At 73.8% G+C, this 57,671-nt stretch carries 46 protein-coding genes (2 of these 46 only partly in view); 22 read left to right on the top strand and 24 right to left on the bottom strand.

What is annotated here, in order from left to right; all coding sequences use genetic code 11:
* On the bottom strand, positions 1–473 hold the 5' portion of the coding sequence (locus ACIF6F_RS13410; protein WP_399945447.1) for a nuclease-related domain-containing protein. Its footprint begins 328 nt before the window's first position; only the first 473 of its 801 coding nucleotides appear in the window; its start codon is at positions 471–473; the stop codon falls past the left edge of the window.
* A gap of 648 nt (positions 474–1,121) precedes the next feature.
* On the opposite strand from ACIF6F_RS13410, the gene ACIF6F_RS13405 reads away from it, so the two are divergent.
* The 6 genes from ACIF6F_RS13405 (at position 1,122) to ACIF6F_RS13380 (ending at position 8,433) form a co-directional block, all read left to right on the top strand.
* Positions 1,122–1,457 (top strand): hypothetical protein, encoded by a 336-nt coding sequence (locus ACIF6F_RS13405; RefSeq protein ID WP_399945445.1) that lies wholly within the window; start codon positions 1,122–1,124, stop codon positions 1,455–1,457.
* Between the two features lie 890 nt (positions 1,458–2,347).
* Complete coding sequence (locus ACIF6F_RS13400; RefSeq protein ID WP_399945443.1) at positions 2,348–3,274, top strand: hypothetical protein; 927 nt, start codon at positions 2,348–2,350, stop codon at positions 3,272–3,274.
* Positions 3,275–3,522: 248 nt separating this feature from the next.
* Positions 3,523–4,722 (top strand): ATP-binding protein, encoded by a 1,200-nt coding sequence (locus ACIF6F_RS13395; protein ID WP_399945440.1) that lies wholly within the window; start codon positions 3,523–3,525, stop codon positions 4,720–4,722.
* A gap of 338 nt (positions 4,723–5,060) precedes the next feature.
* The gene (locus ACIF6F_RS13390) at positions 5,061–6,434 is read left to right on the top strand and encodes an FtsW/RodA/SpoVE family cell cycle protein (protein ID WP_399945436.1); all 1,374 of its coding nucleotides are present in this window, start codon (positions 5,061–5,063) and stop codon (positions 6,432–6,434) included.
* The gene (locus tag ACIF6F_RS13385) at positions 6,431–7,909 is read left to right on the top strand and encodes a penicillin-binding transpeptidase domain-containing protein (protein ID WP_399945434.1); all 1,479 of its coding nucleotides are present in this window, start codon (positions 6,431–6,433) and stop codon (positions 7,907–7,909) included. The genes ACIF6F_RS13390 and ACIF6F_RS13385 overlap by 4 nt, the downstream gene beginning before the upstream one ends.
* Positions 7,910–7,953: 44 nt before the next feature.
* Positions 7,954–8,433, top strand: coding sequence for a DUF3291 domain-containing protein (locus ACIF6F_RS13380; RefSeq protein ID WP_399945431.1), 480 nt, complete (start codon positions 7,954–7,956; stop codon positions 8,431–8,433).
* A 131-nt stretch (positions 8,434–8,564) separates the two neighbouring features.
* On the opposite strand, the gene ACIF6F_RS13375 is transcribed toward ACIF6F_RS13380, so the two are convergent.
* Entirely contained in the window at positions 8,565–9,671 is a 1,107-nt protein-coding gene (locus ACIF6F_RS13375) for a ferritin-like domain-containing protein (protein ID WP_399945428.1), read from the bottom strand.
* Positions 9,672–9,851: 180 nt separating this feature from the next.
* On the opposite strand from ACIF6F_RS13375, the gene ACIF6F_RS13370 reads away from it, so the two are divergent.
* The 4 genes from ACIF6F_RS13370 (at position 9,852) to ACIF6F_RS13355 (ending at position 13,499) form a co-directional block, all read left to right on the top strand.
* The gene (locus tag ACIF6F_RS13370) at positions 9,852–10,781 is read left to right on the top strand and encodes a diiron oxygenase (protein ID WP_399945426.1); all 930 of its coding nucleotides are present in this window, start codon (positions 9,852–9,854) and stop codon (positions 10,779–10,781) included.
* Positions 10,782–10,828: 47 nt separating this feature from the next.
* The gene (locus ACIF6F_RS13365; protein ID WP_399945424.1) at positions 10,829–11,545 is read left to right on the top strand and encodes a TetR/AcrR family transcriptional regulator; all 717 of its coding nucleotides are present in this window, start codon (positions 10,829–10,831) and stop codon (positions 11,543–11,545) included.
* A 117-nt stretch (positions 11,546–11,662) separates the two neighbouring features.
* Positions 11,663–11,944, top strand: coding sequence for a hypothetical protein (locus tag ACIF6F_RS13360; protein ID WP_399945422.1), 282 nt, complete (start codon positions 11,663–11,665; stop codon positions 11,942–11,944).
* A gap of 85 nt (positions 11,945–12,029) precedes the next feature.
* Positions 12,030–13,499 (top strand): NlpC/P60 family protein, encoded by a 1,470-nt coding sequence (locus tag ACIF6F_RS13355; RefSeq protein ID WP_399945419.1) that lies wholly within the window; start codon positions 12,030–12,032, stop codon positions 13,497–13,499.
* On the opposite strand, the gene ACIF6F_RS13350 is transcribed toward ACIF6F_RS13355, so the two are convergent.
* The 5 genes from ACIF6F_RS13350 to ACIF6F_RS13330 all read right to left on the bottom strand — a co-directional run bounded on the left by ACIF6F_RS13350 (position 13,394) and on the right by ACIF6F_RS13330 (position 19,960).
* Positions 13,394–14,710, bottom strand: coding sequence for a styrene monooxygenase/indole monooxygenase family protein (locus ACIF6F_RS13350; RefSeq protein ID WP_399945417.1), 1,317 nt, complete (start codon positions 14,708–14,710; stop codon positions 13,394–13,396). The genes ACIF6F_RS13355 and ACIF6F_RS13350 overlap by 106 nt on opposite strands.
* Before the next feature lie 94 nt (positions 14,711–14,804).
* A complete protein-coding gene (locus tag ACIF6F_RS13345; RefSeq protein WP_399945415.1) occupies positions 14,805–15,437 on the bottom strand; it encodes a GTP-binding protein in 633 nt (210 codons plus the stop codon).
* Positions 15,418–15,789 carry a DUF742 domain-containing protein gene (locus ACIF6F_RS13340; RefSeq protein WP_399945413.1) on the bottom strand — a complete coding sequence of 124 codons (372 nt, stop codon included), beginning with the start codon at positions 15,787–15,789 and terminating at the stop codon, positions 15,418–15,420. The genes ACIF6F_RS13345 and ACIF6F_RS13340 overlap by 20 nt, the downstream gene beginning before the upstream one ends.
* Positions 15,786–16,262, bottom strand: coding sequence for a roadblock/LC7 domain-containing protein (locus ACIF6F_RS13335; RefSeq protein ID WP_399945411.1), 477 nt, complete (start codon positions 16,260–16,262; stop codon positions 15,786–15,788). The genes ACIF6F_RS13340 and ACIF6F_RS13335 overlap by 4 nt, the downstream gene beginning before the upstream one ends.
* On the bottom strand, positions 16,259–19,960 hold the full coding sequence (locus ACIF6F_RS13330) for a nitrate- and nitrite sensing domain-containing protein (protein WP_399945408.1): 3,702 nt from the start codon (positions 19,958–19,960) through the stop codon (positions 16,259–16,261). The genes ACIF6F_RS13335 and ACIF6F_RS13330 overlap by 4 nt, the downstream gene beginning before the upstream one ends.
* 416 nt (positions 19,961–20,376) lie before the next feature.
* Here ACIF6F_RS13330 and ACIF6F_RS13325 point away from each other — a divergent pair, with 416 nt between their 5' ends.
* A complete protein-coding gene (locus tag ACIF6F_RS13325; protein ID WP_399945405.1) occupies positions 20,377–21,150 on the top strand; it encodes a protein phosphatase 2C domain-containing protein in 774 nt (257 codons plus the stop codon).
* An 87-nt stretch (positions 21,151–21,237) separates the two neighbouring features.
* Here the strand turns inward: ACIF6F_RS13325 and ACIF6F_RS13320 are convergent, their stop codons facing one another.
* The 3 genes from ACIF6F_RS13320 to ACIF6F_RS13310 form a co-directional block, all read right to left on the bottom strand.
* Positions 21,238–21,681 (bottom strand): MarR family winged helix-turn-helix transcriptional regulator, encoded by a 444-nt coding sequence (locus ACIF6F_RS13320; RefSeq protein ID WP_399945402.1) that lies wholly within the window; start codon positions 21,679–21,681, stop codon positions 21,238–21,240.
* A 154-nt stretch (positions 21,682–21,835) separates the two neighbouring features.
* Positions 21,836–24,232: an endopeptidase La gene (gene lon / locus ACIF6F_RS13315; RefSeq protein WP_399945400.1), complete on the bottom strand. Its 2,397-nt coding sequence runs from the start codon at positions 24,230–24,232 to the stop codon at positions 21,836–21,838.
* Between the two features lie 118 nt (positions 24,233–24,350).
* On the bottom strand, positions 24,351–25,820 hold the full coding sequence (locus tag ACIF6F_RS13310) for a hypothetical protein (RefSeq protein ID WP_399945398.1): 1,470 nt from the start codon (positions 25,818–25,820) through the stop codon (positions 24,351–24,353).
* A 40-nt stretch (positions 25,821–25,860) separates the two neighbouring features.
* Here ACIF6F_RS13310 and ACIF6F_RS13305 point away from each other — a divergent pair, with 40 nt between their 5' ends.
* The gene (locus ACIF6F_RS13305) at positions 25,861–26,433 is read left to right on the top strand and encodes a hypothetical protein (RefSeq protein ID WP_399945396.1); all 573 of its coding nucleotides are present in this window, start codon (positions 25,861–25,863) and stop codon (positions 26,431–26,433) included.
* Positions 26,434–26,473: 40 nt separating this feature from the next.
* On the opposite strand, the gene ACIF6F_RS13300 is transcribed toward ACIF6F_RS13305, so the two are convergent.
* On the bottom strand, positions 26,474–27,133 hold the full coding sequence (locus tag ACIF6F_RS13300) for a TetR/AcrR family transcriptional regulator (RefSeq protein WP_399945395.1): 660 nt from the start codon (positions 27,131–27,133) through the stop codon (positions 26,474–26,476).
* 237 nt (positions 27,134–27,370) lie between these two features.
* On the opposite strand from ACIF6F_RS13300, the gene ACIF6F_RS13295 reads away from it, so the two are divergent.
* The 6 genes from ACIF6F_RS13295 (at position 27,371) to ACIF6F_RS13270 (ending at position 36,080) form a co-directional block, all read left to right on the top strand.
* The gene (locus ACIF6F_RS13295) at positions 27,371–27,760 is read left to right on the top strand and encodes a hypothetical protein (RefSeq protein WP_399945393.1); all 390 of its coding nucleotides are present in this window, start codon (positions 27,371–27,373) and stop codon (positions 27,758–27,760) included.
* Between the two features lie 315 nt (positions 27,761–28,075).
* Positions 28,076–29,137, top strand: a complete 1,062-nt coding sequence (surE, locus tag ACIF6F_RS13290) for a 5'/3'-nucleotidase SurE (RefSeq protein WP_399945392.1) — start codon at positions 28,076–28,078, stop codon at positions 29,135–29,137.
* A gap of 203 nt (positions 29,138–29,340) precedes the next feature.
* Positions 29,341–30,009 (top strand): spermidine synthase, encoded by a 669-nt coding sequence (locus ACIF6F_RS13285; RefSeq protein WP_399945389.1) that lies wholly within the window; start codon positions 29,341–29,343, stop codon positions 30,007–30,009.
* A gap of 76 nt (positions 30,010–30,085) precedes the next feature.
* Positions 30,086–30,823, top strand: coding sequence for a response regulator transcription factor (locus tag ACIF6F_RS13280; RefSeq protein ID WP_399945386.1), 738 nt, complete (start codon positions 30,086–30,088; stop codon positions 30,821–30,823).
* Entirely contained in the window at positions 30,820–31,884 is a 1,065-nt protein-coding gene (locus ACIF6F_RS13275) for an ATP-binding protein (RefSeq protein ID WP_399945383.1), read from the top strand. The genes ACIF6F_RS13280 and ACIF6F_RS13275 overlap by 4 nt, the downstream gene beginning before the upstream one ends.
* 260 nt (positions 31,885–32,144) lie before the next feature.
* Positions 32,145–36,080: a multifunctional oxoglutarate decarboxylase/oxoglutarate dehydrogenase thiamine pyrophosphate-binding subunit/dihydrolipoyllysine-residue succinyltransferase subunit gene (locus ACIF6F_RS13270; protein WP_399945380.1), complete on the top strand. Its 3,936-nt coding sequence runs from the start codon at positions 32,145–32,147 to the stop codon at positions 36,078–36,080.
* A 77-nt stretch (positions 36,081–36,157) separates the two neighbouring features.
* Here ACIF6F_RS13270 and fxsT read toward each other — a convergent pair whose 3' ends face one another.
* The 8 genes from fxsT to ACIF6F_RS13230 form a co-directional block, all read right to left on the bottom strand.
* Positions 36,158–39,151 carry an FxSxx-COOH system tetratricopeptide repeat protein gene (gene fxsT, locus ACIF6F_RS13265; RefSeq protein WP_399945378.1) on the bottom strand — a complete coding sequence of 998 codons (2,994 nt, stop codon included), beginning with the start codon at positions 39,149–39,151 and terminating at the stop codon, positions 36,158–36,160.
* An 86-nt stretch (positions 39,152–39,237) separates the two neighbouring features.
* Entirely contained in the window at positions 39,238–40,491 is a 1,254-nt protein-coding gene (locus ACIF6F_RS13260; protein ID WP_399945375.1) for an HEXXH motif domain-containing protein, read from the bottom strand.
* Positions 40,488–41,699, bottom strand: a complete 1,212-nt coding sequence (locus tag ACIF6F_RS13255; RefSeq protein ID WP_399945372.1) for an FxsB family cyclophane-forming radical SAM/SPASM peptide maturase — start codon at positions 41,697–41,699, stop codon at positions 40,488–40,490. The genes ACIF6F_RS13260 and ACIF6F_RS13255 overlap by 4 nt, the downstream gene beginning before the upstream one ends.
* Before the next feature lie 994 nt (positions 41,700–42,693).
* Positions 42,694–42,882, bottom strand: a complete 189-nt coding sequence (gene fxsA / locus ACIF6F_RS13250; protein WP_399945367.1) for an FxSxx-COOH cyclophane-containing RiPP peptide — start codon at positions 42,880–42,882, stop codon at positions 42,694–42,696.
* Between the two features lie 83 nt (positions 42,883–42,965).
* Complete coding sequence (locus ACIF6F_RS13245; RefSeq protein ID WP_399945363.1) at positions 42,966–46,247, bottom strand: SAV_2336 N-terminal domain-related protein; 3,282 nt, start codon at positions 46,245–46,247, stop codon at positions 42,966–42,968.
* 6 nt (positions 46,248–46,253) lie between these two features.
* Positions 46,254–47,243, bottom strand: a complete 990-nt coding sequence (locus ACIF6F_RS13240) for an AAA family ATPase (protein ID WP_399945361.1) — start codon at positions 47,241–47,243, stop codon at positions 46,254–46,256.
* A gap of 675 nt (positions 47,244–47,918) precedes the next feature.
* Positions 47,919–50,135: a trypsin-like peptidase domain-containing protein gene (locus ACIF6F_RS13235; protein WP_399945359.1), complete on the bottom strand. Its 2,217-nt coding sequence runs from the start codon at positions 50,133–50,135 to the stop codon at positions 47,919–47,921.
* Entirely contained in the window at positions 50,132–50,530 is a 399-nt protein-coding gene (locus ACIF6F_RS13230; protein ID WP_399945356.1) for a CU044_2847 family protein, read from the bottom strand. The genes ACIF6F_RS13235 and ACIF6F_RS13230 overlap by 4 nt, the downstream gene beginning before the upstream one ends.
* A 151-nt stretch (positions 50,531–50,681) precedes the next feature.
* Between ACIF6F_RS13230 and ACIF6F_RS13225 the strand changes: the two genes are divergently transcribed.
* The gene (locus tag ACIF6F_RS13225) at positions 50,682–50,864 is read left to right on the top strand and encodes a DUF6104 family protein (RefSeq protein WP_014176503.1); all 183 of its coding nucleotides are present in this window, start codon (positions 50,682–50,684) and stop codon (positions 50,862–50,864) included.
* Between the two features lie 167 nt (positions 50,865–51,031).
* Here the strand turns inward: ACIF6F_RS13225 and sodN are convergent, their stop codons facing one another.
* The gene (sodN, locus tag ACIF6F_RS13220) at positions 51,032–51,427 is read right to left on the bottom strand and encodes a superoxide dismutase, Ni (RefSeq protein WP_030209807.1); all 396 of its coding nucleotides are present in this window, start codon (positions 51,425–51,427) and stop codon (positions 51,032–51,034) included.
* A 233-nt stretch (positions 51,428–51,660) separates the two neighbouring features.
* Here sodN and sodX point away from each other — a divergent pair, with 233 nt between their 5' ends.
* On the top strand, positions 51,661–52,065 hold the full coding sequence (gene sodX / locus ACIF6F_RS13215; RefSeq protein ID WP_399945584.1) for a nickel-type superoxide dismutase maturation protease: 405 nt from the start codon (positions 51,661–51,663) through the stop codon (positions 52,063–52,065).
* Here sodX and ACIF6F_RS13210 read toward each other — a convergent pair.
* Positions 51,969–52,598: a CGNR zinc finger domain-containing protein gene (locus ACIF6F_RS13210; protein ID WP_399945353.1), complete on the bottom strand. Its 630-nt coding sequence runs from the start codon at positions 52,596–52,598 to the stop codon at positions 51,969–51,971. The two genes, sodX and ACIF6F_RS13210, sit on opposite strands and share 97 nt — an antisense overlap.
* Before the next feature lie 80 nt (positions 52,599–52,678).
* Here ACIF6F_RS13210 and ACIF6F_RS13205 point away from each other — a divergent pair, with 80 nt between their 5' ends.
* Positions 52,679–53,440, top strand: a complete 762-nt coding sequence (locus ACIF6F_RS13205; protein WP_399945350.1) for a class I SAM-dependent methyltransferase — start codon at positions 52,679–52,681, stop codon at positions 53,438–53,440.
* A gap of 188 nt (positions 53,441–53,628) precedes the next feature.
* Here ACIF6F_RS13205 and ACIF6F_RS13200 read toward each other — a convergent pair whose 3' ends face one another.
* From ACIF6F_RS13200 to ACIF6F_RS13190, 3 genes are read right to left on the bottom strand one after another with little or no spacing between them, the layout of a single operon-like run.
* Complete coding sequence (locus tag ACIF6F_RS13200; protein ID WP_399945348.1) at positions 53,629–54,396, bottom strand: amino acid ABC transporter ATP-binding protein; 768 nt, start codon at positions 54,394–54,396, stop codon at positions 53,629–53,631.
* Entirely contained in the window at positions 54,393–55,340 is a 948-nt protein-coding gene (locus ACIF6F_RS13195; RefSeq protein ID WP_399945345.1) for an amino acid ABC transporter permease, read from the bottom strand. The genes ACIF6F_RS13200 and ACIF6F_RS13195 overlap by 4 nt, the downstream gene beginning before the upstream one ends.
* A gap of 29 nt (positions 55,341–55,369) precedes the next feature.
* Positions 55,370–56,323 carry an ABC transporter substrate-binding protein gene (locus tag ACIF6F_RS13190; RefSeq protein ID WP_399945344.1) on the bottom strand — a complete coding sequence of 318 codons (954 nt, stop codon included), beginning with the start codon at positions 56,321–56,323 and terminating at the stop codon, positions 55,370–55,372.
* A gap of 528 nt (positions 56,324–56,851) precedes the next feature.
* Between ACIF6F_RS13190 and ACIF6F_RS13185 the strand changes: the two genes are divergently transcribed.
* Positions 56,852–57,671, top strand: the 5' portion of a protein-coding gene (locus ACIF6F_RS13185) for an NADP-dependent malic enzyme (RefSeq protein WP_399945341.1). The gene runs 380 nt beyond the window's last position; only the first 820 of its 1,200 coding nucleotides appear in the window; it begins with the start codon at positions 56,852–56,854; its stop codon lies off the right edge, out of view.

The raw sequence follows: 57,671 nt of genomic DNA, 5'->3' as shown, positions 1-57,671 counted from the left end.
AGTACGCCACCGGGCCCGATCAGCAGGTGGTCGATCCCGGCCGGGCCGGCGCCCGGCAGCGGCACCGAATGCAGCACCCGCCAGCCCATCGGCTCCAGCCCGTCCAGCTCGGCCCCGAAGCGCTGCTGCGCCAGCAGCTCGTACCGCAGGCCGCGGGCACGGCGGCCTGGAGTGCCGTACGCGAACTCGCCGAGCAGCGTCTCGCCCGGCCGGTTGGGCGCGAGGTCGTCGTCCGGCGGGAGGGCCAGCCGCAACAGCTCGGCGCGGCCGGGCACGGGCGGCGGGCCCACCGTGTACGAGCGGGTGAGGTACGGGCCGAGCACGGCCAGCACCGCCTCCTCGTGCTCCCGGCCGAGCAGGCTCACGCGGCCGGTGTCCCGGTCGTACCAGGCCACGCTCCTGCCGTCGGGCAGGCTGACGTACAGGCGGTCCAGCCCGTTGCCGCGTGCCGGTGTGACCGTGAGTCCGCGCATCCCCGACCCCCCTCGACGTCCCGCTCCCGCCATGTGAGCAGCCCACCGCCCCGGGTGCAAGCCCCGTACCGGCCCCGTGCCGTTGCCTCCCCAGCTACCGTGCGGGGCCTTATCCCCGCCCCGCCCTTCCTCCGTTCCCAGGGGCTCCGCCCCTGACCCTTCGGGGGCTCCGCCCCCGCACCCCCGCTCCTCAAACGCCGGAGGGGCTGGACATGCCCGGGGCACAGGAGGTGCCGACGGCGCGGGACACACCGGGACGCAGGAGGCTGCCAGCGGCGCGCGCACGACAACAGCGCCGAACGCCACCACCCCCGGCGCGCCTCGCCCTCCTCGGCACACACCGCCAGCCGATTGGCGCGCCCGGGGCCGCCCGCCGACGTGGGGCCCGCCGACCGGGCACCGCCCGGAGGCTGCGTTGCTGCGGGATCCCGCAGCGGCTCGGCCCACCCCCGCCCCCGGGCAGGGAATCGAGATGCCAGGCGGCGGCCCCGGGCAGGACGGCACCCCTTCCAGCAATCCGCAAGCGCGCGGTCGTGTAACGACTTCGCGCGGTCGGCGACGGGTGGCCGTTACACGGCCGCGGCGGTGCCGCAACGCCCGACTCCTAGCGTGGGGTCACCAGCCGAACCCCTACCGTCGAGGACTCCCGTGAACAGCACCTTCCGCCGCACCACCGCCCGGGCCGCCGCCGTCGCCGCCGTGGCGGGCGGGCTGCTGTCGCTGCCGGCCGCGGCCGCCCTCGCCGACACACCGGGCACCGACACCCCCGTCCAGAGCGTGGCCCTGGTGTCCGCGGCCACCGCCGACCGCCACGAGATCACCGCCGCCGCAGCCCGCACCGGGGTCCGGGCCGGTGTCGAGGCGCTGCGCCCGGCCGGCTCGGGCGACGGCCTGGTGCTGATCGGCGCAGGCGCAGGCATGGCCGCCGCCGGCGCCGCCGGCCTGGGCTTCGCGATGCTCCGCCGAGGCCGGACGCCCTCCTGACCAGCCCTGCCAACCATCCGGATGCCGGGTGTTCCCCCGCCCCAGCGCCTCGCCCCAGACACACCGAGCCGTGGTCATTCCGCCTCGGAGGCAGACGGCCTGCGTACGGAACCGGCACCAGATCAGCCGGCTCATGTTTGCTCTCCACGCCGAGTCCATGGTCAGGCCGTTGGCACTGCACCCCTCGCCTCGGCCCCGCTCCCGGCCGCCACTCCCCTTGGCTGCCCTGGTGGGTCGTGTGGTGTGTGGGGAAGGTGCTTGACGCGTCGTGGCAGGCTGGTCCGGAGGCAGGCCCGGGCCTGGGGTGGCCGAAGGCCAGGGCGAAGCCCCAAAGCCCCAGGGGTGGGCCTGCCGCTGGGCCTGCAGGCCACGACGCGTCAAGCACCGAGGGGACCCACACACCACACGACCCACCACCGAAGCGAGGGTCGGCCGCGCAGCGGCTGTGCGTGTCGCGGTCGCTGCGTCTCGTGTGTCTGCTGCGCCTCCCGCATACCGGACTCGGCACCGGCACGCGCGGGAAGGCAAGGCAGAACGCCTCGCAGCGTCGCGCCGCCCGCCCACCGGCCCGCCCGCCCTCGGCCCACCGGCACGACCTCCTGCCCGAACAGCGGCCCCGCGCGCCCCCGGCCGTCCCGGAATCCAGCAGATGGACAAAAAGGACTTCACGCCGAATAAGGTTTACGGTGCCATCGAGAGGCCGGCGCCCCGGCCGATCACCCTCGGCGGCTAGCCCCCCGGCGACCACCGCCCGGACCAACAGCAGAACCAGCACCAGCACCAGCACCAGCACCACACCGTCCCCCACGCGGGCGCGACCTGATCGCCCGGCCGTCGCCGAGGCGACCACTACCCCCGCGCGGAGGCCCCGAGCCGCACCCAGGAGGCCCGTGAAGCCGCGTCGTACGCCGTCCGGGGCGACCCAGCCCCCCGACCGCACCCCGACCGCGGCCCGCGCCTCGAAAGCGGCCCGCACCCCGACCAGGACCCCCCAACCCCCTGCCGGGACCACCCGCACCCCAGGCACCCCAGGCACCCCCCACCCCCACACCCACACCCACACCCACACCCGCACTCACCCGCGCACTCGCACGCTTACGCGCACCCTCGCCCTCACCCTCGCCCTGCCCCTCCCCCTGGCCCTGCTCACCACCGGCTGCGGCGGCTCCGGGCGGCTGGAGAGCGCGGGGCCCACCCCCATCGCCAGCGGCCCGGTGCACCTGTGGCCGCAGCGCCAGGGCGCCTCCGTGCTGCCCGCCGATCCGGCCGGCGCCCCGCCCGAGTACGTCACCGGCATCCCGCCGGTCACCGCCCAGAACGTGCACCAGGTCGACCCCGTGGCATTGGTCAAGGCCGAGATCAAGGAAGCCACGAGCACGGTCACCGGTCCCGACGCGATGCCGCCCGAAACCATCGCCGCGATCGGCACCTGTACGCGGGCCGGCGCCCCGAAGTGCCCGGTGCTCGCCCCGTACTACCGCGACCTGACCGGCAACGGCCGCGACGAACTGATCATCGGCATCGAGCTGCCCGACCGGCAGCTCGCGGTCCGCGCCTTCACCGCCGACCCGGACGGCCGGCTCAACCGCATCATGGGCACCATCGACTCCGTGATCGGCGTGGAACTGGCCGGCCGGGACGTCATCATCCGCGTGCCGGGCGGCAACGCGGGCTACGAGTGGATCATCGCCTGGTCCTGGGACGAGAAGCAGCGCACGATGCTGCCCACCCGTGACCAGATCGTGCGCGTGGCACAGCCGCACGGCCCGAAGCGACCCGCCACGTCTCCCACCGCCTCTCCCGGGACCGCACCGTGACCACCGACGACACGAGCGCCCACGCACCCGCACCCGCACCCGCACCCGCACCGGCATCCACCTCCGCACCCGCACCCGCACCCACACCCACACCCGCACCCACCCCCCGCCGGAAACACGCCCCACGGTCCAGGCCCAGGCACCCCCGTCTCCCCCCTCACTCCCGGCTCCCCCGTCGCCCCCCTCGCCCCCGCCTGCCCGCCTGGACGGCCACGCTCACCTGGAAGTCCGCCTGCTTCATCGTCGTGATGTGCTGCGCACTGGCGGCCGTGCTCGGCGTACTCGTGCACGTGGAGGTCACCCGCCAGACCGTGCAGACCGCCCGGGACAAGGCACTCGCCAAGCTGACCGACGCCTCCCGCGCGTACGAGGCCGGCGAGGCCCTGCCGCCCGGCTCGGGCATCGACCCGCCGGAGCTGCCGGCCTCGCTGCGCGCCCTGGCCGTCGCAGGGTCGCGCGGCACGATGGTGGCCGACTTCCGGGGCAGCCCCACCATGTGGGCGGCGGCTCCGGCCGACGGCCGGGCCCTGGCCACCACCATCGACTACGCGCAGAGCGCCAGGACCATCAGCGGCCTCGACAAGGCGATCATCGGCTCCTCGGTGCTGGCCATCGGCGGCACCCTGCTGATCGGCGCCTTCGCGGTCACCCGGGTCACCCGGCGGCTGCACCAGACCGCAACCGTGGCCCGGCGGATCAGCCAGGGCGACCTCGACGCACGGGTGGCGGACCCCCGTGCCGAGGACCCCTCGCGGCACCAGGACGAGGTGGCGACGGTGGCCGGAGCGCTGGACACCATGGCCTCCACGCTCCAGGCGAAGCTGACGAGCGAGCAGCGCTTCACCGCGGACGTGGCGCACGAGCTGCGCACCCCGCTGACGGGGCTGTCAGCGGCGGCCGAACTGCTGCCCGAGGGCCGGCCGACTCAGATGGTGCAGGAGCGGGTGCGGACGATGCGCCAGCTGACCGAGGACCTGCTGGAGATCTCCCGGCTGGACTCGGGCAGCGAGCAGGTCGAGAACGACGTGCACCGGCTCGCACCGCTGGCGGAACGGGTCGTACGCGCGTCGGGCACGGACACCGAGGTCGTGATCGTCGAGGACCTGTGCGTCGAGACGGACCGGCGGCGGCTGGAGCGGGTGCTGGGCAACCTGGTCGGGAACGCGCACAAACACGGACGCGCACCGGTGGTCCTGACGGTCCACGGACCGGTCGTGACGGTACGGGACCACGGCGACGGCTACCCGGACTACCTGGTGGCGCACGGCCCGCAGCGCTTCCGCACGGAACCGCAGGCAGGCGGCAAGGGCCACGGCCTGGGCCTCACCATCGCGGCCGGTCAGGCGGAGGTCATCGGCGCCCGCCTGGAGTTCCGCAACGCGCCCGACGGCGGCGCAGAGGCAGTCCTGACCCTCCCGACACCGCCCCCGGAAACACCGGAACCCTGACCAAAGCCAACCCGCGCCGACCTGCGCCGACCTGCGCCGACCCGCGCCGACCCGCGCCGACCCAACCAAACCCAATCCAACCCAACCCGCGCCGCGCAACCCAAGGCCAACCCCGCAAAGCAGTACGGCGAGGGCGCCCCTTGCGCACCGGAGGGCGCCCCCGCCCGTCTATTCGCGGCCCAGCAGCCGGGACTTGGCGGCCGCGAACTCCACGCGAGCACGATGAACTCCACAGGGCCCATGTCCACTCCGGCCTATCCGGCAACCACTCCTGACGTTTCTTCAGCACACTATGACATAAAGGGACATAAGCTTCGGCTACTTGCTACCTTGCCGATATGACCGCATTGACGGCAAAGGTGGCCGCGGACAGTCCCCCGCCGCCACCCCCGCCCGGGGTACGCCACCCCAAGCGCAGGGGCGCCGAGCTCGCCCTGCTCGCGGGCGCCGTCCTGATCGTCTGGTTCGGCCACGCGAGCGTCGGCCTCACCCTCCGCGGCGCGGTCCCCGAGGGCGCCGGCCGCTTCGCCGCCGGGCTGGCCGCCGCGGCCCTGGTCGCCCATCTGGCCGTACGCCTCTTCGCGCCGTACGCCGACCCGCTCCTCCTCCCCATCGCGCTGCTCCTCAACGGCCTCGGCCTGGTCCTGATCCAGCGCCTGGACCTGGCCACGCCGGGCCGCGTCGCCGCCCCCGACCAGCTCGTCTGGTCGGGCCTGGGCCTCGCCCTGTTCGTCGCCGCGGTCTGCCTGCTGCGCGACCACCGGGTGCTCCAGCGGTACGCCTACCTGTCGGTGGCCGCCGCGCTGCTGCTGATGCTGGTGCCGGTGCTCTTCCCGCCGATCAACGGCGCCCACATCTGGATCCGGTTCGGCGGCCTCTCCTTCCAGCCGGGCGAGTTCGCCAAGGTGCTGCTGGCCGTCTTCTTCGCCTCGTACCTCGCCGCGAACCGCACCGCCCTCGCGCTCACCGGCCGCCGGATCTGGAAGTTCCGGCTGCCGCCCGGCCGGGTGCTCGCGCCGATCCTGACGATCTGGCTGCTCAGCGTGGGCGTCCTGGTCCTCGAACGGGACCTGGGGACGTCACTCCTCTTCTTCGGCCTCTTCGTGATCATGCTGTTCGTGGCCACCGGGCGCATCGGCTGGATCGCCATCGGACTGCTGCTGGCCGGCCTCGGCGCGTTCGCGGTCGGCACCCTGGAACCGCACGTGAACAGCCGGGTGGACGACTGGCTGAATCCATTCGCCTCCATCGAGGCGGGCCAGGGACCCGGCCAGCTCGCCCAGTCGCTCTTCGCCTTCGCCGAGGGCGGCGCCCTCGGCACCGGCCTCGGCGAGGGCCACTCCACGCTGATCGGCTTCGCCGCCAAGTCCGACTTCATCCTGGCCACGGCGGGCGAGGAGCTGGGCCTGGTCGGGCTCACCGCGATCCTGCTGCTGTACGCGCTCCTCGTCGCCCGGGCCTTCCGGGCCGGGCTGGCGCTGCGGGACCCCTTCGGCCGGCTGCTCGCCACCGGCCTCGGCGCCATCGTGGCCCTCCAGGTGTTCGTGATCGCCGGCGGGGTCACCGGCCTGATCCCGCTGACCGGCATGGCGATGCCGTTCCTGGCCCAGGGCGGCTCGTCGGTGGTGACGAACTGGCTCATCGTGGCGCTGCTGGTCAGGATCAGCGACTGCGCCCGCCGCCCCGTCCCCTGGAACGAGGATCCCGCGTGATCCGCTACATCCGCTGGTCGGCCGTCTTCTGCCTCGTCCTGCTCGTCGCACTGCTGGTCAACGCGACCCGGCTGCAGATCTGGCGGGCCGGCTCCCTCACCGACAACCCGGCGAACAAGCGGGGCAGCATCGCCCGGTACGCCGAGCCGCGCGGCGACATCCTGGTCGACGGCCGCCCGGTCACCGGCTCCCGGGACAGCGGCCAGCAGCTGCGGTACGAGCGGACGTACAGGAACGGACCGCTGTACGCGCCGGTCACCGGCTTCTCCTCGCAGACCTACGGCACCAGCTTCGTCGAGCGCGCCGAGGACCGGCTGCTGTCCGGCACCGACCCGGGCCTCACGGCCTTCCCGCTCTGGTACGAGTTCATCCGCGGCCGCCCGGCCGGCGGGGACGCGGTCACCACGATCCGGGCCCAGGCCCAGCTGGCGGCGTTCACCGGCCTGGCCGGACGGCGCGGGGCGGTGGCGGCGCTGGAGCCCACGACGGGCCGGATCCTCGCGCTGGTCAGCAGTCCCTCGTACGACCCCGCGGTGCTCTCCGGCACCGGGGCGTCGGTGCGGGAGGCCTGGTCGCGGCTGAACGCGGACCCCACCCGGCCGATGCTCAACCGGGCGCTGCGGGAGACCTATCCGCCGGGCTCCACCTTCAAGGTCGTCACCGCGGCCGCGGCCCTGGACGCCGGGGTGGTCACGGACGTGGACGCGCCGACCGGCACCCCCGACCCGTACGTCCTGCCGGGCACCACCACCGTGCTGCCCAACGCGTCCACCGGGTGCGAGGACGCCTCGATGGGCGAGGCGATCCAGTGGTCCTGCAACACGGTCATGGCCAAGATCGGCGTCCAGGTGGGCCTGCGCGGGATGGTCGAGGCGGCGGAACGATTCGGCTTCAACGACGCCGGGCTGCGCGTGCCGTCCTGGGTGTCCCGCTCGAACTTCGACACCGACATGAGCCGGGACCAGCTGGCGCTGTCCTCGATCGGGCAGTTCAACACCAAGGCCACCCCGCTCCAGATGGCGATGGTGGCGGCGGCCGTGGCCAACGGCGGCGAGTTGAAGCAGCCCTACCTGGTCGACCGGACCACCCAGGACGACGGGGACGTCGTCCGCCAGAGCGGCCAGCGCACCCTCGGCCGCGCCATGAACCCGGCCACCGCGCTGCGGCTCCAGGAACTGATGCGGCGGGTCGTCGAGGAGGGCACCGGGCGGAACGCGGCCATCCCCGGCGCGGAGGTCGGCGGCAAGACCGGCACCGCGCAGCACGGCGTGGGGAACGCCGGCACCCCGTACGCCTGGTTCATCGCCTGGGCCAGGCCGGAGGGTTCCCCGCTGCCGGCGGTGGCGGTGGCCGTGGTGGTCGAGGACGCGGAGGCGGACCGGGGGGACATCAGCGGGAACAGCAGCGCGGCGCCGATCGCGCGGGCCGTGATGGAGGCCGCGCTCGCCACCGACCCGCGGCGTCCCACTCCTTGATCAGGCGCTGCCGGAACGCCCGGGTCCGTGCCTAGGGTGCGGGCATGACTGAATCCGCCCGTCACGAACTGGCCCAGGTGAACATAGGACGACCCAAATACCCTCTGGACTCGGCGGAGTTCAAGGAGTTCATGGACGGGCTCGACCCTGTCAACGCGGTGGCCGACGCGGCCGACGGCTTCGTGTGGCGGCTCCAGGACGACTCCGGCAACGCCACCGCCGTGTCCGTGCTGGGCGACGACTCGCTCATCGTGAACATGTCGGTCTGGCGGGACGCCGAGGCGCTCGGTGCCTTCATGTACCAGGGGCTGCACCGCAGCTTCCTGGCCCGTCGCCGCGAGTGGTTCGAGCACCTCACCGAGACGGTCACGGCCCTGTGGTGGGTGGAGGCCGGCGTACGCCCGACCGTGCAGGACGCGGAGGAGCGCCTGCGCCACCTCCGCGAGCACGGCCCGAGCCCGTACGCCTTCTCGCTCCGCACCCCCTTCCCGCCACCGGCTCAGCCCGGCCCCGTACCGGCGTAGCCCGGCCCGGCGCCAGGGGCGCGCACGCGGCACCGCCGGCGTAGCCCGGCCCGGCACCGGAGCCCACCCACCCGGCCTGATCCGCACGGACCGCACGGCCCGGGCGGACCGCACGGCCCGGAAGGCCCGGACTAGGGCCGGGCGCCCTCCTCGATGGCGTCGCGGACCTCCGCGACGCGGGCGGCCTCCTCGGCGGCGAAGCGCTCGCGGTCCAGGGCCTCGGCCAGTTCCTCGTCCTGGGCCATCAGCAGGTCCAGGTTGGAGTCGCCCATCTCGAAGACGCCCATGTCGAGGTAGGCCTTCTGGAGCCGCTCGCCCCACAGGCCGATGTCCTTCACGCACGGCACGATCCGGCTGAACAGCAGCTTGCGGAAGAGGTGGAGGAAGTCGGACTGCTCGGAGTACTCCTCGGCCTCCTTCCGGGGGATGCCGAAGTTCTCCAGCACCTCCACGCCGCGCAGCCGGTCGCGCATCAGGTGACAGCCCTCGATGACGAACTCCTCGCGCTCGCGCAGTTCGGCGTCGGAGAGCTGCCGGTAGTAGTCGCGCAGGGCCATCCGGCCGAAGGCCACGTGCCGGGCCTCGTCCTGCATCACGTACGCGAGGATCTGCTTGGGCAGCGGCTTGTCCGTGGTGTCGCGGATCATCCCGAAGGCGGCCAACGCGAGCCCCTCGATCAGCACCTGCATGCCGAGGTAGGGCATGTCCCAGCGGGAGTCGCGCAGGGTGTCGCCCAGCAGGCCCTGGAGGCTGTCGTTGACGGGGTAGAGCATGCCGACCTTCTCGTGCAGGAAGCGGGAGAAGATCTCGGCGTGCCGGGCCTCGTCCATGGTCTGGGTGGCGGAGTAGAACTTCGCGTCCAGGTCGGGCACGGACTCCACGATGCGGGCAGCGCAGACCATCGCGCCCTGCTCGCCGTGCAGGAACTGGCTGAAGTTCCAGGCCGCGTAGTGCCGACGGAGCTCACCCTTGTCCCGGTCGGTGAGCTTCGCCCAGTGCCGGGTGCCGTAGAGGGTCTGCACCTCGTCCGGGGTGCCGAGGGGGTCGTACGGGTCGACCTCGATGTCCCAGTCGATGCGCTTGGCCCCGTCCCACTGCTTGTCCTTGCCCTTCTGGTAGAGGGCGAGGAGGCGCTCGCGGCCGTCGGCGTACTCCCAGGTGAAGCGGGCGGAACCGGACGAGGGGATCTGCCAGATCCCCTCGTTCGGACGGGTGGTGTAGAGCTCGTGCGTCGACACTGACGCCCCCTTGTCTCGCGTTGCGGTCGCGGACTGCCGTACAGGAGTGGATGGTTGGCAGGTTCACACGTTGGTAGACGCGGGGTCAACAACTCGTGCGCGGGGGATTGACGACCTTGCTGACAGGGCGTCTCATAAGTGGGTGACCGCTGGTAACCCACTCACGAGGTGTCCGACCCCATGACGACCGTGACCGACCGCACCGTCCTGCGCGACGCCCTCGGCCTGCTGAAGGACCGTGAGCAGATCGCCGAGCGGCTGCTGGAGTCCTCCGCCAAGCACTCCTTCGACCCCGACAGGGAACTCGACTGGGAGGCGCCGCCCGTCGAGGGCAAGTGGTACTGGCCGCCGGAGCTCGTGTCGCTGTACGACACCCCGCTCTGGAAGAAGATGCCCGAGGAACAGCGCATGGAGCTGGCCCGCCACGAGGCGGCCGCCCTCGCCTCCCTCGGCATCTGGTTCGAGATCATCCTGATGCAGCTCCTGGTCCGGCACATCTACGACAAGTCCCTGACCAGCAACCACGTCCGCTACGCCCTCACCGAGATAGCCGACGAGTGCCGCCACTCGATGATGTTCGCCCGCATGATCAAGGCCGGCGGGGCGCCCGCGTACCCGGTGTCCCGGGTCAACCACAACCTCGCCCGGGTGCTGAAGACGATCTCGACCACCCCCGGCTCGTTCGCCTGCACCCTGCTCGGCGAGGAGATCCTCGACTGGATGCAGCGGCTCACCTTCCCGGACGAGCGGATCCAGCCGCTGGTGCGCGGGGTCACCCGGATCCACGTGGTGGAGGAGGCCCGGCACGTCCGGTACGCCCGCGAGGAGCTGCGCCGGCAGATGCTCACCGCCCCGCGCTGGGAGCAGGAGCTGACCCGCATCAGCTGCGGCGAGGCGGCCCGCGTCTTCTCCCTCGCCTTCGTCAACCCGGCCGTCTACGACAACGTCGGCCTGGACCGCCGCGAGGCCGTCGCGCAGGTCAGGGCCAGCGGCCACCGCCGGGAGGTGATGCAGACCGGCGCCAAGCGGCTCACCGACTTCCTGGACGACATCGGCGTGCTGCGCGGCGTCGGCCGGCGGCTGTGGAAGAGCTCGGGGCTGCTCGCCTGACGGCGGGACACCCCCGCGCACCAGCCCTGGCGGCTACGCTGCCGGGCATGACGACCCGGACGACGTACCGCAGGCTGAGCGTGGAGGAGCGGCGGGGCCAGCTGCTGGAGGCGGCCCTGTCGCTCTTCGCCCACCGCGCGCCGGAGGACGTGTCGCTGGACGACGTGGCCGAGGCGGCCGGGGTCTCGCGGCCGCTGGTGTACCGGTACTTCCCGGGCGGCAAGCAGCAGTTGTACGAGGCCGCGCTGCGCACGGCGGCCGACGCGCTGGAGCACTGCTTCGCGCAGCCGCAGACCGGCCCGCTGAGCCGCCGGCTGGCCGAGGCGCTGGACCGCTACCTGGCCTTCGTCGACGAGCACGCCACGGGCTTCGCCGCCCTCCTGCAGGGCGGCAGCGTCGCCGAGACCTCCCGGACCACGGCCACCGTGGACGGGGTGCGGCGGGCGGCCGCCGAGCAGATACTCGTGCACCTCGCCGTGGAGCGGCCGGGCCCCAGGCTGCGGATGATGGTCCGCACCTGGATCACGGCCGTCGAGGCGGCCTCGCTGATCTGGCTGGACGAGGGCAAGCAGCCGCCGGTGGAGGAGCTGCGGGACTGGCTGGTCGACCAGTTCGTGGCCCTCCTGACGGTGACCGCCGCGACCGACCCGGAGACCGCCGAGGTGGCCCGGGTGGCACTGGCCCTGGAGGAGGGCGACGGACCCGTGGGCGTGCTGGCCCGGCGGGTGATCCCGGTGGTCTCGGAGGCCGCGCACCTGTTGTGAGCCGCACGGGCGGCCGGACCGCCTGGGCCGCGGGGTGGTCAGCCCGCCTGGGGCACGGGGCGGCCGGACCGCCTGGGCCGGGGGCCGTACGGCCGCCGGGGCTGTGAGACTGGTGCGGTGAAGAGCGAGAACACCCCCTTCGAGGGCGGCCCGATGGACGGCCGGGTGCTGCCGGTGCTGGTCGGCCCCACCGGCCACCCCCCGAAGACGTACGAGATTCCCGTGCCGGACCCGGACGGCGGCCCCCCGACGGTCCTGGTCTACCGCCGGGTCCCGGCGGGCTACTCCAAACGCCTGGGCCTGCAGACCGGCTGGAAGTACGAGTGGGACCCGACGGGTGAGCGGCGGCGCCTCAGATGGCCCTGGTCCAAGCCCACCCCGCCTGCGCCGGAAGGGTGATGACCCCGGCACCGCCGACCCGGTTGGCCGATTCGTACTACTTCGCGTGCCACGATCCCCTCCCGAGACACGGAGAGGTGATCACATGCCGGGACGGCTCCTTCGGCTCGTCTGCGCGGCCGCGACCACGAGCGTGGCGCTGGCCCTCGCCACCCCGACCCCGGTGGCGGCCGGTACGGGCCCCCGGGCCGCGCTCCGGGCCCCCGGACCGGCCGGACCGGGGGCGGAGGACGCGTACGGAACCCCCGGCGAGCCGGGCCCGGGCGCCGCACCCTACGGAGGGGACACGGCCGGCGGCGGCTCGTCGGAGACCGACGGCACCGCCGCGCCCGCCGCTGCGACGGCCGACGTCACGCCGGTCGACGCCCCGACGTCCGACGGCACCGGCCCCGCCGGCGGCCCGGCGGCCGGTGACGGCTCCGTGGCCGGGCTGTTGAGGCGCCTCCAGGGCCTGTACCAGAAGGCGGAGGAGGCCAGCGAGGCGTACAACGCCACCGAGGTCACCCTGAAGGCGAGCCAGGCGGAGGAGCGCCGCCTGAGCGGGGAGCTGGGGAAGGCCCGCAACGCCCTCGGCGCCACCCGGGCCGCGGCCGGCCGGCTGGCGCGCAGCCAGTACCAGGGGTCGGCGGCGTTCTCCCCGTACGTCCGCATGCTCCTCTCCGGCAGTCCCCAGCAGGCCGTGGACGAACGGCGGCTGGCCCGGCGCGAGGCGGCGCACCAGGCCCGCCTGCTGGCCCGGCTCACCGGCGCCGAGAAGCAGGCCGGGGCGCTCGCCACCCGGGCCCGCAAGGCGCTGGACGCCCAGCAGACCCTGGCCGCGCAGCGGAAGAAGCAGCGCGACGAGGTGAACCGGCAGCTCGCCGAGGTCCAGCGGCTGCTGGCCTCCCTCAGCGCCGAGCAGATCGCGGCGCTGACCGCCCTGGAGAAGGCGGGCGACGACAAGGCCCAGAAGGAGCTGGAGGATTCGGGCCGCCTGGGCGAGGGGAAGACGACCCGCAACCCGACCTCGGAGGGCGGCCGGGCCCTGGCGTACGCGGTCGAGCAGATCGGCAAGCCGTACGTCTGGGGCGCCGAGGGCCCCGCGTCCTTCGACTGCTCCGGGCTCACCTCGCAGGCGTGGGCGCACGCCGGCCGGTCCATCCCCCGGACCAGCCAGGAGCAGTGGGCGCAGCTGCCGCGGGTGCCGCTGGACCGGCTGCGCCCCGGCGACCTGGTGCTGTACTTCCCCAAGGCCACGCACGTGGCGCTGTACATCGGCGGCGGGAAGGTGATCCAGGCCCCGCGGCCCGGCGCGAAGGTCAAGGTCTCCCCCATCGCCGCGAACCCGCTGCTGGGTGCCGTGCGCCCGGACCCGCTGGGCGAGCCGCTCGCCGAGTTCTCCCCGCCGCCGCTGCCCGCCCAGGGGGCGGCGGAGGCGGGGTCCGGCGAAGGGGCGGACGGCGACGCCGGCTACTCGTCCGAGGAGGCGCCCTCGTCGGACGACGCGCCCTCGTCGGAGGAGGCGCCCGCCGGGGAGGCGGCCGGGGCCACGGAGGCGGACACCTCGGCCAGGTAGTCGGCCGCGTCCTGCGGGTCGTAGAAGTAGTGGTCGAAGTCGGCCGGGTTGTCGAAGCCGTTGGCGAACCGGTCGGCCACCGGCTGGAGCTGCCCGGCCGCGCCGATGAGGCCCAGCACGTGCTCGGGCGGCACGCCCAGCATGGCGTTGGTCCACTGGGTGACCGGCTTGCCGGTGGTGAACCAGTACTTGTCGAAGGTGGCCTTCATCCAGGCCTCGTCGAACTCCTTGTCCCCGTGCATCAGGATCGAGGAGAGGTACGAGGCGGCGCACTTGGCGGCCGAGTTGGAGCCCTGGCCGGTGATCGGGTCGTTGGCGACGACGACGTCGGCGACGCCCAGCACCAGGCCGCCGCCGGGCAGCCGCCCGATCGGGTTGCGGACCACCGGGGCGTAGCGGCCGGCCAGCGTGCCGCCGGCGTCGGTCAGCTCGACCCGGGTGGCGCGGGCGTACTCCCAGGGCACGAACTTCTCCATCAGCTCCAGGGTGAGCGCCAGGTGCTCGGCCGGGTCCTTGACGCCCTGGAAGGCGTCCACCGGGCCGCCCGGCAGGCCCTCCCAGAAGAGGATGTCCGCGCGGCCGGAGGTGGTCAGCGTCGGCATCACGAAGAGCTCGCCGACGCCGGGGACCAGGTTGCAGCGGACGGCCTCGGTCTCGGGGTGCTCGGCGCGGGGGGCCAGCCCGTGCACGTACGAGACGGCCAGCGCGCGCTGCGGGGCGTCGAACGGGGAGCGCGCCGCGTTGCGGCCGAACATCGAGACCAGCTCGCCCTTGCCGGCGGCGACCAGAACCAGGTCGTAGGTCCGCGCGAAGTAGTCCAGGTCGGAGACGGCGGCGCCGTGGATCACGAGCTGGCCGCCGCGCTGGGCGAAGGTGTCGAGCCAGCCGGCCATCTTGACGCGCTGGTCCACGGACTGCGCGTAGCCGTTGAGGCTGCCGAGCCAGTCGACCGGGCGGCTGCCGTCGGGGGCGGCGACCGAGACGCCCAGGCCCTCGATCTTCGGGGCCTGGCTCTCCCAGAAGTTGAGCTGCAGGTCGCGCTCGTGCTGGAGGGCGGTGTCGAACATGCACTGCGTCGACATGACCCTGCCGGAGCGGATCTCGTCGGCCGTGCGGTTCGACATCAGGGTGACCTCGTACCCCTTGGCCTGGAGGCCGAGGGCGAGCTGCAGGCCGGACTGTCCGGCTCCGACGATGAGGATCTTCCGCATGGCGATGTCTCTCCGGCTGTGGGGGCTGGGCGCTGGGCTGGACGGGCCGGGCCGGGCCGAGTTCCGCTGGGCTCGGCCGGGCCTGGCCCGCGGGCTATTCGGGGGTGTTGTCGAGCGCGTGGGAGACGAGCGTGAGCAGCGACTCCAGTACGGTCACCCGGCTCCGCGCGTCCATGATCACCACCGGCACGTGGGGCGGGATGGTGAGGGCCTCGCGGACGTCCTCGGGCTCGAAGGAACGGCTGCCCTCGAAGTGGTTGACGGCCACCGCGTACGGCAGACCGCAGCTCTCGAAGTAGTCGAGGGCGGGGAAGCAGTCGGGCAGCCGGCGGGTGTCGGCCATCACGATGCCGCCGATGGCGCCGCGCACCAGGTCGTCCCACATGAACCAGAAGCGCTCCTGGCCCGGGGTGCCGTAGACGTAGAGCACGAGGTCGTCGTCGAGGGTGATCCGGCCGAAGTCCATCGCGACCGTGGTGGTGTTCTTCGCCGGCGTCGAGGTGAGGTCGTCGGTGGGGACGCTCGCCTCGGTCATCAGCGCTTCGGTGCGCAGCGGGGTGATCTCGGAGACCGAGCCGACGAAGGTGGTCTTGCCCACGCCGAAGCCGCCCGCGACCAGCACCTTGACGGCGATGGGCGCGCGCGAGCGGTCGTACTGCCAGGGCTGTACGCCCTCGTCGGCCTCCGCGGGGACGGTGAGCATCGGTTCAGAGACGGCGGAGCCCATCGAGCACCCTTTCCAGCAGTGCGCGTTCGGGGCGGCCGGTGCCGTGTCCGGTGCCGTAGACGCGGATCCTTCCCTGGTCTGCGAGGTCGCTCAGCAGCACGCGGACGACGCCGAGCGGCAGCTTGAGCAGCGCTGCGATCTCGGCGACCGTACGCATGCGGCGGCACACCTCGACGATGGCGCGCATCTCGGGTGTGCGGGCCGTGGGGCCCTCCTTGGCGTCCAGGGTCGCGACGAACGTCTCGACGAGCAGGACGTGACCGAAGCGGGTGCGCCCGCCGGTCAGGGAGTACGGCCGGACGCGGGCGGGGCGGCGGTCCGCCCCGCGTATCGGCAGCCGGTCGGAGGTCACGGGTTTCTCTCCATGGACTGGCGCAGCTCGCTGCGGACTTCGGGGGTCAGGACGTGTCCGGCGCGGCCGACGAACAGGGCCATGTGGTACGCGACGACGCTCATGTCGCAGTCGGGCGTGGCGTGCACCCCGAGCAGCGAGCCGTCGCTGATCGCCATGACGAACACGCTGCCGTGCTCCATGGAGACCATGGTCTGTTTGACGCCGCCGCCGTCCATCAGGTGGGCGGCACCGACGGTCAGGCTGCCCAGCCCGGACACGATGGTGGCGAGATCGGCGGAGGCCCCCCGCGGCCCCTTGGTCTCGGGTCGTTCCGCGTCCGCCTGTCCTGGGTCGGAGGACAGCAGCAGCAGCCCGTCAGAGGAGACCACGGCCACCGAGAGCAGCCCTGGCACCTCCTCGACCAGGTCGGTCAACAGCCACTGCAGGTTGCGGGCCTGGGTGCTCAGTCCGTACGTACTGGGCGCGGTCACGTGCGTGCCTCCTCGACGGTGTCCCCCTCGTCCTCGGCCCGCTGCCGCTGCCTTTCTTCGGCGAGCTCCGCGTCCACGACGCGGCGCCCGTCACGGGCCCCCTGGTAAAACCCCCCGAGCCGGCGCCGCAGTTCCTCGGCGTCGACCCTCGCGGCAGGCTTGCGTACGTCCTGTGTGCCGTGCTCGACGACACGCGGGGTGCGCTTGGGCAGCCCCTTGTCGGTGACGAGCGGGCGCTCCAGCTCCTCGGTGTCCTCGTCGGACTCCTGCTCGGGCCGGGCGGTGGCCCGGTCGTGCCGGTGCGGGTCGTCGTCGCCGGCGGCCGCCGGGCGCGGCAACGGGGCCGCGAGCACCCACGCGTCGGGCTCGGCGCCCTCGCCGGCCGCGGGCGCGGCCGCGGCCGCGGCACCGGCCTCGGCACCGGCCTCGGGCTCGGCGTCGACCCTGGACGCGGCGTGCGCCGCGGGCTCGGCACCGGGCTGGGCCGGCGGCCGGTCGTCGCCCTCGCGCTCGGCAGGCGCCTCGGCCTCGACGGGCTCCGCGCCCGCGAGCGGCCAGTCGTCCCCACCGGCACGGCGCGACCGCCGGCCACCGGCGACGGACTCGGACCCCACGTGGGAGGTGGTCTCACCAACGGGCCCGGGCTCGGCCAGCGGCCAGTCGTCGGCCTCCGACGCGGTGAGCACCTCGGCTTCGGCTTCGGTCTCGGACTCGACAACGGGCTCGGCTTCGGCCAACGGCCAGTCGTCGGCGCCGGCCCGGCGCGAACGACGGCCGCCGGCCACGGACGCGGCACGGGCCGAAGCCTCGGGCTCGGCGACGTGCTCGGGCTCGGGCTCGGGCTCGGCAACGCCCTCGGCGTCGGCGTCGGACTCGGCATCGGCCAAGGGCCAGTCGTCGTCGCCGGCACGGCGCGAACGACGGCCGCCGGCCACAAGGTCGGACCCCGTGGGGTCCGCGGCCTCGGCGACGGGCTCAGGCTCGGCCGGCGGCCGGTCGTCGGCCTTCGGTTGGGTGTGGGCCACAGGTTCGGCGTGGGCCGGCGGCCAGGCGTCGGCCCCCGTCGCGGCCTCGGCCGCGTGCTCGTCGGAGACGGGCGCCGCATCGGCCTCCGGCTCGGCCTCGGGCCGGGCGTCGGCCAGTGGCCAGTCGTCCGCCTGCGCCGCAGGCCCGGGCTCGGGCCGGCTGCCGGGTACGACGAACACGTCGGCCGTGCCGGGGACGGCCACCGGAGCCTCCGGCTCGGGGCGGTCCTCCCGTACCGGCTCCGGCTCGGCCGGTGCCTCGTGCGCGGCCGCGGTGCCCGGCACCACGAAGACGTCGGACGTGCCCGGGACGGGCTGCGGCTCCGGCGCCTCCGGGTCGGGGCGGGCTTCCCGTACCGGTTCCGGCACGGCACCGGCCTCCGGGGCCGCCGCGTGCTCGGCCTCCCGGGCGCCGGGGACGGAGCCCGCGGACCCGGAGCCCGCCGGCTCGGCCACGGACCGGAACCTCGGCGGCAGGACGTTCGAGTTGGCCTCGGCCACGATCCCCGGCAGCTGGAGCTCCGGAGCCCCCGGCACGCCCAGGCGGTACTCCGGCTGGGCCGGCGGCGTCGCCGGCAGCAGGGCCTGCGGTACGACGACCAGCGCCTCGGTGCCGCCGCCCCGCTGCGCCCGCAGCTCGGCGGTGACGCCGTGCCGCGCGGCCAGCCGGCCCGCGACGTACAGGCCCAGGCCCAGGCCGTGCTCCGCCTCGTCCTCCTGCTCGAAGGCCTCGGGGTCGGCCAGCCGGGCGTTCAGCAGGGCCAGCCGGTCCTCGGTGACGCCGATACCGCCGTCCTGTACGGACACGACGACCGAGCCGTCGTCCGTCGTCCAGCCCGACACCTTCACCTTGGCGTCCGGCGGTGAGAAGGTCGTGGCGTTCTCCAGCAGCTCCGCGACCACGTGCGAGACGTCGTCGGCGGCGTGCCCGGCGACCTGCGTGTAGGCGGGGAGGGCCTGGAGGTCCACCCGCTCGTACCGCTCGATCTCGCTGATCGCGGCCCGCATCACGTCCACCAGCGGCACCGGGCCCGACTGGCCGTGGCCGTGCTCCTGGCCGGCGAGGACCAGGAGGTTCTCGTTGTGGCGGCGCATCACCGTCGCCAGGTGGTCGAGCTTGAAGAGGGTGGCGAGCCGGTCCGGGTCCTGCTCCTTGGCCTCCAGCTGCTCGATGACCGTCAGCTGCCGCTCGACCAGGCCGAGGGTGCGCAGTGACAGCGACACCGAGGTGGTGAGCAGGATCTTGCGGTGCTCCTCCAGGTTCGCCTTGAGTTCGGCGAGCTCCTTGTCGAGGGCGGTCTTGGCGGCGCTGAGCGCGTCGTTGCGGCCGATCAGGCGGCGGCGGTCGGCGTCGAGGCCGGCGATCCGGGTGTGCAGGGCGGTGGACTGTGCCTCGGCCCGCGCGTGGATCTCGTTGAGGGACCGGACCACCGCGGCGAACTCGTCGTTGCGGCCGGTGAAGCGGACCGGGTCGGAGCCGCCCTCGTGGTCCGGCGACGCCAGCCGCTCCGCGCCGCGCCGGAGCACGGACAGGGGCTGGGTGAGGGTGCGGGCCACGGCCGTCGACACGCCGACGGAGACCAGCACCAGCAGGCCGACCAGGCCCAGCAGCACCTCTCCGGAGGTCACGTCGTCGTCGCGGAGGGCGGCGAGGGCGGTGGCGCGCTCGGCGGTGAGGGTCGACTCGACCGAGCGCATGCGGTCGATACGGGCGCTCAGCGCGGCGGAGACAGTCTCCGCGTCCAGCCTGCGCTCGGCGGCGGACAGCCGCGGCCCGTCGGTGAGCTTGGCGAGGAAGGCCTCGGCGGCCTTGACCTCGGGGCCGCTGACCGTGGCGGCGAGGGTCTCGCGCACGTCGGGCCGGGCCGCGCGGTCGAAGTCCTCCAGGGCCGCCTGCTCCCGGACGCGGGCGCGCTGGGCGGCGGCGGTCAGCTCGTCGCGGGTCTTCTCCTCGCCGCTGGGCGGCGCGTCCTCGTACCGGCCGGTGACCGGGTTGTAGACGGTGCCCGGCTCCTCGCCCTCCGGCACGGCGAGGGCGGCGAGGAGGAGCCCGCGGGTGGCGGAGGCCTGCTCGACGGCCCGGCTGAGCGGGTCGAGGGCGCGGCTGGTGGCGAGGGCGGCCGCGGCGCGCGGCGGGGTGCGCCCGGCGAGTTCGCCGGCGGGGGCGAGGAGTTCCCCGAGGAGTTCGGAGTACGCGGTCTCCGCGGCGGTGGCGGAGCCCTTGCCGGAGACGGCGGCCTTGCGGACGGCGGCGACGCGGTCGAGCGTGCGGGCGAGGTCGGCGTCGGCGCCGTCGCGGGCCTCCTCGATCTGTCCGTCGACGCGCTCTGCGCGCTGCTTGACCTGCGCCTGGGCCTTGCCGGCGCGGCCGGCGGCGACGTACGCGACCACCGCGTCGCGCTCGTCGGCGAGGGCGTGCGCCAGGGTGACCGTGGCGCGGGTGTGCTCGGCGAGGGTGACCAGCCGCTGGGAGTCGTTGAGTTCGGCCGAGGCCGCGATCAGGGCGGGTGCTCCCGCGCCGGCGACCGCGAGGGCGACTACGGCGACGCCGAGGACCAGCCGGCTGCGTACGCGCACGGGGCGGCCGGCGCTGCCGCCGGTGCCCGCCGCGTCTCCGGTGCGCTCCGCTCCCGCTGGGGCGCTGCCGTTCTTCCGAGACCGCTTCTTCTGCACCGGTGCTCGCAATCCTGTACGTGTGCTCGTCTACTCGCCCCCGGCTTCGTCCGGGGGGACCCGTGGCCGAGGTGACGGCCGGTCAACAAGTAAACGCCTCCGCCCCCTCGTACCGCTTCAGACCATTCCAAGTGTGTTTGGGAGAGAGGCACGCATCGCCTGCCCGGCCACTCGAACGAGTGAACATCAGGGAAGAGTTGGCGATCAACTCGGGGGGCCCGCCGCCGGGGGGTGGTGTCGGGCGGGTGGTTGAAACCGCAAGGGGGCTTTGGCAGTATGCCCGCCCACATCACACCGGACCCGGCGCCTCCGTGAGGGGAGGGTCCGTGAAGGCGCACCCCGGCCTGGTACGGACCAATTCGCGGCCCTGGTGCGAAACTCCGGCCCGGCGGGGACATCCCGGGCAGACTGTCCATATGCGCATCGACCTCGCCTCCGCCCCCGGGGATCCGCAACACCCCAACGAGGACTGGCTGTCGGCCGTCCTGCCCGCGTCGGGGCAGGGCGGGGTCGTGGTGGCGCTGGACGGGGTCACCCCGCCGCGCGGGGACGACGGGTGCACGCACGGGGTCCCGTGGTTCACGGCGCGACTGGGCGGCCGGCTGACCGAACTGTCCGGATCGCGGCGGGACATGACGCTTTCGCAGGTGTTGGCGAAGGCGATCTCGGCGACGGCCGACGCCCACCGCGAGACCTGTGACCTTTCTCACGTCCGTACGCCGCAGGCGACGGTGGTCATGGCGCGCTGGGACGAGCGGTCCGTGGAGCACCTGGTGCTGTCGGACTCGGTGCTGCTGCTGCGGGATCCGCTCGGGGAGGTCACCGCGGTGCGGGACGACCGGCTGGACCGGGTGCCGCGGGAGGTGCTGCGCTCGGTGGCGGCGGCCGATGCGCTGCGCAACGCGGAGGGCGGCTTCTTCACTGCGGCGTCGGACCCGTCGGTGGCGGCGCGGGCGGTCACCGGCACGACGCCGCGGGAGGCCGTGTCGGCGCTGGCCGCCCTGACGGACGGGGCGACGCGATGGGTGGACACCTTCGGGGAGGGTGACTGGGCGGACCTGTTCCGCCTCCTCCAGAAGGAGGGAGCGAGATCACTGATCGACCGGGTCCGCGCCCTGGAGGGCGGCTCCTCGGGCGCGGGCCGCGGCAAACGCCACGACGACGCGTCGGTGGCCTACGCCACCCTCTGACCATGCCGCTCCCGTGCCGGGTCCCCCCGCGCCCCCGGCAACGAACCGCACCCGGCACGGGACCCGCACGGGACCGGCAGCGGAGCGTCAGGCTTCGCCGCCCTCGTTCAGCTGGTTCAGGAGGCGCGCCAGTTCCGCCACCTCGCCCCGGTCCCAGCCGGCCAGCTTCCGCCGGTACTGCTCACGGCGGGCGTCCCGCACCCGCAGGAAGCGCTCCCGCCCGGACGGGGTCAGCCCCACCAGGAAGGCGCGGCCGTCGGCCGGATCCGGCTCTCGGGCCACCAGCCCCAGGTCCTCCAGGGCCCTCAGCTGCCGGCTCATCGTGGCCTTGCCGACCCCGAAGTACGCCGCCAGGTCGGTGGCGCGCTGCCGGCCCGCGTCCTCCAGGCGGACGAGCAGTCCGTACGCGGCGGGCTCCAGCTCGGGATGCAGCTCCCGGGCCATCTCGCCCGACGAGGCGCGGGCGCGCCGGAGGAAGACGGAAAGCTCCCGCTCCAGCGCGAGGAACTCCTGGTCTCCGCTGCCCTGCACGTCCCGCTCCCCTCACGTGGTGTCCCCGGCCGCCGGGGAACACCAGTATCGGGCAGGGGGGCGCGGGTGTCCGTACACCCGCGCCCCCCTTGGGACCTTCATCGGCCGCGCGGCCCCGGACGGCGTACGCCGCCCCGGCCGGCGGACCGGCCCGTCAGGCGGCCGCCGCCACCGGCACCTCCGCCTCCGCCAGGGCCAGCTCCAGCACCTGCCGCACGTCGGTGACCGGGTGCACGTCGAGGGTGTCCAGCACCTCCGCCGGCACGTCGTCCAGGTCCGGCTCGTTCCGCTTCGGGATGATCACCGTGGTCAGTCCGGCCCGGTGCGCGGCCAGCAGCTTCTGCTTGACCCCGCCGATCGGCAGCACCCGGCCGGTCAGCGAGACCTCGCCGGTCATCGCCACGTCGGTGCGGACCTGCCGCCCGGAGAGCAGCGAGGCCAGTGCCGTGGTCATCGTGATGCCCGCGCTCGGCCCGTCCTTGGGGACCGCGCCCGCCGGGAAGTGGATGTGCACGCCCCGGTCCTTGAGGTCGGCCACCGGCAGCTCCAGCTCGGCGCCGTGCGAGCGGAGGAAGCTCAGCGCGATCTGCGCCGACTCCTTCATGACGTCGCCCAGCTGGCCGGTGAGGGTCAGCCCGGCCGCGCCGGTCTCCGGGTCGGCGAGCGAGGCCTCGACGAACAGCACGTCACCGCCCGCGCCGGTGACGGCCAGCCCGGTCGCCACGCCCGGCACCGCGGTGCGCCGCTCGGCGGGGTCCTGCGCGGACTCCGGCACGTGGTGCGGCCGCCCGATCAGCGCCCGCAGGTCGTCGGCGCCGATGTGGAACGGCAGCTCCCGCTCGCCCAGTTCGTGCTGCGCGGCCACCTTGCGGAGCAGCCGGGCGACGGACCGCTCCAGGGTGCGGACGCCCGCCTCGCGGGTGTACTCGCCGGCGAGCCTGCGCAGCGCGTCCTCGCCCAGGGTCACCTCGTCGGCGCCGAGCCCGGCCCGCTCCAGCTGGCGCGGGAGCAGGTGGTCGCGGGCGATGACGACCTTCTCGTCCTCGGTGTAGCCGTCGAGCCTGACCAGCTCCATGCGGTCGGCGAGGGCCTCGGGGATGGCCTCCAGCACGTTCGCCGTCGCCAGGAACACGACGTCGCTGAGGTCCAGCTCCACCTCCAGGTAGTGGTCCCGGAAGGTGTGGTTCTGCGCCGGGTCCAGGACCTCCAGCAGGGCGGCGGCCGGGTCCCCGCGGAAGTCGGAGCCCACCTTGTCGATCTCGTCCAGGAGCACCACCGGGTTCATCGACCCGGCCTCCTTGATCGCGCGGACGATCCGGCCGGGGAGCGCGCCGACGTAGGTGCGCCGGTGGCCGCGGACCTCGGCCTCGTCGCGTACGCCGCCCAGCGCCACCCGTACGAACTTGCGGCCCATGGCGTGCGCCACGGACTCGCCGAGGGAGGTCTTGCCGACCCCCGGCGGACCGACGAGCGCCAGCACCGCGCCGCCGCGACGGCCGCCGACCAGGCCCATGCCTCGGTCGCCGCGCCGCTTGCGCACGGCGAGGTACTCGGTGATGCGCTCCTTCACGTCGTCCAGGCCGGCGTGCTCGGCGTCGAGGACGGCGCGGGCGCCCTTGATGTCGTACGCGTCCTCGGTCCGCTCGTTCCACGGCAGTTCGAGGACGGTGTCGAGCCAGGTCCTGATCCACGAGCCCTCGGGCGACTGGTCGCTGGACCGCTCCAGCTTGTCGACCTCCTTGAGGGCGGCCTCGCGGACCTTCTCGGGCAGGTCGGCGGCCTCCACGCGGGCGCGGTAGTCGTCGGACTCCTCGCCCTCGGCGTCGTCGTTCAGCTCGCGCAGCTCCTTGCGCACCGCCTCCAGCTGACGGCGCAGCAGGAACTCGCGCTGCTGCTTCTCCACGCCCTCCTGCACGTCCTTGGCGATGGACTCGGCCACGTCCTGCTCGGCGAGGTGCTCGCGCAGCCAGGTGATGGCGAGGCGGAGGCGGGCGACCGGGTCGGCGGTCTCCAGCAGCTCGACCTTCTGGGCGACCGTCAGGAAGGGCGAGTAGCCGGAGTTGTCGGCGAGCGCGCCGACGCCTTCGATCTGCTGCACCCGGTCGACGACCTGCCAGGCGCCGCGCTTCTTCAGCCAGCTGGTGGCGAGGGCCTTGTACTCCTTGACCAGCTCGGCGACCGAGCCGGGCAGCGGATCGGGCACGTGCTCGGCGACGGTCTCGCCCTCCACCCAGAGCGCGGCTCCGGGCCCGGTGGTGCCGGCGCCGATGCGGACGCGGCCGCGGCCGCGGATCAGGGCGCCGGGGTCGCCGTCGGAGAGCCGGCCCACCTGCTCGACGGTGCCGAGCACTCCGGTCGCGGCGTACGTCCCGTCGACCCGCGGCACGAGCAGCACCCGGGGTTTCCCGCTGCCGGAGGCGGCCTGCGCCGCCTCGACCGCGGCCCGCACCTCACCGTCCGTCAGATCGAGCGGCACGACCATGCCGGGCAGCACGACCTCGTCGTCGAGCGGCAGAACGGGCAGCGTGAGCGTTGCGGACGTCGAAGCCATGATCTTCCCTCCGGCAGTGAAGTTGAGCTATGCCGACTCAATGCGTGTGAGCCCCCGCATGTTCCCCACCCCCCGTTCGCCGTCGGCGAACACAGCGTGACGGTGCCGTTCTTGCCGGTCAGCGGCCCCGGGGCGGGCGGGGGCATTCGCCCGGGCGGGCGTACAGCGTGATGGCGGCGCCGTGGGTGCGGCGGTGGGTGCAGAGGTCGAAGTGGGTGATCAGGGTCTGGCGTTTGACGGCTTCCCTCGGGAGGCGGTCGCGCGGCTGGTCCGGCGGGTCCGAGAGGGCGATCACGCGGGGGCTGTCCAGCAGGGCGGCGCGCAGGTCCGTCGAGGGCAGTTCGGTGCCCTGGAGCGTGCCCGACGCCGCCGGCGAGCGGGCCAGCGCCAGGTCGCGCAGGCCTCCGTACACCTCGGGCGAGGAGAGCAGCCACTCGCGGCGGCGGGCCGGCAGGAAGAGGACCCCGTCCCCCGGCCGGGACAGCTCGCGGACGGCGGCGGCCACCGCCACCACGTCGTCCTTGCGGCTCTCCGGCGTCCGGAGCCACAGCGACCACGGCAGGCCGAGCACCGCCACCAGCAGCACCACCCGCCACCGCGACACCAGCAGGGCAAGGCCCGCGAGGGCGTAGAGGACGTACCGGTCGACGTACCAGGGGTGGACCAGCGAGACCGCCAGCAGCACACCGGGCGGCAGCAGCAGCAACGGCAGCGCCACGCGCGCGCGTTCCCGCTCCGCGCCCCGCGCCAGGAGCAGGCCCGCGCCCGCCGCCACCGCGTACGCGAGCCAGTCCTGCCGGCCCGGCCGCCCCAGCCACCCCAGCTGCGCCCCGGCCTGGCCCGCGGCCACCACGGCGAGCGGCAGCACTCCGGCCGCGACGGCGAGCGCGCACCACCGCCAGGCCCGCCTCCGCCACGCCACCACGGCGTGTGCGGCCATGGCGAGCAGCGCGAACTGGTGCAGCCAGCAGGCGAGGAGGAGCAGGCCGGCGTACGCGACCCAGCGGCCGCGCAGCAGCGCGTACGTCGCCCACACCACGGCCGCGGCGACCAGCGCGTACGAGCGCCCCTCCTGCGCGTACTGCTGCACCGGCGGCAAGACCGCGTACGCGGTCCCCGCCGCCGCGGCCGCCCTCGGCCCGGCGCGGGTCCCCGCGACGGCCGCCACCCCGTACGCGGCCGCGGCCGTGGCCAGCACGGAGGGCAGGCGCAGTGCCCACAGGCCGCCGTCCCACACGCCGAAGACGGCGTGCATGAGGAAGTAGTGCAGGCCGTGAACGGCGTCGACGTTGCCGAGCAGCGCCCACAGCTCGCCGGCGGTGCGGTGGGCCACCTGGTGCGTGACGGACTCGTCCCGCCACATCGCGGGCCCCCGCTCCAGGCCCCAGACGCCGAGGCAGAGCGCGACGAGCCCGGGCAGCAGGGGCAGGGCGAGCCGCCAGGTGCCGCCGCGCCGCACGATGCCGCGGCGCACGGCTGCACGCCACGCGGCGGCCCGCCCGTCGAACTCCCGCCACGGGGCGGGGTCGTCTGCTGTCCGGCTGATGACGGCCTCCGGGAGGTTTCCGTTCGCGGGCGGTGGCTCCATACTCGGTGGTCGGCCAGGATCCACGGTGCGGAGGTGGGGCGTGAGCGCGTTCCGGTCGGTGTCCCTCGTTCGGCGTTCGCTGGCGGTCGCGGCCGTCGTCGGCGCGGCGGTCGCGGGGGCGGGCGGGTGCGGGGCGGGGGACCGGGACGCCGCCATGTCCCCTTCCCCGTCGGCCACTTCGGGCGGCACCCCCTCCCCGGACGACTCCCGGCCGTCGTCCGCGGCACCGTCCGCCGTGCCGTCCACCGGCGCGTCCGACACCCCTTCCGCCTCCCCCGCCAAGGCCGCCGAGCGGCTGGTGTCCGTCACCCGTACCGGGGGGTTCGCGGGCGTGCACGAGAGCGTGCTCGTCAAGGAGGACGGGGCCTACCAGCGCCTCGCGAGCGCCAAGCCCACCGACGGCGGCCGGATGACGCCCGCCGCGCTCGCCCGGCTGCGGGCCGCCCTCGCGGCGGCCGACTTCCCGCGCCAGGAGCGCGTCCAGTTCCCGGAGGAACCGGTGCGGGACGGCTTCACGTACCAGATCGTGCACGGCGGGTACGAGATCGGGGCCGCCGACCCGCTGTCGCCGTCCCTGGCCCGGGTGATCGAGGCCCTGCCCCCGTTCTCCTGAGGGTCCGCGGGCGCCGGGCCCGCGGCGCGGCCGCACCGCCTCAGGCCGCCGGGAGCCCCGTACCGTCCGCGGAGACCGACCGCAGCCTGAGGTCGAGGTACGCGCGCAGGCGCTGCGGCATGTCCGGCAGCGCGGCCGGGTCCAGGATCCACTGGATCTGGAGGCCGTCCATCATCGCGAGCAGTTCGCGGCCGACGCCCTCGCAGTCCGTGCCGGGGCGCAGCTCACCGCTCGCGATCCCGGACTCCAGCAGCTCGACGGTGTCGCCGAGCACCCGCGCGTACCGCTCCCTGAAGTAGTCGTGGGCGGGGTGGCCGGGGTCGCCGGACTCCCCCACGAGGTTGTTGAACATCCGGACGATGCCGGGGCGCCGGGTGTTGTCCCCGGCCAGCTCGACCACCCGGAGGAAGTGCTCGGCGACGGAGGCCGGGGGCTTCGTGAACAGCCGCTCGATGTCGTGCTGCTCGCTCAGCTCCAGCACGGACAGCAGCAGGTCCTCCTTGCTGCGGAAGTGGTGCAGCAGCCCGCCCTGGGTGATCCCGCAGTCGTTCGCGATGCGCGCCAGTGACGAGGCGTGGAACCCGAAGCGCGCGAAGTGCTCCACCGCGGTGTCGAGGATCTTCTGCCGGCGGGCGTCGCCCACCGCGTAGGTCCCCCGGCCTGCGCCGGGCCGGGCCGTCCGCCCCTTGTCCTGTGCCATGCGCGACACCTTAGGCGGTGCCGGAAATGCCCCCCGCCCGCACCCGTTCGTCCGGTTTCGGGCGTGATCTGGATCGCTTTTCCAAAACCTAGCACCTGCTCGGTTTTCGCACTTAGCCTGTGGCCCCGGCCGATCCGCCCCGCCGCCCCGCCCCCTCGGCCCGCCCGACTGGCCCGCCCCATCGGCCCGTTCGCCGACCTCCGGCGCCCGCCGCCCCGCCAGCCCAGGAGTACGCCCATGACCACCCCCGCCTACCGGGACGCCGCCCTCCCCGTCGACCCGCGCGTCGAGGACCTGCTCTCCCGCATGACACCGGAGGGCAAGGCCTGCCAGCTCTGTTCCCTGCTCCGGTACACCACCCCGGAGCCGGCCGGCGAGCGGCTGCTCACCCACTTCGGCCTGCTCGCCCACGAAGCCCGCGAGATGGCCCGCTGGCAGAACGCCGTGCAGGAGGCGGCCGCCCAGACCCGCCTGGGCATTCCGGTCACCGTGTCGACCGAACCGCGCCACGCCTTCACCCACATCGGCATACGGCTACCGCTCCGCCGCGTCCCGACCGGCCGGCCGGCCGCCCGGCACCGCCCGCCGTGTCCCGGCCGGCCCGCCCCCGGACCGCGAGGCACCTGACGGCCTCGCCGCGCGGGTGCCCGTCCACGCCGACGGGCACCCGCGGACCCTCCGCGCGGACGCCGGCCGCTGGGGGTCGTCGCCCTGCGGGGCAGGCCCCACCCCACCCTTCTCCCGTTCACCGGGGCGCGCCCCGGACCCCCTCCGCCCTCAAGACCCGGGCGGGCGGAGCCCCCGCAACGGGTCCGGGCGAAGCCCTGGGGGCACCTCCCAGCCCCGCAGGGCAACGACCCGCACCCGGCACGACACCGCACCCCACCCGAACCGGCACACGACACCCCACCCCACCCGTACCGCTGAAGGGACCGCCACCCCATGCGCGCCAGAACCACCGCCCTCACCGCCACCGCCGCACTGATCGCAGGACTCGGCACCACCGCCTACGCCACCCCGCCCACGCCCGCCCCCACAACGGCACCCGCCCGCCCCCTCGCCGGCATGCGCATCCTGATCTCGAACGACGACTCCATGCAGGCGGCCAAGGCCTCGAACTCCGACGGCCTCGGCCTCTACGAGCTCCGCCGCGCCATCTGCGCCGCGGGCGCAGACGTGGTCGTGATGGCGCCCTGGCAGGTGCAGAGCGGCCGCGGCACCGCCGTCACCAACGGCGGCGTGCTCCACGTCCGGCAGCGCACCGAGTTGCCCGCCGCCTACCGCGGCGACTGCTCGGGCGCCCCCTCGGGCGGCAAGGTCTTCGGCGTCTGCCTGGCCGACGGCCCCTGCGGGCCGGACACCCCGAGCGCCACCCCCGCCGACACCGTCAAGCTGGCGCTGCGCGGCGGCCTGGCGGCCAAGGCCGGCTGGACGGAGGGCCCCGACCTGGTCCTGACGGGCATCAACTCGGGCTGGAACGTCAGCGCGTCGGTCAACGACTCCGGCACCGTGGGCGCGGCCGTGGCCGCCATCGACGCGGGCGTCCCCGCCGTGGCCTTCAGCTCCTCCGGCGACCGGGACTTCGCCTCCTTTCCGCTGGTCAACTACCGGGCCCACGCCGAGTTCGGCGCCCGCTTCGTGGCGGGCCTGAAGGAAGAGGGGCTGCTCACCGACGAGTTCGCGGTCAAGGTCGACTACCCCGACGTGAGCGAGGGACAGCGGGCCAGGCCCCCGGTGTGGACCCGTGTCGGCGACGGGGCGGTCGCCTTCCACGCGTACGAGCAGCAGGGGGCCGGCGACGCCTTCCGGATCGTGCTCGGGCTGTGCGACGGCACCGGCGAGTGTGCCGAGACCCGGCGCGACGCGGACTCCACCTGGGTGCAGCGCGGCCACATCACCGTCGCGCCGCTCACCTGGGACCGCACCTACGGCACCTCCGTCGAGGGCCGCAGGGAACTGAAGCGCCTGGAGCGGTACGTCGAAGGGGGCGCCCCGCGCTCCTGACCCGGGCCGGCACGGGCGCCGGCCCGTGCCGGGGCCCGTCGCCCCCCACCCGCGGCACGGCGGCCGCGGCCCCGGCCACCCGCACAACGCGGCCCCCTCGCCGGAACCCCCGGCGCCGGGGCCGCGTTGTGCCTGGTGCCGACCCAGGCCGACTGGGCCGACCGGGCCGACCGGACCGACCCGGGCGACAGGGAGGAAAAGGCATGACGACGGCGGTGACGCTGGACCGGCGCGAGGGCCCGTACGGAGAGGTCGTCCTGCGCCGGCACGAAGGCCGGTACGAGATCATCGCGAACGGCTGCTTCCTCATGGACACCTCCGACGGCCGCTCGGAACGCCTGCTGGTGGACGCCGCCCTGGCCGGCCTCGACCCGTCCGTGACCGACCCGGCCGTGCTGATCGGAGGGCTGGGCGTCGGCTTCTCCCTGGTGCACGCCGCCGGCCAGGGGCGCTGGGGGCGGATCGCCGTCGCCGAGCGTGAGGGCGCGATCATCGACTGGCACCGCACCGGCCCCCTCGCCGAGCTGACCGCGGGGGCGCTCGCCGACCCCCGTGTCGTGATCCTGCACACGGACCTGGTGGCCCACCTGCACACCTCTGCCGACCGGTACGACGCCCTCTGCCTGGACATCGACAACGGCCCGGACTGGACGGTCACCGACGACAACCAGGGGCTCTACGGCCCGTCGGGACTGGCCGACTGCCGGGCGCGGCTGAACCCCGGGGGGGTACTGGCGGTCTGGTCGGCCCAACCGTCCGCCGCCTTCGAGGAGGCCTTGCGGAATGCCGGATTCCAGCAGGTACGGACCGAAGAGGTGCCGGTTGCCCGAGGCGTCCCGGACGTGGTGCATCTCGGTCGCAACCCCGCATAGCCGCAGGCCGACGGGTCCTCTACGCTGCTCACCGAACACGCCGGATCATTGCTAGGCAACTCCCAGGGGCGGGGCGATGGAACACACACAGACCACCCAGAACGGCGTTGCGGCGACTCCCGGCGCCCAGCGGCGCGTCCTGGTCGTCGAGGACGACCAGACGATCGCCGACGCGATCGCGGCCCGGTTGCGGGCCGAGGGCTTCCAGGTGCAGACGGCCGGTGACGGCCCGGCCGCCGTGGCGGCCGCCGAGAGCTGGCGGCCCGACCTGCTGGTCCTCGACGTGATGCTGCCCGGCTTCGACGGGCTGGAGGTCTGCCGCCGCGTGCAGGCCCAGCGCCCGCTGCCGGTCCTCATGCTCACGGCGCGCGACGACGAGACCGACATGCTGGTGGGCCTCGGCGTCGGCGCCGACGACTACATGACCAAGCCGTTCTCGATGCGCGAGCTGGCCGCCCGGGTGCACGTCCTGCTGCGCCGCGTCGAGCGGGCGGCGCTGGCCGCCCACACGCCGAGAGGCGGCACGCTCCGCCTGGGCGACCTGGAGATCGACCACGCCCAGCGCCGGGTGCGGGTCTCCGCGGAGGACGTCCACCTCACGCCGACCGAGTTCGACCTGCTGGTCTGCCTGGCCGGCACCCCGCGGGCGGTCCTCTCGCGCGAGCAGCTGCTCGCCGAGGTGTGGGACTGGGCCGACGCCTCCGGCACCCGGACCGTGGACAGCCACATCAAGGCCCTGCGCCGGAAGATCGGCGCCGAGCGGATCCGCACGGTGCACGGCGTGGGCTACGCGCTGGAGACCCCGGCGTCATGACGCCCCGGCCCGGGCCGGGGCTCCGCCCCTTCTCGATCAAGACCAAGCTCGGCACCCTCGTGGTCGTCTCGGTCTTCATCACCACGGGCCTGCTGATGGTGGCCCTGCGCACCGAGACCGAGCTGCGGTTCATCACCGTCTTCTCGGTGATCGCCTCGATGCTGATCACCCAGTTCGTGGCGCACGGGCTCACCGCGCCCCTGGACGAGATGAACACCGTCGCCCGGGCCATCTCCCACGGCGACTACACGCGCCGGGTCAGCGGTGCGGGCCGCCGCGACGAGCTGGGCGACCTGGCCGTGACGATCAACAGCATGGCCGACGACCTGGAGGCGGTGGACCGGCACCGCAAGGAGCTGGTCGCCAACGTCTCCCATGAGCTGCGCACCCCGATCGCCGCCCTGCGGGCGGTGCTGGAGAACGTGGTGGACGGCGTCTCGGCGGCCGATCCCGAGACCATGCGGACGGCACTGAAGCAGACCGAGCGGCTGGGCGGCCTGGTCGAGACCCTGCTGGACCTGTCCCGGCTGGACAACGGCGTCGTCCCGCTGCGGGCCCGCCGCTTCGAGGTGTGGCCCTACCTGTCCGGCGTGCTGAAGGAGGCCGGCCTGGCTGCGGGGCGGCGCGGGCTGGTGTCGGGCTCGGGGAACCACGCGCGGGCCGACGTACACCTGCACCTGGACGTGTTCCCGCCCGAGCTGACCGCGCACGCGGACGCCGAGCGGCTGCACCAGGTGGTGGCCAACCTGGTCGACAACGCGATCAAGCACAGCCCCCCGCACGGCCGGGTCACGGTCCGCGCCCGGCGCGGCGAGCGGCCCGGCAGCCTGACGCTGGAGGTCCTGGACGAGGGCCCCGGCATCCCCGAGTCCGAGCGGCACCGGGTCTTCGAGCGGTTCAACCGGGGCAGCGCCACGGGCGGCGACGGAGGCACCGGGCTCGGTCTGGCGATCGCCCGCTGGGCGGTCGGGCTGCACGGTGGTGACATAGGCGTGGCCGAAAGCTCGCGCGGTTGCCGGATCCGGGTCACCCTTCCGGGAGTACCCAAAGCAGCAGGTTGACGTAGGGTTCGAACAGGGAAGCTCATGATCTCGGCCACACCGTGCCGGGGATCAGGTCAAGGGTGCGGCCAGATGGCCGCAACCTCGATCGCGCGTACGCAAACCAGGCTTGTTTCCCGCCATTTCCAGCGGTGAAACCCGCCGTTCGATGTGACTTGCACGACGTAAGTCCCGCCCGGCCTGCATGACCCCGCGGGGGAGGCGTAGCCTTTATTCCCGCTGTCCACCACCTTGTGAAGCGGAAGAGGGCGGTTGCCGCCGTGTCGCCACAGTCCCCGAGTAACCCGAGCACCACGTCCGAACCAGAGGGCGGGAAGAACCCCGCCTCGGGCTTCGGCGCGAATGAGTGGCTCGTCGACGAGATCTACCAGCAGTACCTCCAGGACCCGAATTCGGTCGACCGTGCCTGGTGGGACTTCTTCGCCGATTACAAGCCCGGTGGGGGCGCCTCCGCACAGGCCGCTCCCGCGCAGGCTGCACCCGCCCCCGGTGCGGGCACCGGCTCCACCGGAGCGGCTGACACCGCGCCCTTCGTTGGCACCGACGCCACCGCCACGGGGGCGGCCGGCGCCGCGACCACGACGGTGACCTCCCAGGAGCCCGCGCCCGCGCCGGCCCCTGCTTCTGTTTCAGCTCCTGCCTCTGCTCCTGCCACCCCCTCTGGTGCTCCCGCTGTGACTGTCACGTCTCAGGCCCCGGCCGCCGCACCGGCCGCGCCTGCTCAGGCCACCCCTGCCCCCGCTGCCCCCGGTGCGAGCACCGGCTCCACCGGAGCGGCTGGCGCCGCGCCCGGCGCTGCGGCCACGCCCGCCACCGAGGCCCCCGCAGGCCCCGAACTGGTGACGCTCCGCGGCCCGGCCGCGGCCGTGGCGAAGAACATGAACGCCTCCCTCGACGTCCCGACGGCCACGTCCGTCCGCGCCGTCCCGGTGAAGCTGCTGTTCGACAACCGCATCGTCATCAACAACCACCTCAAGCGCGCCCGGGGCGGGAAGATCTCCTTCACGCACCTGATCGGCTACGCGATGGTGCAGGCGATCAAGGCCATGCCGTCGATGAACTACTCCTTCCAGGAGAAGGACGGCAAGCCCACCCTGGTCAAGCCGGAGCACGTGAACTTCGGCCTCGCGATCGACCTGGTGAAGCCGAACGGCGACCGCCAGCTCGTCGTCGCCGGCATCAAGAAGGCCGAGACCCTGAACTTCTTCGAGTTCTGGCAGGCCTACGAGGACATCGTCCGCCGCGCGCGCGTCGGCAAGCTGACGATGGACGACTTCACCGGCGTGACGGTCTCCCTGACCAACCCCGGCGGCCTCGGCACCGTCCACTCCGTGCCCCGCCTGATGCCCGGTCAGTCGGTCATCATGGGCGTCGGCTCCATGGACTACCCCGCCGAGTTCCAGGGCACCTCCCAGGACACCCTGAACAAGCTGGGCATCTCCAAGGTCATGACCCTGACCTCGACCTACGACCACCGGGTCATCCAGGGCGCGGCCTCCGGCGAGTTCCTCCGCATCGTCGCCAACCTGCTGCTCGGCGAGAACGGCTTCTACGACGACGTCTTCGAGTCGCTGCGCATCCCGTACGAGCCGGTCCGCTGGCTCCGGGACATCGACGCCTCGCACGACGACGACGTCACGAAGGCCGCCCGCGTCTTCGAGCTGATCCACTCCTACCGGGTCCGCGGCCACGTCATGGCCGACACCGACCCGCTGGAGTACAAGCAGCGCAAGCACCCCGACCTGGACATCACCGAGCACGGCCTCACCCTGTGGGACCTGGAGCGCGAGTTCGCGGTCGGCGGCTTCGCCGGCAAGTCGATGATGAAGCTGCGCGACATCCTCGGCGTGCTGCGCGACTCGTACTGCCGCACCACCGGCGTCGAGTTCATGCACATCCAGGACCCCAAGCAGCGCAAGTGGATCCAGGACCGCATCGAGCGCCCGCACACCAAGCCGGAGCGCGAGGAGCAGCTGCGCATCCTGCGCCGCCTGAACGCCGCCGAGGCGTTCGAGACCTTCCTGCAGACGAAGTACGTCGGGCAGAAGCGCTTCTCCCTGGAGGGCGGCGAGTCCGTCATCCCGCTGCTGGACGCGGTCATCGACTCCGCGGCCGAGGCCCGCCTCGACGAGGTCGCCATCGGCATGGCCCACCGCGGCCGCCTGAACGTGCTGGCGAACATCGTCGGCAAGTCGTACGCGCAGATCTTCCGCGAGTTCGAGGGCAACCTCGACCCGAAGTCGATGCACGGCTCCGGCGACGTGAAGTACCACCTGGGCGCCGAGGGCACCTTCACGGGCCTCGACGGCGAGCAGATCAAGGTCTCGCTGGTCGCCAACCCCTCCCACCTGGAGGCCGTCGACCCGGTCCTGGAGGGCGTCGTCCGCGCCAAGCAGGACGTCATCGGCAAGGCCGGCACGGACTTCACCGTCCTGCCCGTCGCCCTGCACGGCGACGCCGCGTTCGCGGGCCAGGGCGTGGTCGCCGAGACGCTGAACATGTCGCAGCTGCGCGGCTACCGCACCGGCGGCACGGTCCACATCGTCATCAACAACCAGGTCGGCTTCACCGCCGCCCCGACGTCCTCGCGCTCCTCCATGTACGCCACCGACGTGGCCCGCATGATCGAGGCGCCGATCTTCCACGTCAACGGCGACGACCCGGAGGCCGTGGTCCGTGTCGCGCGGCTCGCGTTCGAGTTCCGCCAGGCGTTCAACAAGGACGTCGTCATCGACCTCATCTGCTACCGCCGCCGCGGTCACAACGAGGCCGACAACCCGTCCTTCACGCAGCCGCTGATGTACGACCTGATCGACAAGAAGCGCTCGGTGCGCAAGCTCTACACCGAGTCCCTCATCGGTCGCGGCGACATCACGCTGGAAGAGGCCGAGCAGGCGCTGCAGGACTTCCAGGGCCAGCTGGAGAAGGTGTTCGCCGAGGTCCGCGAGGCCGCGGCCAACCCGGCGGTCGCCGCCCCGGCGCCGGCCGTCCAGCCGCAGTTCCCGGTGTCGGTGCCGACGGCGATCTCCCAGGAGGTCGTCAAGCGGATCGCCGAGTCCCAGGTCAACGTCCCCGACCGGATCACCGTCCACCCGCGCCTGCGCCCGCAGATCGAGCGCCGCGCCGCGATGATCGACGAGGGCACGATCGACTGGGCGATGGGCGAGACCCTCGCGTTCGGCTCGCTGCTGCTGGAAGGCACCCCGGTGCGCCTGTCCGGCCAGGACTCGCGCCGCGGCACCTTCGGCCAGCGCCACGCGGTGCTCGTGGACCGCGAGACCGGCGAGGACTACACCCCGCTGCTCTACCTCTCCGAGGACCAGGCGCGCTACAACGTCTACGACTCGCTGCTCTCCGAGTACGCGGCCATGGGCTTCGAGTACGGCTACTCGCTGGCCCGCCCGGACGCGCTGGTGCTCTGGGAGGCGCAGTTCGGTGACTTCGTCAACGGCGCGCAGACCGTCGTCGACGAGTTCATCTCCTCGGCCGAGCAGAAGTGGGGCCAGACCTCCGGCGTCACGCTGCTGCTGCCGCACGGCTACGAGGGCCAGGGCCCGGACCACTCGTCCGCCCGCCCGGAGCGCTTCCTCCAGATGTGCGCGCAGGACAACATGACGGTCGCCATGCCGACGCTGCCGTCGAACTACTTCCACCTGCTGCGCTGGCAGGTCCACAACCCGCACCACAAGCCGCTGATCGTCTTCACCCCGAAGTCGATGCTGCGTCTGAAGGCCGCGGCGTCCAAGGCGGAGGAGTTCACCTCGGGCTCGTTCCGTCCGGTGATCGGCGACTCCTCGGTGGACCCGAACGCGGTCCGCAAGGTCGTCTTCACCTCCGGCAAGGTCTACTACGACCTGGACGCCGAGCGGCAGAAGCGCGGCGTCACGGACACCGCGATCATCCGCCTGGAGCGCCTGTACCCGCTGCCGGGTGCGGAGATCCAGGCCGAGATCGCGAAGTACCCGAACGCCGAGAAGTACATCTGGGCGCAGGAGGAGCCGGCGAACCAGGGTGCGTGGCCGTTCATCGCGCTGAACCTGATCGACCACCTCGACCTGGCGGTCGGCGCGGACATCCCGGCCGGCGAGCGGCTGCGGCGCGTGTCGCGTCCGCACTCCTCGTCCCCGGCCGTCGGTTCCGCCAAGCGCCACCAGGCGGAGCAGGCGCAGCTGGTCGCCGAGGTCTTCGAGGCCTAGGCAGCACGTGCGGAAGGCCCGGTCCCCCGAGGGACCGGGCCTTCCGGCGTTTCCGGGCCGGGCCGGAAGGGAGCGGCCTACGGCTGCGGTTCGAAGTCCCAGTACGGCCGCACCCGCTGGCGGGCGGACACGGTGTGGACGTGCTGGGTGCCCAGCGTCCGCGTCAGCATCCGCAGTGCGTCGTCCTCGTGCTTGCCGGCCTCCTCCATGCGGCCGAGCAGGCGCAGGTCGGCGGCGAGGGCGATCTGGGCGCTGAGCACCATGGGGTGTTCGCCGCCGAGTACGGACTCGGCGGTGCGCAGGGTGTCGCGGCTGAGGTCGAGGGCGTCCTCCAGGCGGCCGGTGATGTTGCGGCAGCCGGCTGCGTTGATGGCGCAGCCCAGGGTCCACGGGTGGCGGTCGCCGAGGGCGCCCCGCATGCCGACGAGAGCCTGTTCGCTGAGGCTGAGGGCCTCTTCGCGCTCACCCTGGGCGCGCAGGACGAGCCCGAGGTTGCCGACGGTGCCGATGCTGAACGGGTGGGCGAGGCCGAGCTGGGTCTGGTAGCCGCGTACGACGTCCTCGGAGATCCGCCGGGCCTCCTCGATGTCCCCGTACTCGCGCAGGTAGGTGGCGTAGTCGGAGGCGACCATGAGGGTCCACGGGTAGTCGGAGCCGAACACCCGGGTGGAGCGTTCGAGGACGCTCCTGAGGCGGGCTCCGGCCCCGGCGATGTCGCCGGTACGGCGCAGGCACAGGCCGAGGTTGTGCTCGGCGCGCAGGGTCTGCGGGTGGTTGGTCCCGAGGACCTGGACGTTGAGGCGCAGGCCCTGTTCGAGGCGGCTGAGGGCCTCGCGGTAGCGCCCGGTGAGGCGCAGGTTCATGGCGCACGCGATGCCGGAGCTGAGGGTGGCGATGTGCCGTGGTTTCAGGACGCGTTCGCGGCGGCGCAGGGTGTCCAGGTCGAGGTCGTAGGCCTCCTGGTAGCGGCCGAGGAGGCGCAGGGCGGACGCCAGGTTGCTCTGTTCGTTGAGGGTGGTGGAGTCGTCCTCGCCGAGGAGTTCGCGGTAGGTGTCGAGGATGCCGGCGAAGAGCTCGCGGGCGTTCTCGTACCGGGCCATGCGGAGCATGACGGCGCCGTGGGAGCTGAGGGCGCGCAGGGTCTCCAGGTCGCGGTCGCCGCGTTCGGCGGTGAGGTGCTCGACGCGGGCGCGGCTGAGGGCTTCGGCCCGCTTGACGTGGCCGAGCATGCGCAGGGCGCCGCCGTAGTGGTAGCTGAGTTCGCGTACCTGGTCGTGCTGGTCGCCGAGCATGGCGCGCCAGACGCCGTCGGCCAGTTCGGACAGGCGGAGGCAGGTGCGGTACTCGCCGGCGAGGAGCAGGTAGCGCAGGCAGTGCAGGAAGAAGGTCTGGATCCGCGGGTTGGTGCTGCTGATGACGCCGGAGGGTTCGAGGTGCGGGATGAGTTCGGCGTACCGGGGCCAGCGGCGGGAGTCGGAGGGGCGGCCGGGGTCGGCGGCGGCCAGTACCTGGCGCACGGCGCGGGCGAGCGGTACGGCCTCCTCCTCGCCGAGGTTCTCGCGGACGATCGTGTGGACCATGCGGTGCAGCTGGACGCTCTCCAGGCCGCCGCCGCCCTCGTCGACGGCGAGGTCGGAGTATTCGAGGCGGACCACGGAGAACTGCACGAGCTTGTTGAGCGCGGCGTTCCAGCGGATCTGGTCGTTGATGAGGCCGGAGAGCTCTTCGGGGACGTCGTCGGCGGTGAACTCGCGCAGCAGGCGCAGGGGTACCGGGCCGGGGGCGAAGAAGACGAAGAGCCGGAGCAGGGCGAGGGCGTCCGGGTAGTTCTCGCGGACGTTGTTGAGGAGTATGGCCAGCGCCGTGGGGAACGGCAGCGGGTAGTCCTCGGAGAGGGTCACGGCCTCGGGCGAGTCCAGGCGCCGCTGGAGGAGGGTGAGGTAGTCCCCGACGGTGAGCGGTGAGGCGGCGAGCCAGCCGGCGGTCTGGTCGAGGGCGAGGGGGTAGTCCTCCAGGGCCTCGGCGAGCTGGTCGGCCTCGTCGGGGCTGAGGCGCTGGGCGCGGCGGCGGATGAAGGTGATGGACTCGGGCCGGGCGTAGAGGGGGACCTCGACGAGGCTGGTGTGGCGGGCGGCCCAGTCGCGGTTGCGCGAGGTGATGATGACGTGGCCGGGGCCGCTGGGCAGCAGGTCGGTGAGGTCGTCGGGGTTGTCGCAGCCGTCGAAGACGATGAGCCAGCGGCCGTACGGGCTGCCGCGGCGGAGTGCTTCGAGGGTGGCGCGGATCTGCTCGCCGTAGCTGCCGGTGCCGAGGGGCAGGTCGAGGGCGGGGGCGAGGTCGGCGAGGCGTTCGCGGAGGGTGGGGCGGTCCTCGGCGGGGACCCACCAGACGATGTCGTACTCGGAGGCGAAGCGGTAGGCGTACTCGGTGGCGACCTGGGTCTTGCCGACGCCGGAGAGGCCGAGGAGGGTGACGGCGGCGGCGCCGGACGGGGCCTGGACGAGGGCGTTGCGGAGGTTGCCGATGACGTCGTTGCGGCCGGTGAAGCGGGGGTTGCGGCGCGGGACGCGGCCCCAGACCTCGGGCGGGTCGTTGGGGAAGCGGGGGCCGCGGCGGCCGGACTCGGTGCCGATGCGGTCGGTCGGCAGGTCGAGGCGGCGCAGGACGCGGTACTCGGCCTCGTAGGCGTCGATGCCCCAGAGTTCGACGTGTTCGAGGGCGGCGGTGGCGGCGGGGAGCTGGGCGTCGGTGAGGCTGACGGCGGCGAAGCGGTCGGGGTGGTTGCCGGTGACGGTGCGCAGGGCGGCGTTCCACTCCTCCACGGTGTGGGTGCCGACGGAGAAGTAGCGCTCGCTGAGCACGATCAGGACGCGGCCGCTGGCGCGGGCGAGGTCTTCGAGGGCCTCGGTGAGTCCGGGGCTGCGCTGGGGGTCCCAGCGCTGGAGGGTCGCGCGGTGGCCGTGTTCCTCCAGCCGGTGGGCGATCCACGCGGCCCAGGGGCGGTTGAAGCCCGCGAAGCTGATGACGAAGTGCTGGGGTGCGCCTTCGCGGTCCTGCCGACTACCAGTCATGCGACCGTCTCCAAGTGGGGTTCCCCCGGACGGTGGTGCGGGGGAGGGGCCTGGACGGGGGGAAAGATACCGCAGGTCACGGGAGGTCAACCCGGTGTGACGGCGGCGAGTTCGGGGTGGGCCTCGGCCCAGCCCCGTCGCTCGCGGGCGAGGGCGGCGCGGGCGGTGGCGTACTGGTCGCCGGGGGGCGGCAGCTCGTCCATGGCGGTCTCGGCCTCGGCCATGGCGCGGGTGAACTCGCGTCCGGCTGTCGTGAGTTGCGGGGAGCGCTGGAGTCCGGGCAGGACGGCGGCCACCTGGGCGCGGTGGCGGGCGTGGGCGGCCCAGGCGCCGCGGGCGCCGTAGAGGGCGGCGCGCTGCCAGTAGCGGGCCAGGGCCAGGTGGGCGTACGTGCCGTGGAGAAGTCCCTCGAACGGGCGCGGGTCGCTGCGCCAGGGGGCCCAGTGGCGGGGGGTGCGGTCGGCGGTGTGGAGGGTGACCAGGTCGCCGAGGGCGGCGAGCTTCCCGTGCTGGAGTTCGTGGACCAGGGTGGCGGCCAGGGCGGGCGGCGACTGGACCCGGACGAGGACGGTGCCGGGCGCGGCGGGCAGGGTGGCGCCGCTGGAGCGGGAGGCGCCGGCGAGCGGCACGATCGAGCGGAGCAGTCCGGCGGCCTCGGCGGCGCGGGCGGGGTCGTAGCGGTCGAGGAGGGTGAGGGCCGCGGACCACTGGGTGTCCCAGCGGCGGTGGCCGCGGGGGGTGAGCCGGCGGGCCGGCTGGGTGGCGTGGTGTCCGGCGGGTGCGCGGTACGGGTCGAGGTCGTCCAGGACGGTCCGGCCGCCCGGCAGTACGTGCAGGGGCAGGGCGGCGGGGTCCTGCGGGTCCCAGGAGCGTTCGGTGAGGGCGAAGGTGCCGGGGCGGGTCGGGCGCAGGAGGCCGAGGGTGGGCAGGGCGAGGCGGCCCTGGACGGGCCGCAGGGCGGTCTTGAAGGAGACTCCGGCGCGCAGGGCGGCTGCCACGGCGAGGGCGCCGAGGTGGCCGAGGTCGGGCGGGGGCGCGTCGCCGTCGGGGGCGTGCAGGCGGCGCAGGGTCTCCTCGGCCCAGACGCCGGTGGAGGGGTAGTGCAGGACGTCGTGGACGGCCGTGGGGTCGTGGCGTTCGGCCTCTTCCAGGAGGGCCCAGTGGTCGGCCGGTTCGGATCCGGGCGCGGCGTCGAGCACGGCCCGCAGCAGCAGGAGGCGCTTGCTGTGGCGGGCGTGGCGCAGCAGCCGGGCGCCCTCGGCGGAGGGTTCGGTGCTGGCCAGGTCGCGCAGGACGGGGCCGTCGGCGCTGAGGGGTGCGGGCAGGGACGTGCCGGTCACGAGGCGAGCTCCTGGGCGGGTTCCGCGGTGGCGGCCGCGTGGAGGGCGCCGGCGATGTGCCGGATGAGGACCTGGAGGTCGGCGCAGTACACCGAGGGGTGCCGGAAGCCGGAGCGGGCGCGGTAGCGGTGCGGGTAGAGGCCGCCGCCGCAGACGGCGAGGAGTTCGCAGCCGTGGCACTCGGGAGCGAGCGCCGCGCTGCCGAGCTGGCGGGCGGCGAGGCCGGGGTGGTCGAGGAGGTCGTCGAAGCTGTGGGTGTCGAGCCGCATGCCGGTGTCGGCGGCGCCCTCGTAGGCCGATTTGAGGGTGTCGGCCTGTTCGAGGCCGCCGTCGGTCTCGACGACCGCGGTGGCGGCGGGTGCGAGACCGAGGGCCTCGCTGGCGCTGGGCAGGCCGAGCAGCAGGGCGATGACCTCCTCGAAGAGCCGGACGCGGGTACGCCGTACCTCGCCCTGCCACCACTGGTCGAAGACGGCCGTGAGCCAGTCGCCGTACGGGGTGCGGCCGGGTACGGCGCCCGGGGGCGGGGTGCTCCAGTTGGCCAGGGGCAGCAGCAGGCCGATGGAGGGCGGGCCGAAGGCGAGCAGGGAGCGGTACGTCTCCACCGGGTCCTGGCGCAGGTCGACGACGCAGAGCAGTCCGGCGTAGCTCTCGGGGTGCCGGGCCAGCAGGCGCAGGCCCCGTGCGATGGCGGCGAAGGCGGGCCGGCCGGAGTGGTCGACGCGGCGGGCGTTGTGGCCGGGCAGGCCGCCGTCGACGCTGACGCCGACCCTGATCCCGGCGGCGGCGAGGGCGTCGAGGCGGCGGGGGGTGAGAAGGGTGGCGTTGGTCTGCACGGTGGCGGTGAGCCGGGTGCCGGGGTCGAGGGCGGCGCGTACCCGGTCGACGGGCCCGGTGAGTTCGGCGGCGGGGGCGAGCAGGGGTTCCCCGCCGTGCAGGACGAGGTCCACGCGGGGGAGGCGGTGGGCGCGGGCGTGCTCGGCGATCCGGCGGGCGGCGAGGTCCTGGGTGGCGGGGGCCATCACGGCGGGACGGGCGCGCCAGGACTGGTCGGCCATCGTGTAGACGTAGCAGTAGGTGCAGGCGAGGTTGCACCGGCTGTGGGTCTTGAGGACGAACTGGCGCAGCGGGTGGGGCCGGTGGCCGGCCGCGCGGAGGGCGGGCACGTCGAGCCGCGCGTAGGGCCACGCCGCCTGCCGCCGGTGCACGGCGTCCACCCCCGCGGCGCGCGTGGCGGGGCCCGCCGCCGCGCTCCTCTCGGATTCCCGCGCCTCCCCACCGGTCCCGCGCCACCCCGGGGTGCCCGGAGCACTGCCGCTCCCCCCACCGGCCGGTTCCGCCGCCGCCCGGAGGTCCGTCTGCCCGCCTGCGGCCCCGGCGGCGAGAGGCCTCGCCACCCGTCCGTCCGCGTCGAGCCCGCCCCACGCGGGCGCGTCCGGCAGCACGCCGGGCACCCCACAGGCCGGTTCCGCCGCCGCCCGGACGTCCGCCGGCGCCCGCGTCTCCGCGGCCGGGGTGGCCTGCGCGGAAGCGTTCGGAGCCCGGCCGTTCGCCCCGCCGACCGGTTCCGGCGTCCCGCAGGCATCGGCATGCGCGGGGGGAAGCGCGCCCGCGAAGAGTTCCGCGGCTGCCCTCGCGGGCGGCCCGAGGCCCACCCGGCCAGAGGCGTCGTGGACCGCGCGGGGTGCGTCAGCGGCCGGCGCGCGCGCCGTGCGTGCGTCCGGTCGCACGGCTGCGGCTGTGGGGCGGGCCGCAGCACGCGCATCGGGGTCGGGGCCGCCCCACCCGGGCACGTCCAGGGCGGCGCTGTGCACCCCCCGGGCCGGTTTCGCGGCCGCGTGGGCGTCCGCCTGCGTGCCGGGGCCCGCTTCCGCGACGACATCCGCGGCCGCCCGCGCCGACGCCCCGAGACCCGACTGCCCGAAGGCGCCGGGGATCCCACCGGTCGGCTCGCCCGCCGTGCCGGCGGCCGTACGCGCGCACGCGGCCCCGGCCGTGAGAGGGGCCGCCGCCCGTGCGTCCGCGTCGAGGCCGTGCTGCGTGGGGGCGTCCGGGGCTCCGGCGTCCTCCCCGACGGGACGCGGCGTGGCGGCGCCCCCTCCCGCGCTGGTCCTCATCGGCTGCCCCTCCCCCCGCGGACGTTCCATCCCTGCCCTGCGCCCCCGGCCCCCTAACGGCGGAAAGCGGTCAACTGCCTTCGGGTCAGGAGGCCTTCTGGTCGTAGTCGCAGAGCACTTCGGCGGGGTGGCTGACCCGCTCCACCATGCCCTCGATCACCTCCGCCAGGACCGCGTGGTCGATGCCGCGCAGCGTGGCCAGATCCAGCCCGGAGAGATCGGGCAGCAGCCCGCGGCACGCTCGCCCGGCCGGTTCATGACGGGTTGTCACCATCAGCTCCTTCTCCCCCTGTTGAATCGACCGTCTGTACGGTCCAGTCCACTTTCCCAAGCTCCGGCCCCCGGAAACAGCGGCGCTCAGGAGGCGGTTCCCAGCGCACGGACCCGCGCACGGACGGCCGCGCGGCGCTCCGCGTCGGGACCCGTCGCGGTGCCGCCCGGGTCGAGCCGCTGCCACAGCTCCAGCGCCGCGCGGTACGCGTCGAGCGCGGCCCGGGGCCGGCCGAGCCGCTCCAGCACCTCGCCGCGCAGCTCCTGCACGCGCGCCGCGAGGGCCTGGGCGGTGCCGCGCCGGTCGCCCTGGTCCGTCTCCAGGGCGGCGCGCCAGGCCCGGCGGTACGAGTCGGCGGCCCGCTCCAGGCGGTCCGCGGACCTGGTGTGGGCGTGGATCTCCTGCTGGAGGTCGCCGTGCTCGCGCCAGGCCCCTGCCTCCTCCAGGGGGCTCCGGCTCTGCCGTACGGCCAGCTCCAGCAGGTACTCCGCCTCCCGCAGATCCACCAGGTCCCCCTCGTGCGCGTGGCGCAGCCGCAGTCCCGCGGCCAGCCGCGACAGCCGCCGGGCGGCGCGGGCGTCGGACCGGGGCACGGCGGCGCGGCTCTCGCGCAGCACGCGGACGGCGGCGGAGACGAACCGGCGCCCGTCCGCGGCCCGGGCCCGCTCCAGCAGCACGTCGCCCCATTCGGGCAGCAGCTCGCCGTACGCCTCGGCGTCCCGCGGGATCAGCCTGCGGGCCCTGGCGTACGCGTCGGCCGCCTCCTCCAGCGCCCCGGGCACCCCGTCCCGCGCGTACCGGGCCCGGTGCACCCGCGCCAGGCAGACCAGCCCGGCCAGCCGCAGCTCCGGGTCACCCTCCGCCTCGTCCAGCGCCTCGGCCAGCAGCCCGGGGGCTTCACCGAGCCGCTCGGGCAGGTGCCTCAGGGCGGTGGCCAGGTCGAGCCGGGCCCGCGCCCGCTCCAGCCGCTCCGCCACCCCAGGACCCGCATCGCGGCCGCCCCCGGGGTCACCGCCGGGACCGGCTCCGGGCAGCCCGGCGAGCCCCGCCGCCAGCCGCACCGCGGCCCGGCCGGCCAGCTCCACCCGCTCGTCGTCGTCCCCGGCGCGGTCCGCCAGCCCGAGGAGCACCCGCCCCAGCACCAGGTCGAGCCCCGCATCGGGCGCACCGCCCAGGGCCCGCTCCGCCCGCTCGAACTCCTCCAGCGCGGCCTGCGCCTCCCGCAGGGCCTCCGGGTCGTCCCGCAGCCCGGCCAGCCGGCCCAGTGCCCCGGCCCGCCGCAGCACGCAGTCCCGCCGCAGCCCGCGCTCGACGCCCGGCACCGCACCGACGGCGGTGAACTCCCGGTCGGCTGCGGCCAGCAGCTCCGCCGCGGCCCCGGGATCCCCGGCCGCCCCGGCGGCGGGGTCGGTGGCCCGCTCGTACAGCACCCGGCCCAGCACCGCCCGCGCCCGGACCATGCCGGGCAGGTGGGACACGGTGCGGGTGACCCGCTCGGCCTCGGCCAGGAGTTCGGGGTCGCGCTGAGCGCCCCAGAGGGTCAGCAGCGCGCCGGCCAGCTCGGTCTCGGCCTCCCCCGCGGTGTTCCCGGGCCCGGCCGGCACGGCGGTGGCCCGCCGCAGCACCGTCACGGCCTGGTGCAGGGCGTTGCGGCTGCCGTCCCGGTGGAACACGGCGAGCCGGTCCCGGGCGATGGCCAGCGCCTCCTCCCGGGTCGGGGCCGGGGTGTGCCGGTCCTCCGCCCCGTCGGCCACGGCCGGCGGCTGCGGCACGTACCGGCGCACCACCTTCGCGGACACCTGGGCGAAGGCCTGCGGGAGCCGGGCGGCGGGGAGCCGGGGCGGCTCGGTCCCGCCGTCCGGACCCGCGGCGGGCACCGGCACCCCGGTCAGCTCGGCGACGGCCAGCGCGGGGAAGTTGCGGACGCCCCGGCCGAAGTGCTGGAGCACGTACTCGGAGCAGTGCTTGAGGACGAGGGCCGCCTCGTCCCGGCCCAGCGGGCCCAGCAGCACGTCCTGGACGCCCTCGACGAACTCGTACCACTCCCCCGGCACCGGACCGCTGCGCCGCAGCAGTCCGCTGAGCAGCACCTCGGCAAGGTCGGAGGGCTCGGAGTCCGGCAGCATCGTGCGCTGCACCAGCCGCATGACCGGCAGGTTCAGAGGCGCGGCGGACAGGTAGACGGCCAGCTGCACGGCCCGGGGCGCGGCCGAGGAGCGGAACCGGCGGACCAGTTCGCGGGGCGGCCGGGCAACCCGGGGCGGCGGCAGCGGCACGCCCGGGTGGTCGGCCAGGACGCGTCCCACCTCGGCCGGCACCCCGCCCCCGCCGAGCCCCGCGACGAGCCGCGCCCAGGCGCCGAGCGCGGGCGCGCTGGGCGGCAGCACGGGCACGGCCAGGCCGCCCGTGGGACGGCCGTGCGGGGTGGGCCGGTCGGGCTCGAAGGACAGCGAGCCGGACGGATCCTCGGTGCGGGCGAGCCGGCCCCGCTCGGTGGGCAGCCAGGTGCGGCTCCACAGGCGCTGGGGCAGCGGCTGGACGATGACGGACGGCGTGCACTCGGTCCACCGGTGCAGCAGGCGCTGCGCCTCGCCCTCCCGCCACACGGGCCCGGCGCAGTCGCTGACCAGCATGGTGAGGCCGCGCCCGGTGGGGTCGCGCAGCCGGTCCCCCGACCAGACCCGGGTGCCGGGACCGGGTGCGCGGCCGACGGCGGCGGTGCCCTCCGGCAGCCGGTGGAGGTAGTGGACCTGCACGTCGCGGAAGGCGCCCAACCGCTCGCAGACCGCCCGCAGGTCGTCGAACATGTCCCGCCAGACGGCCATGGACGGGGAGGCGTCCATGACCAGCCTGAGCGTGGTCTCCCGGCGGGTCTCGGGCCGCATGACCGGGATGGCCAGGCCCAGGGCGCGGGCGCTGGCCTCGGCGGTGGCCTCCTCGTCGAGCACCAGGCGGGCGGGCGGCGCGGGGGGCCTGCGGCGCTGGAGGACGCGCAGGGCCCGCTGGATGTCCTGGATGCGGGGCAGGGCGCCGGCCGCGGGGACCCGTACGGGCACGGCGGTCCGCGGCACGACGGGTGCCGCGGAGGGGACCGGGGCGGGCGCGGAGCGGTCCTCCGGATACAGGGCGACGACCCCGTCCGCCTCGCGCGCCGGCGGCGCTACGGGCGGCCTGCCGGGCACCGGGACGGCGTCCTCCCGCCCGGGCTCCCCCGGTTCGGCTCCGGGGCCGCCCTCACCGGCCGGCGGGACGTCCCCACCGGTCCGCCGGGCCGCCAGCCAGAGGGCGTCGGCGAGTTCCTCGGCCGACGGGTCGAGCCCGGCGGCTCGCAGCAGCCGGGCGAGCCTGCGGAGTTCGGGCGCGGTCACGGGGGGTCACCTCGAACGGTCGAGGCGCTGGATGAGCAGGTCGGCGAGGTCCTCCCGGGTGGGCGGGGCGGCGTGGTGGGTGAGGTAGATCGCGTTCAGCAGCTGGTCGGCGGCGACCAGTTCGGTCTGGGCCCGGCCGAGGAACTCCCGGATCAGGTCGGCGCCGAGCCGGGCGGCCTCCTCGCCGAGGTGGGCCGTGACCATGGTGGCCAACCGCTTCTCGCCGGGCGGGCCCAGCTTGAGCTGGATGCACCGGCGGAGCAGGGCGGCGGGGAACTCCCGCTCGCCGTTACTGGTCAGGATGATGAACGGGAAGGCCCGGCAGCGGATCCGGCCGTCCCGGACGGTGACCTTCGCACCGTCGTCGGTCAGCACCTGCACCTCGGGCTCGATGTCGGCCACCCGCTCCAGCTCGGGTATCGCGAACTCCCCTTCCTCCAGGACGTTGAGGAGGTCGTTCGGCAGGTCGATGTCGCTCTTGTCCAGCTCGTCGATGAGCAGCACGCGCGGCCGCTCGGTGGGCAGCAGGGCGGTCCCGAGGGGCCCGAGCCGGATGTACCTGCCGATCCCCGGCGCGCCGCCGAGCTGTACGTCCTGAAGCCGGGCGATGGCGTCGTACCGGTACAGCCCCTCCTGGAGCACGGTCCGCGACACCACGGGCCAGCGCAGCACCCGGCCGAGCTTCAGCTCGTGGGCGACCGCGTGGGCGAGGGTCGACTTGCCGGTACCGGGATGCCCGGTGACGAGCAACGGCCGCCGCAGGTAGAGAGCAGCGTTGACGGCCTCCAACTCCTCCGGCTCGGGCCGGTGCAACTCGGCGGCGTGCCGGTGCGCCCCGAGCCGCCGCGTGGCGGCCGTCGCGGACTCCTCGGAACCGGGCCCCGCCTCGACGGGAGGCCCCCCGTCGAAGTCCCGCCAGGGCGGCGGCGGTGGCAGTTCGTCGATCCGGTCGTGCGGCTCGCCGACTCCGCGGTAGATGAGCCATTCCTCACTCACGTGCGCCTCCTGACGCCGTCGCCATAGTCGCCCCCGTCCCACCGCCGCCCCCGCGCCGACGCCCCCGCCCCGGCGGAGAACCCTCCCCTGCCGGCACGCCCCCTGTACGCACACCGGCCCCCGGGCTGCCTGACGCGCACCTGCCCCTGTGCCCGCACTCCACTCCGGCCCACCCCCCTTGGCCACCCAGGTGGGTCGTGTGGTGTGTGGGGAAGGTGCTTGACCCGTCGTGGCAGGCTGGACCGGAGGCAGGCCCGGGCCTGGGGTGGCCGAAGGCCAGGGCGAAGCGCACGAGCCTCCCGGCAGGGGGCCACATCCCCGCGACCGGTGTCCCGCCCCACCCCAAGCCGCACCTCACTCCGGCCCACTCCCCTTGGCAGGGCCAGGTGGGTCGTGTGGTGTGTGGGGAAGGTGCTTGAGGCGTCGTGGCAGGCTGGTCCGGAGGCAGGCCCGGGCCTGGGGTGGCCGAAGGCCAGGGCGAAGCCCCAAAGCCCCAGGGGTGGGCCTGCCGCTGGGCCTGCAGGCCACGACGCGTCAAGCACCGAGGGGACCCACACACCACACGACCCACCACCGAAGCTCCGGCGACCGTCACCCGAAGCTCCGGCGGCCGTAACAGCCGGCAGCGCCGGCGACCACCCAAACCCCACGCCCGCCCCCAAGCCCCCCGCCCACTCACAAATCCCCCTGCAGCGGTTCGTCGTCTGGCAGTGGGCGTGCCGGGTCGTCCCAGACCAGTCCCATCCCCGCGGCCCAGTACGCATCCGGGTCCCGCCCGTGCGCCCGTATCCGCAGCGCCTGCATCCGCAGCGGCAGCGCGTCACCGCGCACCGCCTCGGCCAGCTCCTCGCGCACCCCGCGGTGGAAGGGCGCGCACGATGCTCCGCCGAGCGGCGGGCGCCGGCACAGCAGCACCCCGTACCCGGCGCGCTGCACGGCGTGGAGGGAGCCCATCCGACAGTGCACGGCCACCGTGTGCTCGGGCAGGGCGGTCAGCCAGCCGAACGGCGGGGTACGGGGCCGCCCGCCCCGGCAGTCCGCGCGGCCCTCCAGCACCGGGCCGGCCATCACCCGCGCCCACCGCTCCGCCCGCCGCCGAAAATCCTCACCGACCTCCCCCAGCCCAGCCCCAGGCCCAGCCCCAGGCCCACCCCCCGCTCCAACCCCAAGCCCAACCCCCACGCCACCCACCGACCCCGACCCGCCCCCACCCGGGTACCGGAACACCACCGGCCGCTGCACCCCGAGCGGCACCCCGCCGGCCACCGTCCACTCGTCGACGTCGAGGGTGAACAGCTCGGGCGCCACGGCCACTTCCAGGAGCGCGGCCGCGTCGGCGGTGTCGCACCGCCGGAACCCCTCGGCCAGCGGTGCCCGCAGCGCGTCCGGCAGACCGTGCAGGGTGGCCCGTACGCCCGAGTCGACCGGCGCCACGTGCTCAGGACCCAGCAGCACCGAGACCCGCCAGTCGTACACGTCCTCCCAGCCGTGCGCCCAGGCCTCCAGCAGCACGCTGGGGCCGGCGGGCAGGCCGGTGCCGTACGGGGAGGGCGGGGCGGCACCGGCGGCCGGGACGTGGCCGTGGGCCGGCCGGGCGCGCAGCCCGGCCTCGTGGCGGTCGCCGAGCTCCTTCCGCAACCCGCGCCAGAAGCGGCCGCCGGCGGTCTCGTACACCCAGTCCCACAGGTCCTCGTCGGCGCCGGGCGCGACCGGCTCGCGGTGCTCGGCGAGGGACACCTCGGTGGCGTAGCGGAGCATGGCCGCGGCCTCGCCGCCCGCGCCGGGCGGGTCGTAGAGCATGCCCAGGCCGTCCCGCCAGCTCAACGGCGCCGGGGTCAGGCCGGTCCACTCCTCACCGCGCACCCTGTCGACCAGGCTCTGGACCGCCTCGGAGGAGGCGGGCGGCGGGAGTTCGGCGAGCAGCCCGGTCAGCGTGACGCGCTCGGCCGCGGTCAGCCGAGGGCCGCCGCCCATGCCGCCGCCCCCCAGGCCACCTCCGCCCAGCCCACCTCCCCCCAGGCCACCTCCGCCCAGCCCACCTCCCCCCAGACCGCCTCCACCCACCCCACCACCCTCCATCTGGAGCCTGAGCTGGGCATCGGTCCAGGTGGGGCGGGTGTTCTGGTCGCTCTGGTGCTGGTCGGAGTGGTGCCGGTCGTGGGCCCGCATGACCCGGCGGTACAGGCCCATCCGGCTCTTGGCGGACATCGGGAGGGTGCGGAGCTGGGTGACGGCGACTGCCAGCCCGCCGCCGAGGTCGTTGCGGCGGGCCTTGACCACCCCGATGACCTCGCCGCGCTCCAGGTCGACCACCGGGCCGCCGGACATCCCCGGTTCGATCTCGTCCTCGGCGCCGAGCCGGAGCAGGGTCCCGCGCCCGGCCTCGCCGCGCAGCCGGGTGGGGCGGCCGGTGATGTCGGGGAGGCCTGTGTCGTCCGTGCATCCGAAGTACGCGACCTCGGCGAACCGGTTGACCCGTGGCCGGTCGGTGAGCCAGACGCAGGCGTGGTCGACGGGGTCGAGGACGCGGACGAGCGCGAGGTCGGGCGCGGGCCACATCCCGGCCGGCCGCAGCTCGCCCGCCGTCTCCGGCAGGACGCACTCGACGCGGCCGGCCACGGTGCCGGTCGCGCCGCTGTCGCCGGAGGCGAAGGTGATGCCGATCTCCCGGCCGACGATCCGCACCGCGCCACCCCCTCCCTCCCCGACGACGTGCGCGCACGTCAGGACCCAGCCGGGGGCGATGAAGAAGCCGCTCCCCCAGGTGTCGTCGGTCCTGGGTTCCCCATACCCGTCGGGCGGGGCGTGGACGCGTACGGTCGCGGCCAGGACCAGGGGATCGAGGATCTCGAAGGCGGCGCGCCCGGAGTCGCCCGTGCGCCCGTACGTCACCCCCGTGCCCCCTCCGCCGCACGCCGGCCCTCAGGCTCGTCGGGCTCGTCGGGCTCGTCGGATCGCCAGGTGAGGGTGATCGTGAGGGCGGCCTTCCCCTCGCCGCCGGCGAGCAGGGAGACGATCTTCCCGCCTTTGACGGTCAGCTCGATGCCGAAGGCGACGCTGACTTCCTGGGGTTCGAGGCCGTCGGTGGCGCTGCGCACGCTGCCGGCAACGCCGCGGATGAGGTCGTCGAGCCCGGCGACCTGGAGTGCCACCCGCTCGGAGAGCCTGCCGGTGTCGGTGTACTTGCCCTGGCCGGGCACCGCGGGCAGCTGGTCGGCTCCGTCGACGCGCACGAACACGGTCCGGCCGTCCAGCTCGATGCTGGTCAGCCCGTCGGACGTTCCCAATTCCCGCCCCCGCCCCCCGTGGGCCAACCTGCCTCCGGCCCAAGCGTGTTGAAGCAGTTCAGGCTAGCGCCGCCCGGGGGCGCGCGCGAGGCTCCCGGGAAATGCGGATTATCCTGGCCGGGAATGACCCCCACTCGACACGGAGCCTGTTGTGTACTTCACCGATCGCGGCATCGAGGAGCTGGAGAAGCGGCGCGGCGAGGAGGAGATCACCTTCGAGTGGCTCGCCGAACAGCTCCGCACCTTCGTCGACCTCAACCCGGACTTCGAGGTGCCGGTGGAGCGCCTGGCGACCTGGCTGGCCCGCCTGGACGACGAGGACGAGGACGAGTAGCGCGCGGTCGCAGCCCCGACCACCCGGCCGCAGCGCCGAACAGGAACCGGGCAGCCCCCAGGCGGACACACGAGAGGCCCGGCCGGAGCGTACTCCGGCCGGGCCTTCGCGTCGCTGGGCAGCCGTGGACCTGGTGGTCAGGCCTCGCGGGGCAGCCGCGGGCCTGGTCAGGCCTGCTTGGTCTCCCAGAAGATGCGGTCGATCTCGGCGATGAGCTCAAGCGCCTTCTCACCGGTCTTCGGGTCGTTCGACGCCTTGGCGGCCGAGAGGGCCTTCAGGGTGTCGTTGACCAGCGTGTGCAGCTGCGGGTACTTCTCGAAGTGCGGGGGCTTGAAGTAGTCGCTCCACAGCACCGAGACGTGGTGCTTCGCGAGCTCCGCGCGCTGCTCCTTGATGACAATGGCGCGGGCGCGGAAGTCGGCGTCCTCGTTGGCCTGGTACTTCTCCTGGACGGCCTTGACCGACTCGGCCTCGATGCGGGCCTGGGCCGGGTCGTAGACACCGCAGGGCAGGTCGCAGTGGGCGCTGACCTTCACCTTGGGGGCAAACAGGCGGGAAAGCATTGAGCTTGTCCTCCTCGTGATCGTCTTCTCAGGTGGGAGATTACTCCGTGAGAAAGCCGATTTCGCGGCCGCCCCCATGGGCTTAGGACAAAAGTCCAGGGTCAGGATGGGACCGGTGAGCGAACGTACGGATTCGCCGTGGGCGTGCCGGGAGGTGTCACGTGCCGAAGGGGTGGCCACAGGGCTGGCCGAAGAGCCGGCCGAAGGGCTGGGTGTCGAAGGTGCCGTTGCGGATGCCCCTGCGGGTGCCGTTCCAGACCGTGGAGGTGTCGGGGCCCTCGATGGTGCCGACGCTGTACGACGGAGACTGGTTGCTCGTGCGGTACGGGGCTGCCGTGCGCCCCGGCCGGGTCGTGATCCTGCGCCACCCCTTCCAGCAGGACCTGCTGGTGGTCAAGCGGGCCACCGAGCGGCGGGACGGCGGCTGGTGGGTGCTGGGCGACAACGCGTTCGCGGGCGGTGACAGCACGGACTACGGCACGGTCCCCGAGGAGCTGGTCCTGGCGACCGTACGGCTGCGCTTCCGCCCGCGGCGACCCGATCAGACCTCGCTCTCCGCGCGGCTCTCCTGGGCGCTGTCGGCGCTGCGGCCGGTGCTCTCCGACCGCTCGGCCTCCAGGCGCTTGCGGGCGCGGTAGGCGGCGACGTTCGCGCGGGTGGCACAGCGGTCGGAGCAGTAGCGGCGCGACCGGTTGGTCGAGGTGTCGAGGTAGGCGTTGCGACAGGGCGCGGCCTGGCAGAGGCCGAGGCGGTCGGCGCCGTACTCGGTGAGGTGGAAGGCCAGCCCCATGGAGGCGATGGCGGCGTACCCCGCGGTGGCGTTGGAGGGGTGGTCGGCGAGGTGCATGTGCCAGCGCGGCCGGCCCTCCTCGTCGAGGTAATCGTGCCCGGAGATCTGCGGGCTGACGGGGAACTCCAGGAGCAGCGAGTTGAGCAGGTCGACCGCGAGGGTCTGGTCGCCGGTGTCGGCGGCCTCGAAGATCGCGCGGAGCCGGGCGCGGACCGACCGGAAACGGGTGACGTCGGCGTCCGTGGCACGCCGGGCCGCCGGGGAGCCGTCACCGAAGAGGGCGCGGACCGCCTCCACGGAGGTGAGCGTGTCCTTGTTGCGGGCCGGCTCCTCGCTGTTGACCAGGCGCACGGCGTAGTCCGAGTAATAGGCCAGTTCCACTTGTAGTCCTTAACGGCGGCAGTCTAGGTTCAGTAACGACTGACAGTGCTTCGAGGGTATTACGTACAGAGGGGTTCGGGATGGCCGAGACGACGACCGGTACCGACTGGCAGGCCTGGCAGGAGAGCTGGGACCGCCAGCAGGAGTGGTACATGCCGGACCGCGAGGAGCGCTTCCGCGTCATGCTGGACATGGTCGAGGCCCTGGTGGGCCCCGCACCGCGCATCCTCGATCTGGCGTGCGGTACGGGAAGTATCACGGATCGGGCCCTCCGGCGGTTCCCGGATGCCGTGAGCACCGGGGTGGATCTGGACCCGGCTCTGCTGGCCATCGCCGAGGGGCACTTCGCGGGGGACCCCCGGGTCACCTTCGTCACCGCGGACCTCAAGGACCCCGAGTGGGCGGCGCGGCTCCCGTACGACTCCTACGACGCCGTGCTGACCGCCACGGCCCTGCACTGGCTGCACAGCGAGCCCCTCGCGGTGCTGTACCGGCAGCTGGCCCCGCTCGTCCGCGAGGGCGGCGTCTTCATGAACGCCGACCACATGAGGGACGAGGGCACGCCGCGGATCAACGCCGCCGAGCGCGCGCACCGGCACGCCGGCATGGAGCGGGCCCGGGCGGCGGGTGCGCTGGACTGGGCGGACTGGTGGGCGCTGGCCGCGAAGGACCCGGTGCTGGCCGGGCCGACCGCGCGCCGGTTCGAGATCTACGGCGAACACGCGGACGGCGACACCCCGTCCGCGGAATGGCACGTGCGGACGCTGCGCGAGGCCGGCTTCGCCGAGGCCCGCACGGTCTGGCGCTCGCCGTCGGACGCGCTGGTCCTCGGCCTGAAGTAGGAAACCGGACGGAAAACCGGCGGACAACCGGCGCAAGACCTGCGCAAGACCGACGGAAGACCGGCGGACAACCGAAGCAGGAAACCGGACAGCAGACCGGAACGTTCCGCGGGAACGCCGCAGGGGCGGTACGGAGGCCGGTACGCCCCGTACCGCCCCGTACCGCCCCTGCGGCGCAAACGATCCTGCTACAGCACCTTGGACAGGAAGGCCTTGGTGCGGTCGTGCTGCGGGTTGCCCAGCACATCGCGCGGGTGGCCGGACTCGACCACGACGCCGCCGTCCATGAAGACGAGGGAGTCGCCGACCTCGCGGGCGAAGCCCATCTCGTGGGTCACCACGATCATGGTCATGCCCGACTCGGCCAGGTCCCGCATGACGTCGAGGACGTCGCCCACCAGCTCCGGGTCGAGCGCCGAGGTGGGCTCGTCGAAGAGCATCAGCTTCGGCTCCATGGCCAGCGCGCGGGCGATGGCCACGCGCTGCTGCTGGCCGCCGGAGAGCTGCGAGGGGTAGTTCCCGCCCTTGTCGCCCAGGCCGACGCGGTCGAGGAGGCGCACGGCGCGCTCACGCGCCGTGGCCTTGCTCTCGCCCTTGACCATGACCGGGGCTTCCATGACGTTCTCGATCGCCGTCATGTGCGGGAAGAGGTTGAAGCGCTGGAAGACCATGCCGATGTCCCGGCGCTGGGCCGCGACCTCGCCGTCCTTCAGCTCGTAGATCTTGTCGCCCTTCTGCTTGTAGCCCACCAGCTGGCCGTCGACCGACAGGCGGCCGCCGTTGATCCGCTCCAGGTGGTTGATGCAGCGCAGGAAGGTGGACTTGCCGGAGCCGGACGGGCCGACCAGGCAGAAGACCTCGCGCGGGGCGACTTCGAGATCGATGCCGCGCAGGATGTGGGCGGCGCCGTAGGACTTGTGGACGCCTTCGGCCTTGACCATGGGCTCGCCGGTCATCGGGCCACCTCCGTACGGCGGAACATGTTCAGGTTGGCCTTGACGCGCTGCCACGGGGTGGGCGGCAGGTTGCGCGTCGAGCCGCGGGCGAATCGGCGCTCCAGGTAGTACTGGCCGACGCTGAACACGCTCGTGAGGGCGAGGTACCAGATGGAGGCCACGAAGAGCATCTCCATGACGGCGCCGGCCGTGTTGCCGATGTTGGACGAGGCGCGCAGCAGCTCGGTGTACTGGACGGCCGAGACCAGCGACGAGGTCTTGAGCATGTTGATGAACTCGTTGCCCGTCGGCGGGACGATCACGCGCATGGCCTGCGGCAGGATGATCCGCCGCATGGTCTTGGTCTGCGACATGCCGAGTGCGTGCGCCGCCTCGGTCTGGCCCTCGTCGACGGACTGAATGCCCGCGCGGACGATCTCCGCCATGTACGCGCCCTCGTTCAGGCCGAGGCCCAGGAGCGCGACCATGAACGGGGTCATGACCTCGACCATCTCGTTCTTGTAGATCGGTCCGAGGTTGAGGTACTCGAAGATCAGCGAGAGGTTGAACCAGACGAGCAGCTGCACGTACACCGGGGTGCCGCGGAAGAACCAGATGTAGAGCCAGGCGACGGCCCCGGTGACCGGGTTCTTCGACAGGCGCATCACCGCGAAGAGGATGCCGAGCGCCAGGCCGAGGGCCATGGCGGCGACGCTGATCAGCACGGTGTTCCACAGTCCGTTCAGGACCGCGGGGTCGAACAGCTTGTCCCACACCGTGTCCCAGATGATGTTGCCCTGGGAGAAGGCGTAGACGAGCCATCCGAGCAGCGCGACGACCACGACGGCGCTGATCCAGCGGCCGTAGTGCCTCACGGGGATGGCCTTGATCGCCTCGTACGGAGTACCCGAGGCGCCGGGCCCGGCCGGTGCGGCGGCCGGACCCTTGTCGGTCTTGTCAGTCACAATGACTGCCCTTCAGTGGAGCGCTGAGATCACTTGCCGGCGTTGATGGTGGCCGACTGGACGGCGCTGTCCTTGACATCCCACTTCTCCAGGACCTTGGCGTAGGAGCCGTCCTTGATGATGGCGTCGAGGGCTTCCTTGACGGCTTCACGGAGCTCGGGGTTGTCCTTGGAGACGCCGATGCCGAAGAGGCCGACGTCGCTCTGGCTGCCGGCGACCTCGAAGTCCTTGCCGCCTCCGGAGGTCTTCGCGATGTACGCGGCGACCGGGTAGTCGTTCAGGTCGGCCACGGCGCCGCCGGCCTTGACGCGGGTCTGCGCCTCGGCGTCGGTGTCGAAGGCCTGGATGGTGAGCTTCTTGTCACCGCACTTGGCGGCCTGGGCCTTGAAGGTGTCCTCGTAGATCGTGCCGCGCTGGACGGCGACGGTCTTGCCGCAGAGGTCGTCCAGGGACTTGATGTTCTGCGGGTTGCCCTTCTTGACGAGGAGCGAGACGCCGGAGCTGAAGTAGTCGACGAAGTCGATGCCCTTGCCGATCTTCTTGCCGGAGTCGTCCAGCCCCTCCTGACGCTTCTTGTTGTCCGTCATCGAGGACATGATCAGGTCCTGGCGGCCGGTGTAGATCGAGGTGATCAGGCCGTCGAAGGTACCGGACACGAACTCGAACTTGACGCCGAGCTGCTTGGCCAGGGCCTGGCCGAGGTCGGGGTCGACGCCGACGATCTTGCCGTTCTCGACGAACTCCATGGGGGCGTACGCGGCGTCGGTGCCGACCTTGATGACGCCCGCGTCCTGGATCTTCTTGGGGAGCTTGGCGAACAGCGGCGCGCTGCTGGAGTTCGGGGACTCCTTGGTGCTGCCGGAGCCGCTGTCGGTCTGGTCGCCACAGGCGGTCAGCAGGAGGCTGCCTGCGACCGCGATGGCGCCGACCGCGGCGATCCGGGACCGGGCGGCGGTCGTACGACGGGTGGTGCTTGCGGTCATGAGCTTGTTCCTCCGGCAGGGATGGAAAGCGGCCGAAATGAGGGTCGGGCACGCACCTTCGAGTGTCGCGACCTCGTGTGATTCCGCATCTTGCCATTCGGACTGCGGGAATCAGACGGCCAGCCAGGTCAAAATCGGATAACGAGAGGCGGGGTAGAGGCAACAGGCCTGCGGACAAGGGTGATCGCCACAGAAGTTTCTGGCGCGTAACCCGCGGGACACCGCGGTTTTTGCGGTTCGTCTCGGGTGCTGGACCGGGTCTGCCGAACTTTCCGGGTAAACCGGACAATGCCCGTAGGATCAAGGCGGAATCGACTCGTCTGGGCGAGCCTTCTTCGGGTAGAACAGATCCTTACACCCCTCATCCGGGGGCTCAGGGCGCGTGTGCGGCGCGCCCGCGCGTACGAACCTCCCCTCCGTGGGAAGCCGGCTCACCCGTCGGCGGAACCGGAGCTCGAACGCGGTGCCCGCCCACTCCGCAACCAGGAGTGGCCACCCTCAACCGATAAAGACTTAAGGGGTCAACAAGTGGCAGCGGAGATCGTCAATCCTCGCAGCGACAGCGTCACGGACAACAATCCGGATGCGGCCTTCGCGCTGCACCGCGGCGGGAAGATGGCCGTGCAGGCCACCGTGCCGGTCCGTGACAAGGACGACCTGTCCCTCGCTTACACGCCCGGCGTGGCCAAGGTGTGCACCGCCATCGCCGAGCAGCCCGAACTCGTTCACGAGTACACCTGGAAGTCCAACGTGGTCGCCGTGGTGACCGACGGCACCGCGGTGCTCGGACTCGGTGACATCGGGCCCGAGGCCTCCCTCCCCGTGATGGAAGGCAAGGCCATCCTCTTCAAGCAGTTCGGCGGCGTCGACGCGGTTCCGATCGCGCTCGCGACCAAGGACACCGAGGAGATCATCGAGACCGTGGTCCGCCTCGCGCCCTCCTTCGGCGGCGTGAACCTGGAGGACATCTCGGCACCGCGGTGCTTCGAGATCGAGCGCCGCCTCCAGGAGCAGCTGGACATCCCGATCTTCCACGACGACCAGCACGGCACGGCCATCGTGACGCTGGCCGCCCTGCGGAACGCGGCCAAGCTCACCGGCCGCACCCTCGGCGACCTGCGCGCGGTCATCTCCGGCGCCGGCGCCGCGGGCATCGCCATCGCCAAGATCCTCGTGGACGCGGGCATCGGCGACGTGTGCGTCACCGACCGCAAGGGCGTCGTCTCCGCCGACCGTACCGACCTGACGGACGTCAAGGCCGAGATCGCCGGGCTGACCAACAAGACCGGCCTCACCGGCTCGCTGGAGTCGGCCCTCGCCGGCGCCGACGTCTTCATCGGCGTCTCGG

This window comes from Streptomyces sp. NPDC086023, from assembly GCF_044540325.1.
Taxonomy (GTDB): Bacteria; Actinomycetota; Actinomycetes; order Streptomycetales; family Streptomycetaceae; genus Streptomyces.
This window is presented reverse-complemented; position numbering and strand designations above follow the sequence as displayed.

What these genes read in the sequence shown, in the direction of transcription:
- ACIF6F_RS13275 (WP_399945383.1), top strand. Translation starts at nt 30,820, where the DNA reads ATGACGCCCCGGCCCGGGCCGGGGCTCCGCCCCTTCTCGATCAAGACC.
- ACIF6F_RS13355 (WP_399945419.1), top strand. Translation starts at nt 12,030, where the DNA reads ATGCCGGGACGGCTCCTTCGGCTCGTCTGCGCGGCCGCGACCACGAGC.
- ACIF6F_RS13325 (WP_399945405.1), top strand. Translation starts at nt 20,377, where the DNA reads ATGCGCATCGACCTCGCCTCCGCCCCCGGGGATCCGCAACACCCCAAC.
- lon (WP_399945400.1), bottom strand. Translation starts at nt 24,232, where the DNA reads ATGGCTTCGACGTCCGCAACGCTCACGCTGCCCGTTCTGCCGCTCGAC.
- fxsA (WP_399945367.1), bottom strand. Translation starts at nt 42,882, where the DNA reads ATGGTGACAACCCGTCATGAACCGGCCGGGCGAGCGTGCCGCGGGCTG.
- ACIF6F_RS13280 (WP_399945386.1), top strand. Translation starts at nt 30,086, where the DNA reads ATGGAACACACACAGACCACCCAGAACGGCGTTGCGGCGACTCCCGGC.
- ACIF6F_RS13310 (WP_399945398.1), bottom strand. Translation starts at nt 25,820, where the DNA reads ATGGAGCCACCGCCCGCGAACGGAAACCTCCCGGAGGCCGTCATCAGC.
- ACIF6F_RS13345 (WP_399945415.1), bottom strand. Translation starts at nt 15,437, where the DNA reads ATGGGCTCCGCCGTCTCTGAACCGATGCTCACCGTCCCCGCGGAGGCC.
- surE (WP_399945392.1), top strand. Translation starts at nt 28,076, where the DNA reads ATGCGCGCCAGAACCACCGCCCTCACCGCCACCGCCGCACTGATCGCA.
- ACIF6F_RS13365 (WP_399945424.1), top strand. Translation starts at nt 10,829, where the DNA reads ATGACGACCCGGACGACGTACCGCAGGCTGAGCGTGGAGGAGCGGCGG.
- ACIF6F_RS13295 (WP_399945393.1), top strand. Translation starts at nt 27,371, where the DNA reads ATGACCACCCCCGCCTACCGGGACGCCGCCCTCCCCGTCGACCCGCGC.
- ACIF6F_RS13190 (WP_399945344.1), bottom strand. Translation starts at nt 56,323, where the DNA reads ATGACCGCAAGCACCACCCGTCGTACGACCGCCGCCCGGTCCCGGATC.
- ACIF6F_RS13380 (WP_399945431.1), top strand. Translation starts at nt 7,954, where the DNA reads ATGACTGAATCCGCCCGTCACGAACTGGCCCAGGTGAACATAGGACGA.
- ACIF6F_RS13350 (WP_399945417.1), bottom strand. Translation starts at nt 14,710, where the DNA reads ATGCGGAAGATCCTCATCGTCGGAGCCGGACAGTCCGGCCTGCAGCTC.
- ACIF6F_RS13200 (WP_399945348.1), bottom strand. Translation starts at nt 54,396, where the DNA reads ATGACCGGCGAGCCCATGGTCAAGGCCGAAGGCGTCCACAAGTCCTAC.
- ACIF6F_RS13300 (WP_399945395.1), bottom strand. Translation starts at nt 27,133, where the DNA reads ATGGCACAGGACAAGGGGCGGACGGCCCGGCCCGGCGCAGGCCGGGGG.
- ACIF6F_RS13205 (WP_399945350.1), top strand. Translation starts at nt 52,679, where the DNA reads ATGGCCGAGACGACGACCGGTACCGACTGGCAGGCCTGGCAGGAGAGC.
- sodN (WP_030209807.1), bottom strand. Translation starts at nt 51,427, where the DNA reads ATGCTTTCCCGCCTGTTTGCCCCCAAGGTGAAGGTCAGCGCCCACTGC.
- ACIF6F_RS13370 (WP_399945426.1), top strand. Translation starts at nt 9,852, where the DNA reads ATGACGACCGTGACCGACCGCACCGTCCTGCGCGACGCCCTCGGCCTG.
- ACIF6F_RS13390 (WP_399945436.1), top strand. Translation starts at nt 5,061, where the DNA reads ATGACCGCATTGACGGCAAAGGTGGCCGCGGACAGTCCCCCGCCGCCA.
- ACIF6F_RS13285 (WP_399945389.1), top strand. Translation starts at nt 29,341, where the DNA reads ATGACGACGGCGGTGACGCTGGACCGGCGCGAGGGCCCGTACGGAGAG.
- sodX (WP_399945584.1), top strand. Translation starts at nt 51,661, where the DNA reads ATGCCCCTGCGGGTGCCGTTCCAGACCGTGGAGGTGTCGGGGCCCTCG.
- fxsT (WP_399945378.1), bottom strand. Translation starts at nt 39,151, where the DNA reads ATGACTGGTAGTCGGCAGGACCGCGAAGGCGCACCCCAGCACTTCGTC.
- ACIF6F_RS13395 (WP_399945440.1), top strand. Translation starts at nt 3,523, where the DNA reads ATGTGCTGCGCACTGGCGGCCGTGCTCGGCGTACTCGTGCACGTGGAG.